Origin of the sequence: Geomonas anaerohicana (assembly GCF_016458305.1) — a bacterium.
Classification (GTDB): Bacteria; Desulfobacterota; Desulfuromonadia; order Geobacterales; family Geobacteraceae; genus Geomonas; species Geomonas anaerohicana.
The window spans coordinates 57,672-115,342 of record NZ_JAEMHL010000002.1 but is presented as its reverse complement, the minus strand read 5'-3'; the positions used below and the strand labels follow the sequence as shown (position 1 = coordinate 115,342).

The window sequence follows — 57,671 nt, the reverse complement described above, 5'->3', positions numbered from 1 at the left end:
CCCGGGCCAGGGGCACCCCCTCGAGCACGGGGACGTTGACGCTGGCGCGCACCACGCCGTCACTGCAGACGAGCCCCGGCACCCCTACCGCGAGCGCCACGGTGCGGTAGCCCATGCCCGCGCCCTGCTGCCGCAGCCGCTCCACACCCGCCAGGAGCCGCGCGAGCAGGGATGCCAGCCCCGCAGCAGGGAGGGTCGGCTCCGTGCAGCGCGCCAGCACCCGCCCCTGCCGGTCCACCAGGGCAAACCTCAGATTGCTCCCCCCCAGGTCGATACCGATGCACAGCTCCCGCCTCACGCACCCTCCGCTTTGGGAAAGAAGGGGAGCAACCGGTCGTAGGTCGCCAGCAGGGCCTCGGGGAGCACCCGGAGGTCCGCCACCACCGACATGAAGTTGCTGTCACCGCTCCAGCGCGGCACCACGTGCAGGTGGAGGTGGTCCTCGACACCTGCTCCGGCCGCCTTGCCCAGGTTCATGCCGACATTGAACCCGTCGGGGCTGCTGGAGCGGACCAAGACGTCCTTGCACAGCGCGACCAGGCGGAAGAGTTCCTGCATCTCTGCGCCGGTGAGCTCGTCCAACTCGGCGGTGTGACGGTGCAGCGAAATCAGCAGGTGCCCGTTGCAGTACGGGTAGCGGTTCAGCATGACGCGGGCCAGCGGGGTACGGTGGATGATCAGCAGTTCCCGGTCGTCTCCCTCAGCGCAGAAGATGCAGCCCGGCGCCGGCGGCTGCGTCAGGTACTCAACCCTCCAGGGTGCCCAAAGCCTGTCCATGACGCCCTCCCCTTCTTTCCTGTTATAGCCGGGAAGATTATCAACCAGATTGTGTCAATTTACAACCACGACCTGACATCACAGATAAGGAACCGGGGGCCTGGGCTGTGAATGAGATTGATCCTGCAACCAGGCCGGAGATTGATACGGTCAGGTGACATGCTATACTTTCGCATCCCTTCCGACTTCCTTTTGCTGATAAACCACGATCTGGCAGTACAGTTTCCTTCTTTACCCGCAAAGACAGCTGCAGCCGTTTTTTCCAGTCCGCATGACTCGCCGTCACTACCTGTTTCGAGGAGGATGCCATGACGAAGAAGATAGACGCGCTCGAATACCACGCCGCCGGCCGCAAGGGAAAGATCGAAGTGATCTCCTCGAAGCCCTGCCTGACCTCCCTCGACCTCTCCCTCGCCTACACCCCCGGCGTCGCCGAACCCTGCCTGGCCATCGAGCAGAGCCCCTCCGACGCCTACCTCTACACCGCCAAGGGAAACCTGGTGGCGGTGGTCTCCAACGGCACCGCGGTACTCGGCCTGGGCAACATCGGTGCGCTCGCCGGCAAGCCGGTCATGGAGGGGAAAGGGGTCCTCTTCAAGCGCTTCGCCGACGTCGACGTCTTCGACCTGGAGGTCAAGTCGGAGAACCCGGACGACGTGATCAAGGTGGTGCAGCTTTTGGAGCCCACCTTCGGCGGCATCAACCTGGAGGACATCAAGGCGCCGGAGTGCTTCTACATCGAGGAAGAGCTCAAAAAGACCATGAACATCCCGGTCTTCCACGACGACCAGCACGGCACCGCCATCATCTGCTCGGCGGCTCTCATCAACGCGCTGCAGCTGGTGGGGAAGAAGATCGACAAGGTGCGCATCGTGGTGAACGGTGCCGGGGCGGCCGGCGTCGCCTGCGCCAACCTGGTCATCTCCCTGGGTGCCAGACCGGAGCACCTCTGCATGTGCGACACCAAGGGGGTGATCTACCACGGCAGGACCGAGGGGATGAACCCGTACAAGGAGCGGCTGGCGATCGACACCGAGTGGCGCACCCTGGAGGAGGCGATGCACGGCGCGGACGTCTTCATTGGCGTTTCGGCCAAGGGGGCGGTGACCCCGCAGATGGTGCGGGACATGGCCAAGGATCCCATCATCATGGCGATGGCCAACCCCGACCCGGAGATCACCCCGGAAGAGGCGCTCTCGGTCCGCTCCGACGTGATCATGGCCACCGGCAGGAGCGACTACCCGAACCAGGTCAACAACGTGCTCGGCTTCCCCTTCATCTTCAGGGGCGCCCTGGACGTGCGGGCCAGCACCATCAACGAGGAGATGAAGAAGGCGGCGGTGTTCGCCCTGGCGCAGCTGGCGCAGGAGGATTGCCCGGACTCGGTCTGCCGCGCCTACGGCAACCAGAGCTTCTCCTTCGGACGCAACTACATCATCCCGAAGCCCTTCGACCCGCGGGCGCTGTTGCGGGTGGCCCCGGCCGTGGCCAGGGCCGCCATGGACAGCGGCGTGGCGCGTGTCCCCATCGAGGACATGGACCGCTACGTCGAGTGGCTGGAAACGCTGCAGGGGCGCGCCAAGGAGACCATGCGCGCCATCATCAACAAGGCCAAGTGCGATCCCAAGAAGATCGTCTTCCCCGAGGGGGACAACGAGAAGATCCTCAAGGCCGCCTACCACCTGGTCGAGGAAGGGATCGCCAAGCCGATCCTGATCGGCAACCGCGCCAAGGTGCTGGAAAAGATGGCCGAACTGGGGATGGAGCTGCACCTTACCATCGTCGATCCGGAGGATTCCGAGCTCACCGAGCCCTACGCGCAGGAGTTGTACCGCATGAGGCAGCGCAAGGGGATCACGCTCACCGAGGCGCAGCGCATCGTGCGCCGCAAGTCGCGCAACCACTTCGGCGCCATGATGGTGCACATGGGGGACGCCGACGCCCTCCTGGGGGGGATCGACACCCACTACCCCGACACCATCCGCCCGGCGCTGGAGGTGATCGGCAGGCAGCCGCAACTGGCCGGCGTACACGGCATGTACATGATGGTCTTCAAGAAGGGGATCTATTTCATGGCCGACACCACGGTGGAGATCGAGCCCACCGCCGAGGAACTAGCGGAGACCGCGCTCCTGGCGGCGGAAAAGGTGCAGTTACTGGACATCGTGCCGCGCATCGCCATGCTCTCCTTCGCCAACTTCGGCTCGGTGAACCACGCCCTGACCCAGAAGGTGAAGCGCGCGGTGGAGATCGTGAAGGAACGGGCGCCGGAACTGGAAATCGACGGAGAGATGCAGGCGGACACGGCGGTGACGCCGGAGCTTCTGGCCAACTACACCTTCTCCACCCTGACCGGCCCCGCCAACATCCTCATCTTCCCGGACCTGAACTCGGGGAACATCTCTTACAAACTCCTGCACCGGCTCGGGGGCGCCGAGGCGATCGGCCCCTTGCTGATGGGGATGAAGAAACCGGTGCACGTGCTGCAAAGAGGAGACGACGTCGCCACCATCGTCAACATGGCGGCCATAGCCGTCGTGGACGCCCAGAGCATGCAGGAACAGTTCACGCTGAATCGTCAGCCGAGCCTCCCCTCCCTTGACGCCGCCGCCCCCGCCCCCTGACCCTCGCGCAGACATTTACTCCCCCCCTCCCGCAAGGGGAGGGGGGACCGAGGCCTTCCATCCCGGAGCAGCCGTTGGAACACAAAAGGGACCCCGCGGGTCCCTTTCCATTTTCGGTAAACGTCTTTCTTTGGTTGCCAGATCCGCCGCGAATTTGTTATACATGACGGACACTAACCACCTCCAAGCCCCGCTTTCCAGGCCGAAGAAGGACCCGACCAGCCATGCAAGACGCGCTAGACCCGCTCGATCCGCTCGAGGAAGAGCAATACCCGACCAGCCTGAACAAGCAGTTGCTCACCGGGCTCGCGGTCTCGCTGGTTTTGCACCTGGTCTGCGCGGTGGTCCTGCTCGGCATACCCGGTGGCGGCGAGCCCGCCCGTCCCGCAGTAACCTACGTCGATCTGAATACCATCCCCGCGCCGGTCCCGGCAGCCCCCGCGGTACAGCCGCAGCCGCAACCCGACCCCGAGCCGGAACTTCCCCAGGAAGAGGCCGAGCCGCTGCCGCCGACACCGGCGCCGCAGCCGGTACAGGCCGCACAGCCCGCGGCGCCCCCGCCGCAAGCAGCACAGCCCCAGACCGCAGTGGAGGAAAAATCGCACACGACCTTCGGGATGGGGCTCACCAAGGGGTACTTCAAGCCGCTCAGCGACGGCGAAACGCTGCGCCCTGAGATCAAGGAGTATTACATTCGGCTGCTGCAGGGGGTGAACGAGAAGTGGTGGCTGGAACAAAAGGATCAGAAGGTGGCGCCGATCGTGGTGAACATCACCATCACCCGTAGCGGCGAGATCATCGGCAGCACCATTTTGGAAAGTTCGGGCAACATCGTCTATGACCGGGCCGTGCAGAAGACACTGGAAAATTCCGGACCGCTGCCGCCGGTCCCCGCCAACTTCATCGGCGAGTTCTTCCAGGCGCCGGTGCGCCTGGTCCCGCCGCTCAACCTGCTCGCCTGGTAAGGGTCAGCTCCCCTCTTCCAACTCCAGGTCGATGATGTCGAGGCACTCCTCGCCCGAGAGGGCGGAAAGCCTGCTGGAAGCATCCTGGTAGGCGGGGTTGGCGCGCATCACCGCGCGGTACAGCTCGATCGCCTCTTCCACAGCCCCCTTTCCCTCCGCGAGAATGGCGAGCTCGTAGTTGAGACAAGCCCTCTCGTCGCTTGAGAGCACATCCAGTTCCAGGCCGCGCCGTAACAGCTCACCCGCCTTGTCCGGCTCGCCCTTGTCACGATAGCAGATGGCCTGCAGGGTCAGGCAGTCGAAGCGACGCTGCGGGTTCCCCGCGGCGATGTCGAATTCCTTGATGGCACCGGCATACATCCCCATTTCCTTGTAGCCGATCCCCAAATCGTAATGAGACTCGAGTTCCTCCAGGTCGAACTCCGTGCCACTTGCCGCCTCGGGGAAGATCTCCTCCCAGCCACGCTGCGGGACCGGCTCAGCGGCCGCCGGCGGCTCCGGCTCCGGGGACAGCTCCTCCACCGGCTCCAGCTCCAGCTCTTCCTCGAAACCGGCGAGCTCCGCCGCGGGCTCCACAGCTTCGGGCTCCTGCGCCAGTTCCGCCCCCTCTTCCCCCCAGGAGAATTCGCCGAACGGGGTTTCCTGTTGGGGCAGGGTCAACTCCAACTCCCCTTCCTGCTCCAGGTCGAGCTCCACCACCGGCGCAGCGGCCTCTTCCGGCTCGGCCTCCTCCAGCTCCTCCTCGACCTCCTCGAAATCCAGTTCCAACGAGAAATCGAGCGGCAGCTCCACCTCGGCCGCAGGCGGAGCCGCGGGCTCAGGGATACCCGTGGGCTCAGGGATACCCGTGGGCTCAGGGATAGCCGTGGGCTCAGGGATAGCGGCAGGCTCCTCGACAACGGCCGTCGCTGCGGGAACCGGCGCGGCGTCGAAGCCATCGTCATCCAGGTCGAGGTCGATCTCCTCTTCCCAGGCTATCGCCCCCTCGGCGGCGGTCTCTTCCTGCTCGGTGTCCCAGGGCGCAGGGGCCTCGTAGGACGCCTGGGGTGCCGCCGCGGACTGGGGCTGAGGCGTCGATGCCGGTGCTGCAAAGGGATCAGGGAGTTCAGCCGCGGGAGCGTCCCAATCCGGCAGGATCGGCTCATCGACCGGCTCCTCGACCGGTTCTTCCACCGGCTCTTCCACCGGGGCATCCCAAGGGGCCGCCGCCTGCACCCCGGGCACCTCCTCGCTGGCATCGAAGCCGGCCGTGGAGAGTCCCTCCTCGGCAAATGAAGGCGCCGTCGGGGCCGCGACCTGCTGCTCCTCCGGGAAAAGCTCTCCGGCGCGCGCAGCGACCGAGGCTGCCTCGCCCTGCAGACCGCGGCTGCGCAGGGCGATCACCAAGGCGTCGAAGGCCTGACGGGACTGCTCCAGTGCACCGGTGGCGTGCAAAAGTTCCGCGTGCTTCAGTTTGGTGGCAGCGTGCTCGGCATCGACGACGAGCATCTTTTCCACCACCTTGAGCGCCTCCCTCAGCGTCCCTTCCTTTTCGTACTGCGCCGCCACCTGCCCGTATTCGGCCATGGCGTTGCCGATCAGTCCCTGCTGGTGGTTCAGGTGGGCTATGGTGAGCGCGGTGGCAAGATTGCCGGGGCTGAGGCGCTGGATCTGCTTGTAGATGGCGATCGCCTTGAGGAAGTAGCCGTTGTCGGCGTAGTGCTTGCCGATGTCCTCGTACTGCTGGATCGCCTCGTCCTTACGGTTGTCGCGCACCAGGAGTTCGGCCAGGCGCTGGCGATAGCGGATGTCGTTGGGCTCCATGGCCACCACCTGCTGGTAGTCCTTGATCGCCTTGTCGATCTGCCCCTTCAGCACGAAGCGCTGGGCACTCTCCAGAATTTTGTCTTTTTTGGAAGCCAAATTGACGCCTCACAACCCCTTAAGATACGGAAAGCTAAAACTAAATGAAAGCAGGTCCCGTGTCAAGGACGATCCTGGGATGCCTCCCGGACGATATCCTCGAGTGCTGCTGCCTCGGCGCGGGTCAGGGGGCGGTCGCGGTAGACCGCGGAGCCGTACAGGGCGACGAACCGGGTAAGATGCCGGTCGTTGAGCCGCTCGGAGAGCTCGAAGATCCCTTCGTCCCCTTTGATCTCGCCGGGATAGCGTTTCGCCAGCAGGCGGAGCATGCGCCGCAACAGGCGCGCTTCCACGGTGGGTGGGCGCTGTTTGCGCCAGAAAAAAAGGGCGACCGTCCCTGCCAGCACCGGCAGCGCCAGGAGCATCGCCTTCCCGAACCAGGTCGGCAGCCGCAGATCACGGGCCTTGCTCCCGGCATTTCGCACCAAGGCCAGCTGTTTGTCAAGGTCATAGGTGACCACGGCCTTGTCCCAGTAGAAGCCGAGCGTGTCGGCGTACATGGCAAGGCCGCGTGCCTGCCTGCTGCGCACCCGCCCCAGCGCCCAGGCACTCGGGTCCACCGTGCGCCACCCCACCCCGTCCAGGTACGCCTCGACCCAGACGTGCGCCATGTCCTCAGTGACCAGGTAGTACCCGCCGACGTCGTTGTAGGTCCCACCGCGGTACCCGCCGACCAGGCGCGACGGGACCCCGGCCAGGCGCAGCAGTATCGCGTAGCAGGAGGCGAAGTACTCGCAGTTGCCCCGCTTCTTGTCGAAAAGAAAGGAGTCCAAAGGATCCCCCCCTACCGGGAGGCCGGTGTTGGCGTAGGTGAGGCGCTGGCCGCGGAAGAAGCCTTCCAGCGCCGCCATCTTCTCGACGCTGTTGCGGCCCGAACGCGCCAGCGCCACCCCTTCGGCCCGCATCCGTTCCGAGACCCGCTCCGGCAGCCGCAGGTAGAAGCCCCGGTCGATGCGCCGCACCTGCAGCGTGTCGGCGAGGACCGACTCGGCCAGGTAGCGCACCTTCTTGTCCAGGGGGCGCCGCGACACGAAGACGCCGTCGATGCTGCCATCGTTGCGCAGGTCGGTGATGGCGCGGGGGACGTTGAGCGCGGGGAGATACTGGGTGGCGGTGCGTTCGGGATAAATCTCCTGGAGCACCGCGTCCCCCCTGATTACCGCCGGGGCATCATGGGGGGCCGGCTCCCGCACCCAGGCGTCGTTCTTGAACGCGTTCAGCACCACCGCGCGCCAGTACAGTTGCTGTTCCGGCACCTTGGGGCTGACGGCGCGCAGCACCGCTCCCCTCACTTCCGAGACGGCCTGGGCGGTCCCCGGCTGCACCGTATCCGAGAGCCCCGTCTTCTTCCCTGCCGGCGCGTTCATGAAGTTCCAGATCGGGTACTGCGTCCTGGGGAGGAAGAAGAACAGGAAGAGGAGCATGGGCAGCGAGGCGACCGGCATCAGCGCGGCCACGGTCAGTACCTTCTTCGCCTCCCTTGCCGGCAGCACGGCAGCGGCATCCTGGGCGTGGAAGGTCAAAAGCACCAGGGCCACGGCAACCATGAGCAGCAGGGAGAAGAGGTACACCAGGAAAACTGCGGAGATCTCGTAGAGCGAAGAGGCGGCCAGGCAGAACAGGGACAGGGCGAAAGCCTGCAGGTAGTTGCGGCCGATCCGCTCGCCCAGGAGCCTCACCCCGAGAAAGACCACCAACAGGTCCGAGGTCACCGGCACCAGCCGGCTCAGTGAGAACTGCGCGGCCAGGTAGAAAAAGAGCAGGATCGATGCCGGCGTCAGCACCCGGGGCGGCAGGGCCCGCCCCTTGACCTGCAGGCAGGCCGCCAGCAGGAGCGCCGCCGGGAAGAAGAAGCGCGCGAAGGGATCGAGGTAGGCCTGCAGGGGCAGGTAGCCGATCAGCGCGATGCAGGCGGTGAGCCCGCTCAACAGAAGGTCAACTCTTACCATAGTTAGCAAGTTCCGTAAGGAGCCTGAGCCGGTGGCTCCTGGTGCTGCCGGGGGTTATGACGCGCTCCCCGAGCTTCAGGCCGACCGGCCTTCCCCCCCTCACCAGGCGGTTCACCAGGAAGGTGCAAAAGGAGAGGCGCTGCTCCAGGTCGCGCCCCGGGATCTGGTCCAGGTCGAGCAGCAGCGGCTCCGCGGCGGCCGCGGTCAACTCCTTCACCTTAAACACCTCGTGCTTGGCGGAGAGGCGCCAGTGGATCAACTTGAGCGGTTCCCCGCCACGGTAATCCGAGATCTTGGCCAGCTCGCCGTCGTAGCCGGCGGCGGCAACGGCGGCCGCCTCCCCGGCATCGGGCTTCCCACCCGGCGCCGGGACCGGCAGCGGGCGCGGCGCCGGGAACACGGTGCACTCCTGGTGCACCGGCAGCGACGTGGCACGGATGAAGAAGTTGACGGGGAAGGGAGAACTGGCCGAGGCATCGGGGAGCTGCAGGGGGCCGCGCACCGGAAAGGAAAGCAGGAGCGAGCCCGACTGCGGCCGTTTCCGGTCCACCATCAGAAAGGAGGTGGAGCCCCCCGCGACGGCAACCCGGACCAGGAACGAGGGGAGATACCTTTTGCTGTTGTGCAGGGTCACGGAGAGGAAGGTATCCGTGCCGGCATAGACCTCGTCGGGGAGATGCACGCTGAGGGCGAGCCCGCGGATGTTCAGCCACCCCAGCACCCCGGTCGTCGCCATGAAAGCGAGCATGGCGGCGACGATGAGAAAGAGGAGGTTGTTGCCGGTGTTGACCGCGGAGACCCCCAGGAGCAGGGTCGAGGCGACGTACAACCCGCCCCCCTTGGTGAGCTTTATGTGAGAGGGAGAGGTATCTCCTTTAAGATCGCGTTTAATACGTGCTCCTTGTCCACCCCTTCGTGCTCCGGGCGGAAGATGAGTCGGTGCGGGCAGACGGCGTGGACCACGTCCCTGACGTCCTCGGGCGCCACAAAGTCGCGGCCGTGCAGGTAGGCCGCCGCCTTGGCGGCGTCGACCATGCCGATGCCGCCGCGGGTCGAGAGGCCGGCCTGGATCAACGGGTGGTTCCGGGTCGCCCTGATGATGGCGTAGACGTAGTCGGTCACCTTCTCGCCGACGTAGACCTCCTTGACGGCGGCGATGGCGCTGACCAGGTCGTCGGTGCGCACCAGGGCGGGAATGTGCATGATCTCGTCGCGGATGCTCCCCTGCCTCAGGATCCCCTTCTCGATCTCCTCGGGGGGATAACCGATGCCGGTGCGGATCAGGAAGCGGTCCATCTGCGACTCGGGCAGCGGGTAGGTCCCCACCTGCTCTACCGGGTTCTGGGTCGCCAGCACCAGGAACGGCTCAGGGAGCTGGTAGGTCACCCCCTCGACGGTGACCCGCCGCTCCTCCATCGCCTCCAGGAGCGCGCTCTGGGTCTTGGGCATGGCGCGGTTGATCTCGTCGATCAGGACGATGTTGTTGAAGATGGGGCCCCGGATGAAGTTGAAGCGCCCCTCGGTCCGGTCGAAGACGGAGAGGCCGGTGATGTCGGAGGGGAGCAGGTCGCTGGTGCACTGGACCCGTCCAAAAGAGAGACCGAGAGCACTGGCGAAGGCGAGCGCCATGGTAGTCTTCCCCAGTCCCGGGATGTCCTCCAGGAGGATGTGCCCGCCGGTCAGGAGGGCCATCAGGCTCAGGCGCAGGGCCCTCACCTTTCCCTTCAAGTGCCGGCTGGAGAGTTCCTCCAGTACCGCGTTCATCTCGTCTACCTTGGCTAGTTTCTGCACGTGGAAAACCTCCCTGGGCGATGCCGCAGCCACTCATTATAACGGCCGCCCCGGAAAAAGGAAAGGGCGCCCCCGAAAAGGCGCCCTGCACTAGGTTAGTTGTTCCCGAGCAGAACTATAGCTGCCCCATGAACTTGTGGGTCTGCGGGATGACCCGCACCTCCCGGAGCGACGAGCACAGTTCCTGTAGTTCCAGGCTCCTCAGCGAATCGATGCCGATGCTGCCGTCAGGGCGGGTCACCGGCTGCAGTATGAGCGGGATGCCCGGGTCTACCGAGGCAATCATGGCGCAGGAACGCTGGATCTCCCAGTCCTCGGTCTCCTGGCCCACCACGATCTTCACGAAGACATCCTTCATGGCCGCCAGCTCCAGGAAGGCGTGGTGCTGGTCCCACAGCTCAGGGCAACCGGTCGAGGACGGAAGCTTGATGTCCATGCCGATCGAGTCCAGGTGCGGGATGAGCGGCGCCAGCGCCTCGGGGAGCGTGCCGTTGGTCTCCAGGTAGATGGGAAGGAGCTTCTTCAGCACCGGCAGCCACTCCTCGAGCAGCGTCCCGAAGAGGAGCGGTTCGCCACCGGTAACGCTGATGGAGTGGTGGATCCCCGGCCAGGCTGCGGTCCAGCTTTCGATCAGCGTCGCTACGCGCTCAAGGGGGACCGGGTTGGGCACCTTGAAGAAGTCGCGCCGCCCCGGGGTCAGCTCCAGCAGGCATTCCTCCGGAACCGCGCTCATGCCGGGGGTGTCGCAGAACTTGCAGTCCAGGTTGCAGCCGGAAAAGCGCAGGAACACCTGGCGCAGCCCGACCAGCACCCCCTCCCCCTGGATGGAGGAGAAACATTCGACCAGGGGCGCCTGCAGTTTACTCATAGTAGCTCGCCGCCGCGAAGTCCGATTCCCAGACCGTGACCATGTCCACCTTGACCTTGTCCGAGCCGAAGATCTTGGTCAGCTCCTGGTACAGGTAGCGGGCGATGTTCTCCGAGGACGGGGAAACGTCGGCGAAAGGAGCCAGTTCGTTGAGGTACTTGTGGTCCAGCGTCTTCAAAAGATCGTTGGTCTCCCGCTTGAGGATCTTGAAGTCGATGCCCAGGCCGGCCTTGTCCAGCTCGTTGGTGGTGATGGAAACTTCCACCTTCCAGTTGTGGCCGTGCAGGTTTTCGCAGTCGCCCTGGTAGTTGATCAGATTGTGGGCCGCGGCAAACGCAGTGTGAATGGTGAGACGAAACATGCCACCCTCCCTTTTCATTATTTTGAGTCCGGTCAATATATCATGAAAAGGAGGCCGAGGTTAAGGGCAAAAGCCGGATTCAGATTCAGATTAAGATTTAGATAAAGATTGAGGAGAAACAAAGAAGATGGGCGAGGTCGAGATTGTGGCAAGGATAGTCACCGGCCTTTTCTCAATCTTAATCTTTATCTCAGCCTGCTTTTAGATATTGATGCTTTCTCCCGGTGCGAGCACCGGCACGGAGGGGGAGGTGATCCAGGTGTAGGTGAGGACGAAGAAGAGGACGACCAGCGAGAACAGTACCACGAAGCTCGGGAAGAGGCGCACCCGCGGCTCCCCCTGCCCGTTCTGCAACAGTCCCAGGGCGGCTAACAGCACGCCGAAGCCCCCCAGCATGCCGGCCAGGAAGAAGCCCAGGAAGGTAATGCGTGCGTCGCCCGCCATGCCTAGCCTGAGCAGCGCCGAGATGTCGCCATGGAAGAACGTGGCGACGATCAGGGCGATGATGCCGGCGCAGATGGATCTGATGCCGCGACGCACGGTGGTTTTACGCATGGTTGATAACCTCGGGCGGGGATGGCCCTTATTCGCACCAGCTCACGTCCCCGACGCCCTTTCTGAGCACCTCGGGACGGTCGCCGATCAGGCTGATGACCGAACTGACATCGGCGGAGAGATCGCCGCCGTCGACGACCAGGTCCAGCTGTTTGCCCAGTTCATGTTCGACCGCCCAAGGGTTGCCGATCGGGTCCTCACCGGAGAGGTTGGCGCTGGTGGTGACGATGGGCGCCCCCAGTTCCTTGACGATGGCGAGGCAGATCCTGTTGTCGGGGATACGGATACCGACGGTCTTCTGCTTGGTCTGCAACAGGTCCGGTACCACGGTGGCCGCCTCCAGGACGAAGGTGTACGGCCCGGGGAGCAGGCGGCGCAGCTGTTTGAAGGCGTAGTTCGAGACCCGCGCGTAGCGGGCGATCTCGGACATGTCGGTGCAGATGAAGGAGAACGGCTTCTTGCGGTCGCGCTGCTTGATCTGATAGATCCGCTCGATCCCCTTCTTGCTGAAGATGGAGCAGCCGATGCCATAGGTGGTATCGGTGGGATAGGCCACCACGCCGCCGTTTTTCAGGATGTCGACCACCTTGGCGATCAGGCGCGGTTGCGGATTGTCGGGATTGATCTCAAGCAGCATGGCTAGTCACCGGGGTTGAGCCCCAGAAGCGGCCCGTGCACGAAGCGGCCGTCCTTCTGGATCAGGATGTCGTCGAACCACAACTCGCCGTCGCCGGCCAGGATCTTGACCATGTCCCAGTGCACCGCGGAGCGGTTGCCGTTGTCGCACTCGTCGTAGGCCTGGCCGGGGGTGAAGTGGATGGAGCCGAAGATCTTCTCGTCGAAGAGGATGTTGCGCATGGGCACCCGAATCTTCGGGTTCACGCCGATGGCGAACTCACCCACGTAGCGTGCCCCCTCGTCGGTGTCGAGGATGCGGTTCAGGTCGGCATCCATACCGGGCGAGGTCGCCTTGACGATGCGCCCCTTCTCGAACTCGAGGCGGATGTTGTTGAATTCCTTCCCCTGGTACACGGTCGGGCAGTTGTAGGTGATGTACCCCTCCACCGAGTCGCGCACCGGCGCAGTGAAGACCTCGCCGTCCGGGATGTTCAGACGCCCGTCGCACTTGATGCCGGGGAGCCCCTTGATGCTGAAGGAGAGGTCCGTGTCCGAGGCCTTGATGCGCACACGGTCGGCGGCGTCGACGCATGCTTTCAGCGCGTCCTGCTTCTTCGACTCCTCCTCCCAGTCCATGCAGCAGGCGGCGAAGAGGTAATCCTCGTACTCGTCCAGGCTCATGCGCGCTTCCTGCGCGGCCCCGTGGGTCGGGTAACGGGTCACCACCCAGCGGGTCCCCTTGACGCGCTGGTCGATGATGGGGCGCACCACCTTGGACCAGGCAATCATGCTCTTCTGGTTGGCCTGGGCCATCACCATGGAGTTGTCCGCGGCGGAGAGGCCGAAGTAGACGTCGACCTGTTTCATGAAGTCAAGCTTGTGCTGCGGGAAGAAAGAAAGCTGATCGGGATTGGCGAGATTGTAGAAGTAGCGGCCGATGTCCGGGATGCTGAACTCGTACTCGACGTACTTGGCGCCCTTTTCCAGGCAGAGGGCGTAGAGTTCCTTCACCAGCGGCGCCCCTTCCAGGCCGGCGCAGGAGATGAGCACCACGTCGCCCGGCTGCACGCGGGCCGAGTAGTTGACCAGGACTTCGGCGAATTGTCTGACGCGAGGATCTTTCATATGCGTGCCCCCTTCTGGAAATTTCGGTGTGGGTACCGCCGCTTCAGTTGCCATGACGTCCCCGCCCCCGGAGGGGGAGGGACAGGGAGGGGGCTTCTGATCTTGGGGTTTAGGAGCATCCCCCCTCCCGACCTCCCCCCTCCGGGGGGAGGAGCGTGGACCGGGTGTCATTCTTAATCTCAATCTTTGTCTTAATCTCGCCTTTACCTGCCGGTGTGCCCGAACCCGCCGGCGCCGCGCTCGGTCTCGCCCAACTCGTCCACCTCGATGAACTCAGCGCGCTCGCAGCGGGCGAAGACCATCTGGGCGATGCGCTCGCCGTTCTTGATGGCGAAAGGCTCGTTGCCGTGGTTGATCACGATGACGCCGATCTCGCCGCGGTAGTCGGCGTCGATGGTGCCGGGGGAGTTGACCAGCGCGATGCCGTGCCTGAGCGCCAGCCCGCTCCTGGGGCGCACCTGCGCCTCGAAGCCGGTAGGGATCTCCACGGCAAGCCCGGTCGGGACCAGGGCCCGCTCGCCGGGATGAAGCACGAAATCTTCCTCGAGCGCGGCATGCAGGTCGACACCGGCCGCCTGCTCGGTCATGTAGCAGGGAAGAGGAGTTGACCGCAGGCGCTTTATCCGTATCGGGATCGTTTTCATCAGACGTTGATGTCGGAGTTCTTAAAGGCGGGCGTGCCGATCCGGCCCAGCATGACCAGGGTCAGCGCGTCGTTGTCCAGGATCTCGTTGGCGAGTTCAAGGATGCTGTCGGAGGTCACGTGGTCGAACCCTTCCATGATCTCGGAGAGCGGCAGCGGGGTGCCGAAGTAGATCTCGTTCTTGGCCAGGCGGGACATCCTGTTGTCGCTGGATTCGAGCGACAGGAGCAGGTTCCCCTTCAGTTGCTCACGGGCCGCCTCGAGCTGTTCGGCCGGGACGGGTTCCTTCTTGAAGCGCCCGATCTCGCGCAGCATGATCTCGAGGAGTTCCTTGGCGTTTTCCGGGCTGGCCCCGGCGTAGACGACCAGGGAACCGGCGTCGGCGTGGGAAGCGATGTAGGAGTAGACCGAGTAGGCCAGGCCGCTCTTCTCGCGCACCTCCTGGAACAGGCGCGAACTCATGGAGCCGCCCAGGATGGCGTTCATGATGAAGGCGTCGTAGCGCTGCGGGTGGCTCTGCTGCACCCCCTTGAGCCCCAGGCAGACATGGATCTGCTCCAGGTCCTTCTCGACCAGCTCGATGCGGCGCTCGTAGACCGGAGGAGCGGATTCGCTCCTGCCGTGCCCCGGTTCCACCCCCTGCAGGAACTCCTCCAGAAGGGCGGTGAGCTTTTCGTGGGTGACGTTGCCGGCGGCGGTGACGATGATGTCGTCGGCGCGGTACATCTGGTCCTTATAGGCGATGATCGCGTCGCGGGAGAGACCGGTGACGCTCTCGGCGTCGCCCAGGATCGACATCCCCAACGGGTGCCCCTTCCAGAAATGCTGGTGGAACAGGTCGTGGATCAGGTCGTCCGGGGTGTCCTCCATCATGTTGATCTCCTGGAGCACCACGCGGCGTTCCTTTTCGATCTCTTCGCTGTCGAAGGTGGAATGGAGGAAGATGTCGGTCAACAGGTCGACCGCACGGGGGAGGAACTTGTCCAGCACCTTGGCGTAGTAGCAGACGTACTCGCGGCTGGTGAAGGCGTTCAGGACGCCGCCCACGGAGTCGATTTCGCGGGCAATATCCAATGAAGAACGACGTGCGGTGCCTTTAAAGAGGAGGTGTTCGATGAAATGGGCGACGCCATTCGACTCCCGCCGTTCATGGCGGGAGCCGTTGGCGACCCAAATTCCGATGGAAACCGAGCTGGCATACGGAATCCGCTCGGTGATGACGCGGATTCCGTTATTTAGGGTGGTCTTTTTAATCATGGCTAGAACTATACCGGGAAACCCATGAATTGCCAGTTTTCACATGAGAGAAATTATTCGGTGAAGGTCTGGCCCAGGGCCTCTTTGCGGGACAGCTTGATCTTGCCCTGCTTGTCGATACCGATGCACTTCACCAGCACCTTGTCGCCTTCTTTCAGGATGTCGCTCACGTTCTTCACGCGCTCGGTGTCGAGCTCGGAAACGTGCACCAGGCCGTCGGTGCCCGGGAAGATCTCGACGAATGCGCCGAACTCCATGATCTTCTTGACGGTGCCCATGTAGAGCTTGCCTTCTTCGGCCTCTGCGGTGAGGTTGCGGATCATCTTGATGGCCAGATCGCAGGCTTCCTTGTTGTTGGAAGCGATGTTGATCTTGCCGGTATCCTCGATGTCGATGGCGACGCCGGTCGCCTCGGTGACGCTGCGGATGTTCTTGCCGCCGGAACCGATGACGTCGCGGATCTTGTCGACTTTGACCCAGATGGTGGTGATGCGCGGAGCGAAGGCGGAGAGGTCGCCGCGGGCGGTGGACAACGACTTGGCCATCTCGCCCAGGATGTGCACGCGGCCTGCTTTGGCCTGAGCCAGGGCGGCACCCATGATCTCGCGGGTCACGCCGCCGATCTTGATGTCCATCTGCAGCGCGGTGACGCCGTCGGCGGTACCGGCCACTTTGAAGTCCATGTCGCCCAGGTGGTCTTCGTCGCCCAGGATGTCGGAGAGGATGGCGTAATCGTCACCTTCCTTGATGAGGCCCATGGCGATGCCGGCAACCGGTGCCTTGATCGGGATACCGGCGTCCATCATGGACAGCGAGCCGCCGCAGACGGTCGCCATCGAGGAGGAGCCGTTGCTCTCGGTGATGTCGGAGACGATGCGGATGGTGTAGGGGAAGTCGTCGTGCTTCGGCAGCACCTGCTGCAGGGCGCGCTCGGCCAGCATGCCGTGGCCGATTTCGCGGCGGCCCGGAGCGAGGCGGAAGCTGGTCTCGCCGACGGAGTACGGCGGGAAGTTGTAGTGCAGCAGGAATTTCTTCCTGGAATCGCCGTAGAGCGAATCGATGCGCTGCTCGTCGACCGAGGTGCCCAGGGTGGCAGCCACGATGGACTGGGTCTCGCCGCGGGTGAACAGGGCAGAACCGTGCGCGCGCGGCAGGAAACCTACTTCGGTGCTGATGGTACGGATGGTCTTGGTGTCGCGGCCGTCGATCCTGGAGCCGTCCTTGATGATATGCTCGCGCACCAGGTCGTACTCGAGTTCCTCGATGAATGCCTTGACCTCTTTCTCGGAGCCTTCGAACTCACCTGCCAGAGCCGCCACGGTCTTCTCGGTGATGGCGTCGATGGCGTCGTGGCGCTCGCCCTTGGCCTTGATGCGTACCGCCGCTTTCATCTCTTCCTTGGCGAGAGCGTCAACCCGTGCCTTCAGCTCGGTGTTCACCACCGGGGCCGGGATGTCGCGCTTGACCGGCTGCACTTTGGCAACCAGCTCTTCCTGTGCGGCCAGGATGCCCTGGACGGCTTCCTTGCCGAAGAAGATCGCTTCGAGGAGGTCGTCCTCGGAGACTTCGGAGGCGCTCCCTTCTACCATCAGGATGGCATCCTTGGAAGCGGCGATCACGATCTCCATGTCGCTCTTCTCTTCCTGCTCGGCGGTCGGGTTGGCGATGAACTGGCCGTCCACGCGCGCCACTTTCACGCCTGCGATCGGGCCGGCGAAGGGCACGTCGGAGACCATGAGGGCCGCGGAAGCGCCGATCATGGCCAGGATGCCGGGATCGTGGTCCTTGTCAGCCGACATGACGGTAGCCATGACCTGGGTGTCGTTCAGGAACCCTTCCGGGAACAGCGGACGGATCGGGCGGTCGATGAGACGGGAGGTGAGGGTTTCGTTGTCGGAGGGACGGCCTTCGCGCTTGAAGAAGGAGCCGGGGATGCGGCCGCCTGCGTAGGCTTTCTCCTGGTAGTTGACGGTCAGCGGGAAGAAGCCCTGCCCTTCCTTGGCGGATTTCATGGCGACGGCGGTGACGAGCACCATGGTGTCGCCGCTTTTGATCATGACCGCGCCGCTTGCCTGCTTGGCGATCTTGCCTGTTTCGATAGTGATAGTTTTGCCACAGCACTCTGCTTGGACAGTGTGTACCATTGTTACGGCCTCCATTTAGGATGTGTTTCGGTTGGTGTTGGGGCCGCCGAGAAAAGCGCCATGCGGGCGTAACTGTGCGCCGCAGGGCAGTTTTATCCACGCCCCCAACAAGAAAAAGGGCACGAGGCCCTTACATGATGAAAAAGAGGAAAGGCAATATACCCGGGGAGGTATACTGCCTTTTCTTACCTTCTGATGCCGAGTTTAGCGATGATCGCTTTGTACCTTTCGACGTCTTTCTTCTTCAGGTAGTCAAGCAGACCCCTTCTCTGACCGACGATCTTCAGCAGACCGCGACGGCTGTGATGATCCTTCTTGTGAGTCTTGAAGTGCTCAGTCAGATAAGTGATACGCTCCGAAAGAATTGCAATCTGCACTTCCGGCGAACCCGTGTCGGAATCGTGCAGCTTATGAGCTGTGATGATTTCCTGCTTCTTTTCCGTTTGCAGCATGTGGTTACACCCCCTTCCGCTTCCTAGTTATTTTGCTTATTTATGCCTGCCCGCTGAGATTGCTCCCGCGGTTTAGATCAAGACCTTTAACTCTTATCACAAAAGCAAGTACGTGTAAAGAAGGAATACTAATTGAATACGCGTGCCAGCCGCAGTCCTTTGAGCTTGTCGTACTCCGCTACTGCCGCAAAGCGTTCCCCCAGATAGAGTCGCACCTGCTCCCCCTGTGAAAAAACGCCGGGAGGTTCAACGAAATCATGAGGCTTGGGCACCACGCCGTTCAAGACCTTCTTGCCACCCGCTTCGGTGAGCGCCAGCGCCTTCAGGTGGTCGAGCGCCCGGTCCAGCGGCATGAGCAGCGCCTCCTGGTCGGCGGCCTCGGCCAGCGCCTCTATGCTGATGGCGTCGGCCTCGCGGAAGAGCCCGCTCCTCGTGCGCCGCAACTCCAAGAGATGGGCGCCGCAGCCGAGCGCCTCGCCGATGTCGCAGGCGAGCGTCCTGACGTAGGTGCCGCGCGAGCAGCGCACGGTGAAGCAGGCTTCGGGAAGACGGATCCATTCGAAGGTGAGCGAGTGTATCTCCACCTCGCGCTCCTCGCGCTCCACCTCGATCCCTTTCCTGGCCAGCTTGTACAGCGGCACCCCGCCCTGCTTGATGGCGGAAAACATGGGAGGCAGCTGCTTCTGGAGCCCGAGAAACTGCGGCACCAGTCGTTCCAGGTCCTCGGCCGTCAGGTGCGACCACTCCCGCTCGGAGATTACCGCTCCGGTCAGGTCCTGGGTGTCGGTGGCGATGCCCAACCGCAGCACGGCCCGGTACTCCTTCTCCGACTCGTCCAGGAACTGGATCGCCTTGGTCCCCTCCCCCACCGCGACCGGCAACACGCCGGTGGCAAAGGGATCCAGGGTCCCGGTGTGCCCTACCTTCTTCTGATTGATGGCGCGACGAACCTTGGACACGATGTCATGCGAGGTGACACCGGCCGGTTTGTCGATCACGAAAAAGCCGTTCAGCATCAGCGCATCTGCTCCAGTCGGTCGAAGACCTGCGCCTTGACCTCGGCGAGCGTGCCGCGCACCATGCAGCCGGCGGCGTTGTGGTGCCCGCCGCCGCCGAAGGAGGCGGAGACGGCAGAGACGTCGACCTTCCCCTTGCTCCTGAAGCCGACCTTGAAGGTACCCTCATCGACCTGGCGGAAGAAGAGCGCCACCTGCACCCCCTTGATGGAGCGGGGGTAGTTGATGAAGCGGTCGGTATCCTGGGCGGTGGCGCCGGTCTTCTGGTACATGTCCAGGGTCACGGTGACCGAGGCGTACTCGCCGGACGGGGAGACGGTCAGGTCGGACAGCGCCAGCGCGAGGAGCGCGATCCTCTGCAGCGGCTCGCTCTCGTAGAGGTTCTCGTTGACGCTCCAGGCGTTCACCCCTTTGCCGATCATCTCGCCGGCGATGGCGAAGGACTCGGGGTCGGAGTTGGAGTAGTGGAAGCTGCCGGTGTCAGACAGGATGGCGGTGTAGATGCAGAGCGCAGTGGGATAATCCACCTCGTCACCGGCGGCCCGGATGACCCGGTAGATGAGGGCCGCGGTGGCGCTCGCCTTGGGATCGATCAGGTTGCAGACGCCGAAGTTCTCGCACCCCAGGTGATGGTCGATGTTGATGAAGCGGCCCACCCTCTTGTTCTCGGTGACCGCCTTGCCGGCGCGCCGGAACTCCCCCACGTCCAGCACGAAGCAGACGTCGAAGTCGCGGTCGGGCATCTCGCCGTAGACCTGCTCCGCCATGGGAAGGAAGGAGCAGTTGTCCGGAACCGGGTCGCTCAGGTAGACGGTGACGTCCTTGCCGCGCGCGGTGAGGTAATTGGCCAAAGCCAGGGAGGAGCCGACCGCATCGGGGTCGGGGCTCTCGTGGCTGGTGATAAGAAAGCTGTGTGCCTGCTCGATCTCCGCAACTATCCGCTTAATCTCAGCTGTCGTCGCCGTCATCCGTAGCCCCAATCTCCTTCAGAATCGATTCGATATGCTGGCCGTAATCTAACGAGGTGTCGTACTTGAACATCACCTCGGGGGTGAAACGCAACTTGAGGGCCTGGCCGATCTCTTTACGGATGTAGCCCTTGGCGGAGTTGAGACCCGCCTCGCTGTTCTTCTTGGCGGCGTCGTCGCCGTGCACCGTGAAGTAGACGGTGGCCTGTCTCAGATCGGGAGTGACCTTGACACCGGTGATGGTCAGGAAACCAATGCGGGGGTCCTTGAGACCCTTTATCAGGAGTTCCGAGATGATCTTGTGGATCTCTTCGGCAACCTTGTCGGAACGTTTAACCATGATCTTTCTCTCTTGTGTGTGTCCCGGCTCTTATTAAAAGCACGGGGTATGTTGCCAGGTCACCGCCCCCGGAGGGGGAGGGTCAGGGAGGGGAAAGTTCCGTGGCAACTGCAGCCCCCCTCCCGGCCTCCCCCCTCCAGGGGGAGGAGCAGAGGCGAAAACGATAAGGGGAGAGCGGCCTCCGCCGCCGGGATGCCGGACGCGGGACGCCGCTCTCCCCGTTTGCTTGACTGTTACAGCTTGGTGGCAACCTTCTCCATCTCGAAGCACTCGAAGATGTCGCCGATTTTGAGGTCGTTGTAGTTCTCCAGCGACATACCGCACTCGTAGCCGGTGGCCACTTCCTTGACGTCGTCCTTGAAGCGGCGCAGGCTGCCGAGCTTCCCTTCGAAGACCACCACGTTGTCGCGCAGCAGGCGGACCTGAGCGTTCCTGATGATCTTGCCGTCGGTGACGTAGGAACCGGCAACCATGCCGGCCTTGGGCACCGAGAAGACTTCCCTGATCTCGGCGCGGCCCAGGTACTTCTCCTTGAAGGTCGGCTCCAGGAGGCCTTCCATGGCCTTCTTGATGTCGTCCACCGCGTCGTAGATGATGTTGTACAGCCTGACGTCGACCCCTTCCTTCTCGGCGAGCGCCGCCGCCTTGACTTCGGGGCGGACGTTGAAGCCCAGGATGATGGCGTTGGAGGCACTGGCCAGGTTGACGTCGGTCTCGGTGATGGCGCCGACGGAGGCGTGCAGCACGTTGAGACGGATGGCGTCGGTGGTGAGTTTCCTGAGGGACTCGGCCACGGCCTCGACGGAACCCTGCACGTCGCCCTTGACGATGGTGTTGAGGTCCTTGACCTCGCCCTTCTGGATCTTCTCGTAGAGCTGCTCCAGGGAGAGCTTGCTGTGCTTGGCCAGTTCGGACTCGCGCAGCTTCATCTGGCGGTGGTTTGCGATCTCCTTGGCCTGCTTCTCGTCGGTCATGGCCACGAAGATGTCACCCGCGTCGGGCACGCCGTTGAAGCCGATGACCTCGACCGGCATGGCCGGGCCGGCGGCGGTGACCTTCTCGCCGCGGTCGTTTTGCATGGCGCGCACGCGGCCGAAGTGGATGCCGGCCACGAAGTAGTCGCCTGCCTTCAACGTACCTTCCTGGACCAGGACGGTCGCGACCGGGCCGCGCCCCTTGTCCAGCTTGGCCTCGACCACGGTACCGCGTGCGGTCTTGTCCGGGTTGGCCTTCAGCTCGAGGACGTCGGCCTGCAGCAGAACCATCTCGAGAAGGGACTCCAGGTTCAGATGCTTCTTAGCGGAAACCTCGACGAAGATGGTCTCGCCGCCCCACTCCTCGGAAACCAGGCCGAATTCCATCAGCTCCTGCTTCACCTTGCTCGGGTTGGCCTCCGGCTTGTCGATCTTGTTGATGGCAACGATGATCGGAACGCCGGCAGCCTTGGAGTGGTTGACCGCCTCGCGGGTCTGCGGCATGACGCCGTCGTCGGCCGCAACCACCAGGATGACGATGTCGGTCACCTTGGCGCCCCTGGCACGCATCGCGGTAAAGGCCTCGTGGCCCGGGGTGTCGAGGAAGGTGATCTTCTGCCCCTTGAGCTCCACGTCGTAGGCGCCGATGTGCTGGGTGATGCCGCCTGCCTCGCCGGCAATGACGTTGGCCTGGCGGATGGCGTCGAGCAGCGACGTCTTACCATGGTCGACGTGACCCATGATGGTGACGACCGGCGGACGCTTGATCAGGGATTCCGGCGCATCGGGCTCGGCTTCGAGGATCTCGTCCACGTCCAGCGCCACGTTCTCGATCTCGTAGCCGAAATCGGTGGCCAGGAGGGTCGCGGTGTCGAAGTCCAGCGGGTGGTTGATGGTCGCCATGACACCCAGCTTCATGAGGGCGCGGATCAGGTCGGTAGCCTTGATACCCATGCGCTTGGCCAGTTCGCCCACGGTGATGGACTCGCTGATCTTGATGATCCTCTTGATGGCCTTGGGCACCGTGATCTCGGTCTTCTTGCCGACCTGGACCTTCTCGACGTACTTGCCCTTCTTCCCCTTGCGCGGACCGGGCTCGAAGACCCGCTCACGCTTGTCGAGCATGTCCTTGAAGCTGTCTTTCTTACCTTTGCCGGCAGCAGCTCCACCTTTCTTGGCGTTCTTGCCGAAGTCGGTGCCGCCTGCCGGAGCGGGCTTGCGCCCTTTCCTGCCGCGGTCGTCCATCATCGGCGGCGGCTCGACCGGGGCCAGCGGTGCCGGACGGTCCGGACGCGGACCGGTGGGGCGCTCGCCGGGACGGCCTGCACCCGGACGGGGTGCCGGACGCTCGGTGCCGGGGCGCTCGACGCCGCGCGGCATGCCCGGACGCGGTGCCGGACGCTCGCCCTGCGCGGGACGCTGGTACTCGCGGCGCTCGGCCGGACGCTGGGTCGGAATCGGGATCTCGACGCGGCCGAGGATCCTGGCGCGGGTCGCGGTCGGCTTGTCCGGCTCGGGCTCAACCTTGGCGGCTGCGGCCTCCGGTGCCTTGGCGGGAGCTGCCTCGACTGCCGGCTGCTCGACCGGCTTGGCTGCCTCCGGCGCGGAGGCCGGCGCTGCGGGAGCGGCTTCTGCCTTGGGGGCCTCGACTGCGGGCTTCTCCGCGGCAACCGGTGCCGCCGGGGCGGGCTTCTCGGCCACCACGGGCTTCTCTTCCTTCACGGGCGCGGCCTGGGGGGCCGGAGCCTCGGGCTTCGCCACCGGCTTGGGTGCGGGAGCGGCCTCGATGATCCTGGCGCGGACCGGTTCCGGACGCTTGGGAGCCTCCTCCACCGGGGCGGGCTTCTCGACCGGCGCGGGCTGCGCGGCCTCGACCTTCTCCGGCTCGGCCGGTGCTGCCGGCGCTGCCTCTGCTGCCTGGGCTTCCGGCTCGACCGCCTTGGCGCGACGACGGATCAGGGTCGGTTTCACCCTCACTTCTTCCTGGGACACTTCTTTGTGGGGGGTCTGCGCAGGGGCGGATACCGCCTTGATATCCGAATCCTCAAGGACAGCCATATGGTTCTTGACCTGAACGCCTGCCTCGGCCAACCTTGCCATAAGCTCCTTATTGTCGATCCCCATCTGCTGCGCCAGCTCATATACGCGGGTTTTGCTCATCTACTCACGCTCCTCCTCAAAGAAGTTCCTGTACTTTTCCATTTCCAATCCAATCGATCCCACGAAGCCGCTTTCCATAACAACCAGGACGCTTCTGAGTTCCTTTCCCAGTAGTTCCCCAAGGCGGTCCTTGGTGAACAGGGAGATGCAGGGGACCTGCTTGAGCTGCGCCAGCCCCCTGAATTTTTCGCCGATGTCCGGCGAGATGTCGGTGGCGACGAACAAAAGGCCGGCGCCCCCTTTTTTCAACTTATCCTGGACCTGGTCCGAGCCCGACACCACCTTGCCGGCCTTGTTGGCCAGGCTGATGTAGGAGGCGATGCGCTCTTCGAGCTTGTGCAGCACCTGCTGCACCAGTCCCTCGGAGTCGGCGCCCAGCACCTCTCCCTTGAAGCCGCGGGAGAACTGCTTTTTCTGGGCAGCCTGCCTGAGACAGGAGGCCTTCATGCATGTGTACGCCCCGCGCCCGGGGAGCTTGTTCAGCAGGTCGGGGACCAGGGTGCGGTCCGGGGCCAGCACGAAGCGAAGCAGATCGCCCTTGTCCTTCGTCTCCCGGCAGGCGAGGCAGCTTCTCTGGGGTGTGGCCTTGGGCATACTAGTCCTCTTCGGTTACCTCTACCGCTGCCGGCTCGGCTGCCTCTACCGGCTCGGCGGGCTCTTCTTCAGACTCGGTGCCGTCGTAGGAGGCAAACTGCTGCAGTTCGGCCTCGGCCATGCGGGTCTCGCTCTTGATGTCGATCTTCCAGCCGGTCAGCTTGGCCGCCAGGCGCACGTTCTGGCCGCGCTTGCCGATGGCCAGCGAGAGCTGGTCGTCCGCCACGATGACTTCCATGGCGTAATCCTCTTCGTCCACGTACACCTTGGTAACCACGGCCGGGGCCAAGGCGTTGCAGGCGAAGCGGGCGATGTCCTCGCTCCAGGGGATGATGTCGATCTTCTCGCCGCGCAGTTCGGATACCACGTTCTGGACGCGGGAGCCGCGCATGCCGACGCAGGCGCCGACCGGGTCGACGTCGCCGTCATGCGAGTAGACGGCGATCTTGGCGCGCCCGCCCGGCTCGCGCACGACGCTCTTGATCTCGACGATGCCTTCCGCGATCTCCGGCACCTCGGCCTCGAACAGCTTGGCCAGCATGGTGGGATGGGTACGGGAAAGCATGATCTGGGGACCTTTGGTGGTCATGCGGATCTCGGTGATGAGAGCCTTGACGCGGTCGCCCTGACGGTAGACCTCGCGCGGGGCCTGCTCCTTGTGCGGCAAGAGAGCCTCGGCGCGGCCCAGGTCGACGATCAGGTCGCCCTTCTCGAAACGGCGCACCACGCCATTGACGATCTCGCCCTGGCGCTCCTGGAACTCGTTGAAGATGGTCTCGCGCTCCGCCTCGCGCACGCGCTGGATGATCACCTGCTTGGCGGTCTGAGCGGCGATCCTGGAGAAGCCGGAGGCGTCCATCTTCATACCGATGGAGTCGCCGATCTCGACCTCCGGGTCCTCTTCGCGCGCCTCGTCCAACTCGATCTCGCGGTAGGAATCCTGAACCTCTTCTACGACCGTAACGAACTCGAACAGCTCAACCTCGCCGATCTCGGGGTTGTAGTGTGCCTCCAGATCGCGGGTATTGCGAAATTTCTTGTTGGCGGCGGTGAGAACTGCCTGCTCCAGCGCCTCTACCACAATCCCTTTATCAATACCCTTCTCTTTAACGATCTGGTCGATCGTGTGCTTGAGGTTAAAGCTCGTTTCCACGTCACGGTCTCCTTCTGCTTGCTGATAAGTGCAAAGTAAATTTTAGAATTCGAATTCGAGGTTGGCCTTGGCCACCTTGTCCAGCGGGATCGAGGCGTGCTGTCCCTCGGTGAGATCGATGCTGATCATCCCGTCCTGAACCCCGAGCAGTTTCCCGGTGAAGGTCTTGCGTTTGTTCCCGGCGTCGTCGGTGAGCGTGTCGAACGTTTTCACCTTGACCAGGTGCCCCTGGAAGCGCTCGTAGTCGGCGAGCTTCTTAAGCGGACGGCAGATACCCGGGGAGGAAACCTCCAGGTTGTAGTGGTCCGGCATGAAGTCTTCAACGTCGAGAATGTCGGAAAGCTGCCTGCTCACGTCGGCACAGTCGTCGAGGGTGATGCCGCCTTCCTTTTCCAGGAAGACCCGCAGCACCATGTCGCGCCCTTCTCGCTTATACTCCAGGTCCACCAGGTCGATCCCGAGAGGCCCGCCGACTTCGGCGACAATCTCTGTGACTCTTTCTACTACATCAACCTTTGCCATCTGCGTTTTCCCATAAAAAAAAGCGAGCCGGAGGAGCTCACTTTTGAGTGAACATTAACATGTGACCCATTATGTAGCATGGAAGGCTTCTTTATGCAAGCGCTTTTTTTGCGAAAGTAAGCTGTTTTTCTAGCTTTCGCGCTTGTTTTTAGACTGATTCTTCTGCGCATTTTTCTTTGTCGCGGCGAGCCGAAATCGCCCTGCTTCTGGCATGACATTGCGAAAATTTAATACTTCCCTGCAATTTCTCCTACACGCACTGCCTTTGCTCCTGCCAGTGGACCTTTCGTCCTCAAAAGACAACAGGGCGGTTCCAAGCAATCTCTTCACTTTTGCAGTATTAACTGCTATATATTGGCGTTGCCGCAACCACACAAAAAACGACACCAGGAAAGAGAACTGACATGAAATACATAAGCACCAGGGGAAACATCGCACCGATCGGGTTCAAGGAAGCAGTGATGATGGGACTTGCCACCGACGGCGGCCTGATCCTGCCGGAGAGCATCCCGCAGATCGCACCTGAAACCCTCGCCGCCTGGGCCAAGCTCCCCTACCGCGAACTCGCCTTCAACATCATCTCCCTGTTCGCCACCGACATCCCGGCGGCCGACCTGAAGGCGCTCATCGACCGCTCTTACGGCAGCTTCGAGCACCAGGAAACCACGCCGCTGGTGAAAAAGGACGGCGTCTACATCTTGGAACTCTTCCACGGCCCCACCCTCGCCTTCAAGGACGTGGCGCTGCAGCTGCTCGGCAACCTGTTCGAGTACCTCCTGAAAGAGCGTGGCGAGAAGATGAACATCCTGGGCGCCACCTCCGGCGACACCGGCAGCGCCGCCATCGCCGGCGTGCGCGGCAAGGAAAACATCAACATCTTCATACTGCACCCGCACCTGAAGACCTCGCCCATCCAGGCGCTGCAGATGACCAGCGTGCTCGACGCCAACGTGCACAACATCGCCGTGGAAGGGACCTTCGACGACTGCCAGAACATCGTCAAGACGCTGTTCAACGACCTGGAGTTCAAGAAGGAATACGCGCTGGGCGCGGTCAACTCGATCAACTGGGCCCGCGTGCTGGCGCAGGTGGTCTACTACTTCTACGCCTGGGGCAGACTCCCCGAGCAGGGCAAGGTGGTCTTCTCCGTGCCGACCGGCAACTTCGGCGACATCTTCGCCGGATACCTGGCCAAACGCATGGGCCTGCCGGTGGAGAAACTGCTCTTGGCCACCAACGAGAACAACATCCTCGCCCGCTTCGTTCAAAGCGGCGACTACTCGCTGGGCCAGGTGGTGCAGACAGTGTCGCCGTCCATGGACATCCAGCTCGCCTCCAATCTGGAGCGCTACCTGTACTACCTCTTCAACGAGAGCGCCGAGCGGGTTAGAAGCGCCTTTGCCGAACTGCAGCAAACCGGGAAGATGGTCTTCAGCGCCGAAGAGGTGCAGCGCGTGCAGAGCGAGTTCTTAAGCTGCACCGTCAACGAAGCGATGACCCTGGAGACCATCGCCTCCTTCAACAAGGAAACCGGCTACGTGCTCGACCCGCACACCGCGGTCGGCGTGCGCGGCGCCCTGGAGTGCGTCAAAGGGCACCCCGCCGTGGTCTGCCTGGCCACCGCCCACCCCGCCAAGTTCGGCGAAGCGGTCGAGCGCGCCATCGGCACCCCCGCACCGCTGCCGCCCCAGTTGGCCGCCCTTCAGGGTAAGGAAACCCGCTGCGAGATCATGGCTGCTGACAAGGAGCTGGTAAAGGCCTTCGTCAAGGCCAAGGCTTAGTCACACCGTCAGACGTCGGACCTGTCAGACTAGTCGGACAGGTCCGACCCAACAAGAGACCCCTTTCAATGCCCCTCCCCTCCTTGAAAGTAGACTGGAACCTCATCGACACCGTCCACCTCGACATGGACGGCACCCTGCTGGACCGGCACTTCGACGACCACTTCTGGCTCGAGCACGTCCCCAAGCGCTACGCCGAGAAAAACGGCATCAGCGAGCACGCCGCGCAGGAGAAACTGCACCGCATGTTCCGCTCCCAGGAGCAGACCCTCAACTGGACCGACCTCGATTACTGGTCGGCGCAGCTCGGCCTCGACATCCCCGTGCTCAAGGAGGAGGTAAACCACCTGATCGCGGTGCACCCCTTCGTGATCGAGTTCCTCCTCTTCCTGCGCCAGCACGGCAAGAAGATCTACCTGGTCACCAACGCCCACAGTAAAACCCTCAACATCAAACTGCGCCTGACCAGGATCGGGAGCTACTTCGACGGGATTATTTCAGCCCACGACCTGGGGCTGCCTAAGGAAGATCCACTTTTCTGGGAGAAGTTGCAGCAGAAGGTACCGTACGATCCGGAACGGACCATGCTGGGAGAGGACAGCGAGACCAACCTGGAGACCGCGCGCCGCTTCGGCATCCGCTACCTGATCCACGTCGGACGCTTCAGCTCGACAACGACGCCGGTCCATTCGGAAAGTTTCCACTCCATTCATTACTTCAGTGAACTGATCCCACGCGACGGCGGCATGTGCGCGGAGCTCGCCGCTACTCGCGGGGTTTGATCCGGCACAGCCCGTACTTCTTGGCGAGGTCATAGAGGGCGGGACGGCTGACGCCGAGCACCTCGGCCGCCTTGCTCATGTTCCCCCCCGACGCCTCAATGGCATCGTGCACCATGTACCGCTCCACCCTGTCCCGGGCTTCCCTGAGCGTCATCTGCCCCGAGGCGACCCCCGCCATGCCGCAGGCGGTCTCGCCGCCCGGTGCGAGCTGCCCCCCTGACAGGGCCAGGTCGTTGCGGCCGGAGAACAGCCGCTGCAATACCACGCATTGAGCACCCATCCACCCGGCGGGGTGGGCCTCGTTGCCGTCCCCGGAAGGGGGCCGGCAAGCCGCATCTTTAGCTACCTGACGCTTTTTCATGACGTCCATCCTCGCCTGCTAGCGGTTGACAGAGGAACCACTTGCGGAAGCGGAGGCATCCGCTCCCATCCCGGAAGAACAGTCGGCGGCTAACCCTTTACATAATTATATTTTTTTAACATTGGCTAGTTCTATCGCACCCCTCCTGCTTGTCAAGGAAACGTGAACCCCAGGCAGGACCAAACCTGCCGACTTATCCCTCCACCCTTCCTTGACACCATGCACCCCATGCATTACTATCGGTTCCATTCATTCGAAATCATTGAATAATCCACGACTGCCAGGAGGAACAATGAGCAGCGATCTCAACTGGGATACCACACCACTTTACCCGTCCCCTTCCGCTCCGGAACTGACCCAAGCCTTCGAAGACGCCACGGCACATGTTGCCGGATTCAGGGAGCGCTACCGCGGCAAGGTCACCACCCTGTCCGCCGAAGAACTGCTCGAGGCACTGCAACGCTACGAGAAAGTCCAGGAAGAGCTGACCGTGCCGCAGCTCTATGCCCACCTGCTTTTCGCCGCCGACAGCGAAAGCGACCTGCACAAACGCCTCTCCCAGAAGGCCCAGGAGTTCGGCAACGCCATGGGACGCGAACTGCTCTTCTTCGATCTCGAGATCATCCAGACGGAGGATGAGCCCTTCCAGCGGCTGCTGCAGGATCCACTGCTCGCGAACTACCAGCACTTCCTGGCGGTGCTGCGCAAGTTCAAGAAGCACACGCTGTCCGAGCGCGAGGAGAGCCTGCTCACCCAGAAAAGCCTCACCGGCGTGCAGGCCTTTTGCCGCCTCTTCGACGAGGTCTCCGCCTCGCTGCGCTACACGCTGGAGATGGACGGCGAGAGCCGGGAGATGACCGGAGAGGAGCTGCTGGCGCTGCTGCACCACCCCGATGCGGAACTGAGGGAGCGCGCCTTCGGCACCTTTCTCAAAAAGCACGAGGAGCACAGCATCCTCTACTCGGCGGTGTTCAACAACGTCGCACTGGATCATTCCCAGGAGATGGAGCTTAGAAACTACAGCCACCCGATGGAGCCCACCAACCTGGGTAACGAGATCCCCAACGAGGTGGTGGAAAGCCTGATGCAGGTTTCCGAAAAGAACTACCCGCTGGCCCAGGAATACTTCCGTCTCAAGGCCAAGCTGCTCGGCATCCCCAAGCTGAAGAACACTGACGTGTACGCGCCGCTCACCGAAAGCGACCGCAAGTACAGCTTCGAAGAGGCGCGCGCCATGACGGTCGAGGCCTACCGGGGCTTCTCCGAGGAGTTCGCCCAACTGGCCGACTCCTTCTTCACCGAGCGGCGGGTGGACGTGCTGCCGCGTCCGGGTAAAAGCGGGGGCGCCTTCTGCATGGGGATGACCCCGTCGCTTCCCCCGTATCTCCTTTTGAACTTCACCGGTAACCTGCGCGACGTGGCCACCATCGCCCACGAGGTCGGTCACGGCATCCACTACCAGCTCGCCCAGCGCCAGACCATGCTGAACTACCACCCGCCGCTGCCGCTGGCGGAGACCGCATCGGTGTTCGGGGAGATGCTGTTGACCCGCCAGCTCCTGGAGCGGGAGACCGATGTCGAGGTGAAGAAGTCGCTCTTGTGCGCCAAGATCGAGGACATCATCGCCACCACCTTCCGTCAGAACGTGCTGACCAGGTTCGAGGAGCGCATGCACCTGGAACGCGTGAACGGGCTTCTGACCGCCAACGAGCTGGCCGACCTGTGGTGGCAGGAGAACGCCAAGCTCTACGGCGACGCCGTGGAAATGATCGAGCCTTACCGGTACGGGTGGAGCTACATCTCCCACTTCATCCACGCCCGTTTCTACTGCTACTCCTACACCTGCGCCGAGCTGGTGGTGCTGTCGCTGTTCCAGCGCTACCTGAAGGAGCGGGAGAGTTTCGTTCCCATCTACCGCAACATCCTCGCCGACGGCGGTTCCAAGTCCCCCGGCGACACCCTCGCCCCCGCCGGCATCGTCTTCAGCGACCCGAGCTTCTGGCAGGGAGGCTACGACCTGCTGGCCGATCTCATCGCTGAACTGAAGGCGCTGCTGTAGCCTCTCCCCCCTCCCCTTGCGGGAGGGGGACAGGGGGTGGGGGAAGATGCCACCTCTGAGGTAATGGCATGGTCACCCCCCCCAGCCCCTCCCGTCAAGGGAGGGGAGCAAAAACAAAAAGGCCCGCCGGATTCCCGGCGGGCCTTTTTAGTGCTGCGTTACTGCCAGCTCTGATTACATCTCGTCGAACTGGAGGTACTTGTACACGTTGGCCTTGTTGGGCTCAACCTTTTCCTTGTACACGGCCAGGTACTCGGCCGGGGTCGGGAGCTTGCCCATGTTGACGGTGACGGCACCGAGCTCTGCGGAGCCAAGGAACACCTTGGCGCCATTGCCGATCCTGTCGTCGAAGTTACGGGTCGAGGTGGAGAACATGTTGACCCCGTCGGGCACGCGTGCCTGGTTACCCATGCACAGCGAGCAGCCGGCGATCTCGACGCGTGCGCCCATGGCGCTGTACACCGAGAAGTATGCCTCGTCCTTGAGTTTCGCCTGGTCCATGCGGGTCGGCGGGCAGATCCAGGTGCGGACGTTCGGGTTGAACTTCTGGCCCCTCCAGATCTCGCCTGCTGCGCGGAAGTGGCCGATGTTGGTCATGCAGGAACCGAGGAAGACGTCCTGGATCGGGGTGCCGGCAACCTCGGAGAGGAGCTTCACATCGTCCGGATCGTTCGGGCAGGCGAGGATCGGCTCGGTGATCTCGGCGAGGTCGATCTCGATGACCGCGGCGTACTCGGCGTTGGCGTCTGCGGAAAGGAGCTTCGGATTCTTCAGCCACGCGTTGGCTGCGTCGATCCTGTTCTGCAGGGTCTGCGCATCCTGGTAGCCGTCAGCGATCATCTGCTTCATGAGGGCCACGTTGGAGCGGAGGTAGGTGGCTACCGACTCCTCGGAGAGCTTGATGCAGCCGGCGGCGGCGCTACGCTCGGCAGCGGCGTCGGTCAGCTCGAAGGCCTGCTCGACGGAGAGTTCCGGCAGACCTTCCATCTCGAGGATGCGGCCGTTGAAGATGTTGACCTTGTTCTTCTTGGGCACGGTAAGGAGGCCCTGCTTGATCGCCCAGTACGGGATCGCGTTGACCGCGTCGCGCAGGGTGATGCCCGGGTTGAACTTGCCCTTGAAGCGGACCAGTACCGACTCAGGCATGTCCAGCGGCATGAAGCCGAGAGCGCCTGCGAAGGCGACCAGGCCGGAACCTGCCGGGAAGGAGATCCCGATCGGGAAACGGGTGTGGGAGTCGCCGCCGGTACCGACGGTGTCCGGAACCAGCAGACGGTTCAGCCAGGAGTGGATGACGCCGTCGCCCGGCTTCAGGGGCACGCCGCCACGCTCGATGATGAACTGCGGCAGGGTCTTGTGCATCTTGACGTCGGCCGGCTTCGGGTAAGCAGCGGTGTGGCAGAAGGACTGCATGAACATCGGCGCCTGGAACTTGAGGCAGGCGAGCTCTTTCAGCTCGTCGGCGGTCATCGGGCCGGTGGTGTCCTGGGAACCGACGGTGGTCATCTTCGGCTCGCACGCGGTGCCCGGCAGGACGCCGGCAACGCCGCAGGCCTGGCCGACCATCTTCTGAGCCAGCGAGTAGCCCTGGCCCGGCTTGGCAACCGGGTTGACCGGCAGGGTGAAGACGTCGGTCGGAGCCATGCCGAGAGCCTTGCGGGCGCGGTCGGTGAGGGCACGGCCGATGATCAGCGGGATACGGCCGCCGGCGCGGAACTCGTCGAACAGGGTGTTGGGCGCCACGGTGAAGGTGGAGAGAACTTCACCACCCTCGGTGGTGATCTCACCCTTCTTGGAGTTGATCACGATGACGTCGCCGGTCTTCATCTTGGTCACGTCGGTCTTGATCGGGAACGCGCCGGAGTCCTGGGCGGTGTTGAAGAAGATCGGGGCGATGACACCGCCGATGATGATGCCGTCGCGACGCTTGTTGGGAACTGCCGGGATGTCCTGGCCGATGTGCCAGAGCACGCTGTTGCAGGCGGACTTACGGGAAGAACCGGTACCCACGACGTCGCCCACGAAGGCAACCTGGAAGCCGTCAGCCCTAAACTTGGCGATGGTGGCGTTGCCATCGGGGAAGCGGGTCTTGCCCATGGCCAGCGCGTGCAGCGGGATGTCCGGACGGCTCCAGGCGTCGCCCGCCGGGGAGAAGTCGTCGGTGTTGATCTCGCCGTCGACCTTGTAGACCTTCACCTTCACGGTCTCCGGCAGGCCCGGCTTGGAGGTGAACCACTCGGCGTTAGCCCAGGACTCGAGCACCTTCTTGGCGCCGGCGTTGGACTTGGAGAGTTCGAGGACATCGTCAAAGGCATCGTAGACGAGGGTGGTGCCGCAGAGGGCCTTGACGGCCTCGTCGGCTACCTCGGCGTCTTTCAGGGCTGCGACCAGCGGGGCCACGTTGTAGCCGCCCAGCATGGTGCCCAGGATCTGCACCGCGTCTTTCTTGGAGACCAGCGGGGACTTCTTGGCGCCGGTAAGGATGGCGGCCAGGAAACCGGCTTTCACTTCGGCCGCCGGGTCAACGCCCGGGGAAACCCTTTCCTTCAGGAGGTGGAGCAGGAACTCCTCCTTGCCTGCCGGGGGTGCTTCCAACAGTTTGCAAAGTTCCGCGGTCTGCTCAGGGTCGAGCGGCTTCGCAGGGATACCGAGTGCCGTTCTTTCTGCCTCTTGCTTCAGGTACGCTTCGATCATGATTCCTCCTAGATAATGTGCAGCTATTTACGGAAGTTATCAAAACTCTTCTGTCAGCTGATGTTACATTTGAACGGATACTGTATACAATTTTTACCCTGCTTTGTCAATTGTTGAAAGCACCAGTAAAATGGCGCAGATCGGCACCGAAGGAGTTGTTACTGTGGCGTTTTAGTTGGAATCAGTGCGACTCGATCACTGTGAGGAAAGGGGAAGCATTAAGGAAATAAAATGTATTGCGGGTGAGTGTAGGCGGTGAACCTGGTGCCGCGCAGGTAGCCGACCAGGGTGATGCCGGCCTGGTCGCAGATGCGGATGGCCATGTCGGTGGGAGAGGTGCGGGAAACGATGACGGCGATACCAAGGAGCGCCGCCTTGGCGGCCATTTCGGCGGAGACCCGTCCCGAGGTGGCCAGAATGGTGCCGGTGAGGGAGATACCCCTCAGCAGGGCCTCGCCCGCCAAGCGGTCGAGGGTGTTGTGCCGGCCGATATCCTCCGCATGCAGGACCAGCGTGCCGTCGATGGCGCCGACGGCGGCGGAATGGACGCCGCCGTGGCTCTTGTAGCTGGTGGAATGCAGCGCCAGTTGCTTCATCAGTTCGAAGATGGCCGTGACCGCAACCTGCTCGCGAGCGACCACAGGCAGTTCTCCGGCCGCTTGCGGTAGCGAGAAGGTGATGCCGGTGCCGCACCCGGAGGTCAGCACCGGCTTCAGTTCGCTGGGGATCTCGCCCTTGATGCGGACGTTGGCGATGCCGTAGTCGTTGCAAACGCTCAACACCTGGAAGTCGTCCACGTGCGAGACGAATCCCTGCAGACGCAGGAAACCCGCCACCAGGAAGCGCAGGTCGTGGGGCGAGGCGATCAGCGTGACGATCTCACGGTCGTTGACGCGCAGCACCAGGGGAAATTCCCGCACCACGTCGACCTCGCCGCGCAGCACTTTTCCGTCGTTGTAGGTAGTAACGTTCGTCATAGGCACCTAGAGTCCCCTCCCCCGGAGGGGGAGGAGTAACGTCTGTCAGTATTTTTCATTTATCACATGCCGCCGATGCAGAGGTATTTGATCTCGAGGAACTCCTCGATGCCGTACTTGGAACCTTCCCGGCCGATGCCGGACTCTTTCATGCCGCCAAAGGGAGCAACCGCAGTGGAAATGAGGCCGGTGTTGATACCGACGATGCCGTACTCCACCGCCTCGGCCACCCTCCAAACCCGCGCCATGTCCCGGCTGTAGAAATAGGCGGCGAGACCAAACTCGGTGGCGTTGGCCAACTGGATGGCTTCTTCCTCGGTCCGGAAGCGAAAAAGCGGCGCCACCGGGCCAAAAGTCTCTTCCCTGGCGAGCAGCATGTCCGGGGTAACCCCCGCCAGCACCGTTGGCTCAAAAAAGGAGCCTCCCAGGGCATGCCGTTTGCCGCCGACGAGGATACGTCCCCCCTTGGCGACGGCGTCAGCGATATGCTCCTCGACCTTCTCCACCGCCGCCATGTCGATCAGTGGTCCCTGCTGGGTCTCCCCCTTCAGCCCGTCGCCAACCTTGAGCACGGACACGGCCTGAGTCAGCTTCTCTGCGAAACGTTCGTAGATGCCTTCCTGCACCAGGAACCGATTGGAGCAGACACAGGTCTGCCCGGTGTTGCGGTACTTGGAGATGACCGCCCCCTCCACGGCAGCATCGAGGTCGGCGTCGTCGAAGACGATGAAGGGGGCGTTGCCGCCCAGTTCCAGCGAGACCTTCTTGACCGTCCTCGCGCACTGCGCCATCAGTTTCTTGCCGACGTCGGTCGAGCCGGTGAAGGTGAGCTTGCGGACCAGCGGATTGCTCGTCATCTCCTCGCCGATGCCGGCAGCGGAGCCGGTAATCACCGAAAACACGCCGGCAGGCACTCCCGCGCGTCGGGCCAATTCCGCCAAGGCCAGCGCCGAATACGGGGTCGCGGTGGCAGGCTTCACCACCATGGTGCAGCCTGCGGCCAGCGCAGGTCCGGCCTTACGGGTGATCATGGCTGAGGGGAAATTCCAGGGAGTGATGGCGACGCAGACCCCCACCGGCTCCTTGAGAACCACGATACGTTTGTCGCTTTGATGGGACGGGATGACATCGCCGTAGATCCTCTTCCCCTCCTCAGCGAACCACTCCAGGAAGGAGGCGGCGTAGACAGTCTCGCCCCGGGCCTCGGCCAGCGGTTTCCCCTGCTCCGCCGTCATCAGCACGGCCAGGTCGTCCTGGTGCTGAAGCAGCAGGTCGGACCAGCGCCTGATGATGGCCGAGCGCTCCTGGGCAGTTCTCGCGCGCCATGACGGCAGGGCGGCATGGGCGGCCTCGATGGCGCGCCGGGTTTCGGCGCCTCCCATCTTAGGGACCGTGCCCAGTTTTTCCCCGGTGGCCGGGTTGATGACGTCGATGGCCTCGCCGCTATCAGCACCGGTCCAGGCGCCGTTGATGAAGCAAAGCTGGTGGAACAAGCTTTTGTCCTTGAGAATGCGCATCGGCTCCTCCCGTTCAAAAGTGCTCTCATCCGCGGCACATCGGGTATACCCGATCACCGCCGTTGCCGCAACAGAAACGTCATCGCCCCCCTGCCGCCTACATGACAATGCCCCCCTCGACAGTTCGTCGAAGAGGGCATCGCCGCTCAGCGGGCTACCATGCAGGTCCGGCACCTAAGGCGCCTGCAGACCGGTACGCACCAGGTAGTTGGCGGCATAGATGTAATCATCGACGTAATCGCGACGTCCGTCCTTGTTGAAGTCGAAACGGGGACGCGTCGCGGTGCCCCGCTCCTTGAGGAAGCGTTCGAAGTCGGACTCCTTCACCGGTCGCGTTTTTCCCGGCACCAGCGCAACCCTGGGCGCCACCGTCAGCGGGAACTCCTGCTTGAGCCCGCTATAAAGCATGGTGACGTCCGCCTTGACCACATCCCGCTTCGGCCTGGCCTGTATTTCCCAACCGGCCTCGGTGCGGCGGTGCGAGACGTAGGTGCAGCCGCTGAAGGTGAAACTGGGTGTGGCCTCTCCGGTCACCATGGTGATGATCAGCGTCACCGTCGACTTGCCGTCGGCAATGGCCACCGGGGGAAGTTGACGGTAGGCAGCGGGAGCATCCTGATGAAACAGGGCGATCAGGTTGGCCGGGGTCCGCTCCCCCTGGAAAGACTTGAAACGGTCCAAAACGCTGCTGATGGCCGCCGGCTGGGTTACTTGCGGTGGGGGCGCAGGTGCCTCAGGGGGAGTCGAGGGCTGCTGCTCCGGAGGGGGCGGGTTATCCTCTCGGTCCAGCGGCGGTTCCTCGCCTTCCATCTGTGCCTGCTTGGTCCGCAGCCGCTTCTTGACCAGCGGCGCGCCCTGCGCCGGCAACTGTGCTTGGGTCGGCACCACGATCTCTCTAGCCGTCTCGTCCTGGCCGGTTGCGGTTTCCTGCCCTGGCATGGTCAGCGTCCCTCCGACCATCAAGGGACGGATCGGCATCGAGGTTGTGCCTGCCGGGACCGCGTCGTTCTTCCCCTCCGGACCGGTCTGCGCCGTCGCATTGCCGCCGTCCTCCGCGGCCACCACGGCCGATGGATTGATGATGACCGGTTGCGCCATGGCAACCTTCTTGCCCGTGGCATCGATGAGCGTACCCGAGACCACGGTGACTGCGCCGGGGGAAGTGCCGGTCCGGTCGAAGGTGACGCTGGCTATGATGCCGCTGCCTTTGAGGCCGCTGGTCCCGACGATGGCCAACCGGATCGGGTTGCCGGGGTTGGCGGCGTTCATCATCCCCTGCACCATTTTCCCGATGGAGACGCGCGGGTTGGCGAGCGTGGCGGAGTCGTAGCCGATGCTGAGGTCGAGGCCTGCGACACCGTCCATCTGGTCGCCGCGCAGGACGAAGACGCCGTCGGATGCCGGTGAGGATATGGTGAGGGTCGGCAAGGCGAAGACAGGGGTAGCCGGGACAATCAGCAGGAGGAAAAGAAGCAGCCGATACCAGGGACAGCGACTCTGCCTGATCATGGTGACCTCGGGGCTGGTGGGATAACTTCCGCAAACGGACCGGTTTACTTTACTGACCCGCTCGGGGGCTGTCAAGCAGGCCGGGCACATACGCCTGCATCCCCCTCTCCCTCCGGGAGAGGGTCAGGGTGAGGGTGGTGCCTAGGCAAAGTTGAGGCTTCCGGCAGGGCCCTCACCCGCCCTACGGGCACCCTCTCCCGGAGGGAGAGGGACTGGGAATAGAAAAAGGGTGGCCGCGCGGCCACCCCTCTTCTCATTACTGCTCGTTGTGTCAGACCTAAGGGGGACAGGCACCTGGCGGAGCCAGTCCCCTTCCCTTAGGAGGGGAGCTTGCCCATGCTCTTCAGGATGTCCCACCCCTTGAGGAGGTCGAGGGCACGCAGCACCTGGGAGTCGTTCTTGAACATCTCGTCGGTCTTGTAGGGCGCAGGTTTTACCTTCTTCTCGTCCTGATCGTCCTTCTTGTCCCCTTCGAAATGGTTCTCCAGGTCCTTCTCGCGGATGTGCATCCCTTCCTTCTTCTCGCTGGTGGGGGCGATCTCCACGCGCTCGGCCACGATGTCCGGGGTGATCCCCTTGGCCTGGATGGAGCGGCCGCTCGGGGTGAAGTAGCGGGCGGTGGTGAGCCTCAGGCCCGAATTGTCCGAGAGCGGGATGATGGTCTGCACGCTACCCTTGCCGAAACTCTGGGTGCCCATGATGACCGCGCGCTTGTGGTCCTGCAGGCAGCCGGCCACGATCTCCGAGGCGGAGGCCGAACCGCTGTTGATCAGCACCACGATGGGGTACTCGCCCTGCTTGTGGCTCTTCCTCGAGGTGAAGCGCATCTGGGAATCCTTCTCGCGCCCCTCGGTGTACACGATCAGCTTCCCTTCCGGGACGAAGTGCTCGCAGACGCGCACCGCCTGATCCAGCAGCCCGCCGGGATCGTTCCTGAGGTCCAGCACCAGGCCCCTCAACTGCTTCTTGTCCGCCTGCAGCCCCTGCAGCGCCTTCTCCAGGTCGTCGTCGGTCTTCTCCTGGAACTGCGCGATGCGGATGTAGCCGTAGCCGTCGTCGAGAACCTTGTACTTCACGCTCTTGACCTGGATGATGTCGCGCTCCAGGACGAATTCCTTGGTCTTCTCGAACCCTTCACGCATGATGGTCAGGGTGACCTTGGTCCCCTTCACGCCGCGCATCCTTTTCACCGCGTCGGTTATGGTGAGGTCCTTGGTGAACTTGTCGTCGATCTTGAGGATCTGGTCGCCCGCCTTGATCCCTGCCCTGAAGGCCGGGGTGTCCTCGATCGGGGAGATGACGGTCAGGATCCCTTCCTTCACGGTGATCTCGATGCCCAGGCCGCCGAAGGCGCCCTTGGTGTCGATCTTCATCTCCTTGTAGGTCTCGGGGGGCATGAAGGAGCTGTGCGGGTCGAGAGAGGTGAGCATGCCGTTGATGGCGCCGTACACCAGCTTCTTGGTGTCCACTTCCTCCACGTAGCTCTTCTTGACGATGGCCAGCACGTCGGTGAACAGCTCGATGGACTGGTAGTCGTTGCCGCCGCCCTGGGCGGCGCATCTGCGTTGCACGCCGAACGCGATGACGAGCGTCAGCAGTGTAACGGTAGTGACAAACAGGGTTGTCTTCTTGAATTTGCTGCCCTTGAACATTGTGCCTCCCTGGAAATTTGTTGCGATACCCTGCTTATCTGAACCAGGGGGACGGATCAACCGGTTTCCCCTGGTACCTGATCTCGAAATAGAGCATAGGCCCCTTGGTTGAGTCAAGGTCACCCACGCTGGCAAGGACATCGTTTTTCGACACCTTGGAACCGACTCTCTTGGCTATGGACGAGGCGTGGGCATAGAGACTGAAGAACCCGTCGCCGTGATCGACGATGATCATATTACCATAGCCTTTGAAATAGTCGGCAAAAATCACTTCGCCGTCATAGATTGCATGGATGGCGCTGCCGGCGGGGGCTGCCACGGAGATCCCATTACTGACAGTAAAGGAATCGAACTCGGGGTGTTTATGCCTTCCGAAACGGTCTACGATGTTGCCGCGCACCGGCAGCGAGAGCCGCCCTTTCTGGGCGCCCAGCCCCTGGTTGGGGACCGGGGTGGCCTTGGCGGTCACGCCGGGACGGGCCGGCTCGGCTGTCTTGCCGGGACGAGCCTTTGAACTATACGCTTTTCTACTTTTGGCTTCAAGCCTTTGAATCATGCTTTGCAGGCGGCTCGCGTTGGCCTGCAGTTCCTTGAGCGAAGCGAGGTAGCCCTGCTTGTCCTGGCGCACCTTGACCAGGTAGGTGGCCTTGCGGCTCTTCTCCTGCTCGATCTCGCGCTTTTTCGCCTCGATGGAGCGGCGCAGCCCTTCCTTCTTGGCCGCCTCCTGCTCCAGGCGCTCCTTGAGCTTGTTCAGCCGCTCCAGGTTTTCGCTGTACTGCTGGAACAGCTTCTTGTCGTTCTCCAGGATGCTGCGCATGTAGCGCAGGTTCTCGCTCATCTGCGGGAACGACTCGGAGGAGAAGAAAACGCGGAGGTTGCCGGTATCGCCCCCCTTGTAGAGGGCCGCCATTCGGCGGTTGATCTGCGCCTTCTTGCGCTCGGCCTCCAGGCGCTCATGCTCGATGTCGTCGTGGGTCCTGTCGATCCCCTTTTCCACACCGGCCAGGTCGCGCCCCAGGGCGGTGAGGCTGGACTGCTTCTCGGCGAGCGACTTCTGGATCTGCACCAGCTCCCCCGAGACCTTGGTCTCCACCTTCTGGGTCTTGGTGATAAGCCGGTTCTTCTCCTTGATCTGCTTCTTGATGTTCTGCAGTTCCTCGTTGGCACCGGCGCGGCAGAGCGCGGGAGCCAGGAGGGCGAAAACGAGCAGGATTGTGGCGGAAAGCTTTCGCATGCTAGACGTTTATGAACCTCTTGAGCGAGGTCGCGCTGCCGATGAAGCCGAGCAGCACCCCTCCCAGGACCACCCCGGCCAGGTGCGTGGCGGGAAGGAAGGAGAGCCCGGCCGACGCCGGGTTGATGCCGAGGAAGTCGCCGGCGTTTTTCAGGAAGGCAAAGTAGCAGCCCAAAAGTGCCAAAAGGGAGATCACCGCTCCCGCGGCTCCCTGCACGATCCCCTCGATCAGGAAGGGGGCCTTGATGAAGAACCGGGTCGCCCCGACCAGCCCGAGCAGATCCAGTTCCTCTTTCCTGGCGTAGATGGTCAGCTTGATGGTGTTGGAGACGATGAAGAGCACCGTGATGGTCAGGAAGCTCCCCAGGAGCGCCCCCATGAGCCGGAACAGGTTCATGAAGGAGTTGAAGCGTTTCACCCACTCCTCGCCGTACTGGACCTCGCTGATCCCCTGGATCTGCTTGAGCTTCTTGACGTAGGCGGCCACCGAGTCGGTGTCGCGGTGGTCGCGGTCCAGCCTGATCTCCAGCGAAGCGGGGAGCACGTCGGGGGTGATCCCCTCCAGCAGCGACTCCTGCCCTTTCAGGCGGCTTCTCAGTCGCTTCTCCGCCTCCGCCTGGCTCACGAAGATGACCTTGGAGGTCCCGGCGATGGCCTGCACCCTCCCCTTCATGGCAGAGACCGCGAGCGGGGCCGGTTCCTGGTCAAAATAGGCGGTCACCTGCACCTTGTCGCTCCACCCTTCCGCCATCCCCTCCAGGTTCACGTACACCAGGAGAAACAGCGAGGCGATCAAAAGCGCCAGCGCGATGGTGCCCACGGTGACGGCGCTGACGAAGACGTTCTGGCGCAGGTTGGCAAGAGCGCGGCTGGTGAAATAGGAGAACCTGCCGAAGAAACCTTCCTGCTCGAGCTTGGGGCGCACCGCCCCCTTGTTAGCCTTGGACATCGGGCACCTCCTCAAGGGGACAGGCACCTGCGGAGCCAGCCCCCCCTCCGACCATGAAATCGGGGGTCTGCACGATGCTCCCCTTGTCGAGCCTGATCACCCTGCGGTGGGAGTTCTCGATGACGCGGCGGTCGTGGGTGGCCACCACCACGGTGGTGCCGCGGTTGTTGGCCTCCTTGAAGATGGAGAGGATGGCCTCCTTGTTCTCGTCGTCGAGGTTGCCGGTCGGCTCGTCGGCCACCAGGATCTTCGGGTCGTTCACCAGGGCGCGCGCCAGCGCCACGCGCTGCTGCTCGCCGCCGGAAAGCCTGAGCGGCGTTGCGTTGATCTTGTCCTCGATCCCCATCCGTTTCAGGATGTGGTACACCTTCTTGCCGATGTCACGCTTGCCCCATCCCAGAACCTCCAGGGTGATGGCGACGTTCTCCAGCACGGTCCGGTTGGGAAGCAGCTTGTAGTCCTGGAACACGACGCCGATGGAGCGGCGCAAAAGCGGGACCTGCGAGCGGGAGAGCCGGGTCAGGTTGACCCCGTCGATCAGCACCTGGCCGCGGGTGGGGGTGAGGTCGGCGTAGATCAGTTTCAAGAGCGTCGACTTGCCCGCACCGGACTGACCCGTCAAAAATACAAAATCCCCTTTGGGGATCTTGAGGTTGATATCGGCCAGCGCGCTCGATTCCGGCTGGTACGACATGAAAACGTTATGCATTTGGATCATCGGTCTGTAAGCCTCTTGACTACCATTCGTTGTACGGCTTGCCGTCGCTGCCGACCAGTGTGGAACCGCTGTGCACGTCGTAGACCCCGCCGGAGCCCCCCTCGGTAGGGGTATCGGTCGCGGGAGGCGCGGTGACTACCCAGGTGTCCTTGGACCTGGTAAAGGGATCCTTGGGTATCTCCCTGAGGTACTTGTTCTTGTTGTCCACCAGCTCCTGCAGCGTCTCGGGATACTTCCCCTGGTCGGCATAGTACTGGTCGATAGTGGAGCGCATGGTGTACAGATCTTCCCGCAGCACCGCCTCGCGCGCCCTGATGATGCCCCACTGGTAGTTGGGCGCGCTGATGGCCGCCAGGATGCCGATGATGGTGACCACTATCATCAGCTCTACCAGCGTAAAGCCCCGCTGACTTTTCAGTATCCTCTTCAACATGAGGTTCACCAGTCCTTGTATTTCGTACCGTCGATGGCGACGCCGTTGCTCAGGGAATAGACGTCGAAGACGTCCTCGCCCCCCCAGGTGGTGCTGTCATGCTCGTCGGCATGAGAGCGCATCCCCCATTTGGGGTCCCCCTCCTGGGCCTTGTGGAAAGGATCGCTGGGGATGCGGCGCAGGAACTTCTTCTTCTCCTTGACCAAACCGCCAAAATCGTCCCCTTCCACCAGCACGTCGAGGGTCTTGGGGTAGCCGGTGGCGTTCAGCACCTGTACCGTTTTCTGGTCCGACTGCGACTTGTCGTAATTCTTCTTGTACTCGTCTATGGCGGTCCTGATCTCGCGCAGGCTCCTTCTCAGCTCGAGTTCCTTGGTCCGCTTGGAGGCCATCTGGGCCGAAGGGACGATCAGCGAGGCGAGCATGGTGAGGATGACCATGGTCACCACCATCTCGATCAGGCTGAGCCCCCTTTTATCTTTAAGGATCTTCCACATTGCGGCATGAGCCCGAGGGCTACTTTACCTCCAGTACCGACTTGAACGGGGTGACGGCGATCTGCGCTCCCCCCTTCTGGGTGAAGCTGGTGTTGGAGAAGGTAAGCGCAGTGCTCCCCGGGCCGATCGCCTTGAAAGTGACCTGGGCCAGCACGCCGTTGCCGGTGCCCCCCTCGGTCTTGCTCCCGGACATCCAGACCTCCCCCTTCTTCTTGTCGGCAAAGGACTGGAAGGTCGAGGGCTTGCCGTTCTCCTTGAGCATGGCGCCTTCGGTCTGCGCCACCACTTCGAGGATCTTCGGGTCGTAGCTCAGCACGAGCACGGCCTTTTCCAGGTCTTTCATGCCGGAGGCGTTGATCTGCACCGCAAACTGGTCGTTCAGCTTCACCGACGAGGGGAGGCTGAGCGCGAGCAGGGCCTTCTCCATCGGGACCGGCGAGACCGGTTTGGCCGGGGCCGGAGCCTTGGGCGCAGCGGCGGCGGCAGCGGCGGCGGCAGCGGCGGCGTTGGCGGCGGCCCCCAGTTCGGCGGGAGTCGCGGCTTGAGCCGGGATGGCGGCGGCTTCCGTCCCCTGTTCAGCGGGGACTTCGACGGCGGCTTCCCCCTCGGGGGCCGGCAACGCAGCACCCGCTGCGGCAGGAACCTCTCCGGCAGGCGCGGTCGACGCACCCGGAGCAGTGGCAGGTGCAGCCGGGGCAGCGCCCGGAACGGCAGCCGGTACACCGGCAGGTGCGCCCGGGACCGGAGCGGCAGCCGGGGCCGGGGCCGGGGCCGGGGCCGGCTTCTTAGGCGCCGCCTTGGCGGGGGCTGCCTTGGCCGAAGCGGCCGTATCGGCGAACTCCGGCTCGACGAAGGACTGGTACGGCTTGTTGGTCGAGGGCTCGTCCTCGCGGCCGGACCAGAAGGCCGCCACGTCGTTCTCGGGCACCGTCACGCCGCGCACGATCCTGGGGGTGATGGCGAGCAGCAGCTCACTCTTGTCGTTGGCGTCTCCGGTATTGGAGAAGAGCGAGCCCAGAATCGGGATGTCCCCAAGCAGGAAGACCTTGTTTTTGCTGTTGGTTTTGCTCTTCTGGATCAGGCCGCCGATGATGCTGGTCTCGCCGTCCTTCAGGGACAGGACCGTGTCCAGGTTCCTGGTCCCGATGGTGACCACGGTGGTCGCCTGGTCGGTGCCGATGGTGTCTCTCTGCAGGATCGAGCTCACCTCGAGGCCGAGCTTGATGGACACCTCGTTGTTCAACTGGATGGTCGGCTCGGCGTTCACCTTGACCCCGACATCGACGTATTGGACGTTGACGCTGGTGCCGGTGGAGGTGGAAGAGGTCGTGGTGATCGGCACGCGGGTACCGACGTTGAACTTCGCCTTCTCGCGGTTTTTGACCCTGATCTTAGGGTTGGAGAGCGTCTCGCCGTTGGAGAGGGTCTTGCCGAAGTTGAAGGTGGCGTTGGGCACGGTGAGCCAGCCGTTGTAACCTCTCACCCTGAACGCGTTCAGCAGATTGCTGATGCTGGTGGCCGCGGTCGTGGTCGTGTTGGAAGAGGAAGTGGACGTCGTTGCGGTAGAGCTCAGGGTATCAGCCAGGAAAGGCGAACCGGTGCTCGGCGCATTGGGCCCGGTGATCCCCAGCGAGGTGGCGTAACGGGAGAGCAGCATCCCGAAGGTCTCGGAATCCTTCTTGGAGAGCTCGAACACCTCGACCTCGAGGAGCACCTCCGCGTCGGGAACGTCGTTGGCCTCGAGGATCTTGCGCGCCACCTCAACCACTTCGGGGGTGTCGCGGATGACCAGGGCGTTGGCCTCCTCGTTCACATAGATCTTCTTCACCTGGAGCATGGTGCGCACCAGGTTGACCGCCTTCTTGGCGTCCAGTTTGTTCAGGTAGAAGGTCTGGACGAAGAGTTCCTCGTACTGCTTGATCTTGTCCGGGGTCTTGGGATAGATGATGATGGTGCTCTCGTTGAGCACCTTCTTTTCCAGTTTCTGCATGCCGGTCAGCAGTTCCATGGCCTGCTGAAAACTGCCGTTCTCCAGGTGCAGCGACACGTTGACGTCCTTCACCCCCTCGTCGAAGACGAAGTTGATCCCGGAGAGCTGGGTGAGGATGTTGAAGATGTCCTTGAGCTTGGCGTCCTTGAACTTCAGGGTGATCGGCTTGGTCGACTTCAGGTTGAGCTCGAAGCCGTCCAGCTTCTGTTTTTTGCCGGCCAGGATACGGTCCAGCCCCGCCTTGGCCTCCTTGTTGTCAGGCTCGAACTGCAGCACGTGCTGATACGAGGTCATCGCCTCGCGCAGCTTGTGATCGCGCTCGAAATCCGCCCCCTCCTGGAGGTAGGTCAGGGCGTTTCTCAGCTTGAGCGCCTGGTCCCCGCGTGCCTTCGCCTCGACGTAGGTCGGGTCCATGGCGTAGGCGCTCTGGAACTCCCGCAGGGCCTCCTCGTAATTCTTCTTGGCGAAGAAGGCCTCGCCCTTTTTGAAGTGGATCTTGGCGGCTGCCTCGGTGACGTTGATGAGCTTCACCCGGTATTCGCCGACGTCGGGGTGCTTGGAGGCGACTTCGGCATACTTGACCAACGCGGCGTCCAGGTTCCCCTCGCGCTCGAGCTGCTCTGCCTTGCTGAAAGCAGTACGCCCCGCCGCACAGCCGGAAAGGGCCACGGTCAGCAGCATCAGGGTTGAGATCGATCTTAGTCTATGCATGAAGTTGCTCCTTAAGGCCTGGGAATGATGCCGGTGCGGCGCGTGCTCAGCGACCTGTTCTCTACCAGCGGAATCACCAGTTGCCGGTCGGTCTGGACCGACTTGATGGTGATGGCATCTTCGGTGACGTTGGAGACCTGGAACCTCGGCCCCACCTGGCTTCCCTTCTTGGCCAGGAATATCTCGCCTCCCTTGGAGAGGAACACGGTCCTTTCCGTCCCCTTCTTCAGGAAGCCCAGGAATACGAACTTGCCCAGTTCGGCCTCGTCCAGCTGCTCCTGGGTGGGCGGCGGAGGCGGGGGGGGGGGCGGCGCCACCACCGGCAATGCCTCGGGCAAGGGGGGCAGTTTCTTGAGCGGCGGCGGAGGCGGCGGCAGCTTGAGGGCAGACACCTTCTGCTCGTCCCTGAAGATGGGGGAGAAGATGTTGCGCCTGAAGCCGCTAAAGCCCGGCTTCTCCTGCTGCAGCTGTTCGAGATGGACCACGCCGGCAGCCGGCGCTGCCGCGGTCGCTTTCTGGGCAAGGTCCGGCTTCTTCCTGAGCACGGTGGCCTTGGCGCCGGGCTGATTCTTTAAGGTGGTCACCTGCTGCTGCCGGGGAGAGCGCACCACGGCGTAGACCACGGCCCCCACGAAGGCGACGAGCAGCAGGAAAAGCGCTAGTTTCTGGCGATTCATGCCCCCTCCGTCAGGTAAACCGTGGTCACGACCCTGAGGTTCACTTTTTCCTCGGTCGGGCTGCTGTTGCTAAGAGAGATGCTCTCGATGACCAGCATCTCCCGGTAGCGTGCCAGGTCGCCGAGGAAGCTCTTCAGCTCACCGTACTTGCCGGTCACGTTGAACGAGATGCCGTAGGTCACCACGCGGGTCCCCTTGACCTTCTCCCTGCCCGGCCGGTATGAGATGCCGGTCAGGGCCAGTGAGTTTTTCTTGGCGGTGTCGTAGAGCCGCCCCAAAAGCGCGGGGAGCTCTTTCTTGGCGATCAGGTGCTTGTTGAACTCTTCGAGGTCGCGCATCCCCTGCTGGTACTTGGTGGCGTCGGCCTGGGTCTCGCCGCGGGCGAGCGAGTCGCGCTTGGCAAACCAGGCCTGCTGGACCTTTTCCAGTTCAGGCTCCTGGTAGGCGGAGACGTAGACCTCTACCCCCAGTGCGAGCAGCGCCAGGAAAGCGATGAACGCGAAGGACTTGCGCCGGGCGGCGATCATGTCGAGTAGCATCTGGTAGTTCATCATTTACTGACCTTGCAGGAGATTGAGAAGCCGAACCCTTGCTGATCCTTGCCGACCTTGCGCTCGGTCTGGCTCAACAGGTACACCTCCGAGAAGTTGGGGGACTGCTCCATGTTCTCCAAAAGCGTGCGCAGACTGCCGAAGGAGAGCGCAAGACCGGACAGCTTCACGGACTGCGGGTCCAAGGTCGAGGGCTCCACCTGCGTCAGGGCCACCCCTCCCGGCACCACCAGTTCCAGCTTGTCCAAAAGGCCGAGCCAGTTCACGGACTTCTGGTCGATGAGCGTGTTGGCGAAGGCGATCTTGCTCTCCAGCGCCTTCATCTGCTCGGCGGGAACGGGGGGCGCACCGGTGGGGCCGCGGCTCGCGGCGGCGCTGTCGCTTTTGATCTTGTTGATCTCGACCTGGTTGTTGGCCACCTCGCGCACCAGGTAAACCAGCAGCAGCGCCAGGATGACGAAGGAGGCCGTCAGGATGGCGTTGAGCTGGGGCAGGTTGACGTAGCGCCTGGTAGCCAGGTTGATGGTCAGTTTCATATCACAGGCTCCTCAGCGCGGCGCCCAGGGCGCCGGCCAGCGCATGCAGCCCGGGGCGGTCCAGCCCCAGGGTCGAGCCTTGCCGGACCAGGCGTTCCATGTCGAGCAGCACCGGCTCCAGCCCGCTCGCCTCGGCCACCAGGGCGCGGAAGGACTCGGCGTCGCCGGGAGAGGCGGCACAGAAGACCTCGCTGACGCTCTGGCCCGTGCTCTGGTCGCCGTAGACCAGGAAGGAGCTGTTCACCTCGCGGAACAGGTTCTGCACCTCCCCTACCCCCTCCTTGGTGCGGTAGAAGCTCAGCACGCCGCCGTTGAAGATCAGCACCGTCATCGCCCCCTGGTAGAAGGTGACGAAGGCGCCGTCCTCGGAGAGGTCGAGCCTGGGCTGGAACAGGCGGTAGAGGTTGAAGGAGGTGAAGTCGATCAGCTTGGCCTCGAGACCCGCCTCGGAGAGGAGTTCCTCGTACTGCTGCACCACCGGCCGGGAGATCAGCGATACCAGCAGCGACACCGCTCCGTTTTCCTTCTCCTCCAGGGTCTGGTAGTCCAGGTGCACCGCGCTGATGTCGAAGGGAAGGCTCTTCTTGAGCTTCCAGCGGATGACGTCCAGCCCCTCCTCGCGGTTCTTGAAGCGGGCCTCCAGGTCGAGGAGCACCACGCGCCCCACGGCATCCGGCAGCGACACGCAGACGCTGCGCTCCTTGGTCAAAAGGCGCAGGTGCGCCTCCTTGAGCGCGGTGACGAACGCCTTGGGGTCGGTGACGTTGGGGTCGCGGCGCGACAGGGTCAAGAGTCCCGGCGCGAACGGCAGGGTGAGCCCCGCCTCGACCGTGGGGACCTTGCCGCCGCCGGCCAGGGCGAAACTGAACCCGGTGGCGGAGAGCTCGAGCCCGAGGCTTTTGCGGGACATTAGCATATCTGGCACCTATTCCACGAAGGTGACACGGTTGATCTCCTTAATCGTCGTCTCGCCGGCCAGCACCTTGGCCACGGCCGATTCCCTGAGGAACATGGTCCCGGCCGCCTTGGCGGCCTTCTTCAGGGCGGCGATCGGTGCCTTGGAAATGATCAGCTCGCGGATCTCGTCGTTTAAGTCGAGCAGTTCCACGATGGCGGAACGCCCCCGGTAGCCGGTGCCGTTGCAGTCGTCGCAGCCGCGCGCCTCGTACAGGGTGAGCCCGCGGGCGCGCTCCGGGTCGATGGCCGACTCGCGCAGTTCCTCGTCGGATACGGTGACCGCCTTCTTGCAGGAGGGGCAGATCTTGCGGACCAGGCGCTGCGCCATGACGCAGTTCAGGCAGGCGACGAAGTTGTAGGGGTCGATGCCCATGTGGGTGAAGCGGCCGATGACGTCGAAGACGTTGTTGGCATGCACGGTGGTGAACACCAGGTGACCGGTGAGCGCCGACTGCACGGCGATCTGGGCGGTCTCGGAGTCGCGGATCTCGCCGACCATGATCTTGTCCGGGTCGTGGCGCAACACGGAGCGCAGGCCGCGGGCGAAGGTGAGCCCCTTCTTCTCGTTGACCGGGATCTGGGTGATGCCGGAGAGGACATACTCGACCGGGTCCTCGATGGTGATGATCTTTTCGAGGCCGGTGTGGATCTCGGTGAGCGCGCCGTAGAGCGTGGTGGTCTTGCCGGAACCGGTGGGGCCGGTGACCAGCACCATGCCGTAGGGCTCCTTGATCATCTTGCGGAAACGCCTGATCTCGTGGGACGCCATGCCGAGCGTCTCCAGGGTGAGCCCCCTGAGGTCGCTGGCGATGCTCTCCTTGTCGAGGATACGGATGACCGCGTCCTCGCCGAAGGCGCTGGGCATGATCGAGACGCGGAAGTCGATGGACTTGGCGCCGATCCGGACCTTGAACCTGCCGTCCTGCGGGATGCGCCGCTCGGAGATGTCCAGTTCGCTCATGACCTTGAGCCTGGAGATGAGCGGCCCCTGGAAGTGGTTGTCGATCGGGTCGGTGGCCTTGTAGAGCACGCCGTCGATACGGTACTTGATGATGACCCCTTCCTGGGCGGTCTCGATGTGGATATCCGAGGCGCGCCGGGTCAGGGCGTCCAGGATGGTGGAGTTGACCAGCTTGATGATGGGGCTGGTGTCCGCGGAGACGTTCTCGACGGAGAGGATCTCCTCCCCCTTGTCGGTCTCGGTCACCAGCTGCAGCATGAAGTCTTCGGAGACTTCCTTGAGGACGCGGCTGGTCCCCTCGCCCCGCTTCAGGTGCTGGCTGATCTCGGAGTCGGCGGCCACCTTGAAGGTGAGCGGCCGCTCCAGGAGCAGGGACATCTCGTCCAGCTGCAGCACGGCGGTCGGGTCGGCGATGGCCACCACCAGGAGGTCGCCCTGCAGTTCCAGGGGGACGAAGTGGTAGCGGAACATCACCTCCGGGGGGACGATGTTGAACAGCGACTCGTCCGGGCGCACCCCTTTCAGGTCGACGAACTCCAGGCCGAACTGGAGCGCCAGCGCCTGGGCCAGCGCCACGTCCGTGATCAGCCCGTCGGCCATGCAGATGGCGCCCAGGCGCTCCTTGGTGCTCTGCTGCTTGTCCAGTGCGTAGGCCAGCTGGTCGTTGGTCAGCTCACCCTGCTCCAGGAGGATGTCACCCAGCCTCTGTCTTTTGAACGGCTTCAGCATGTTCCCTCTAGCTGACGGTGCTGGCGATCTTGAAGATCGGCAGGTACATGGTGACGATGATAGTACCGATGACCACCCCCATGACGATCATGATGGCAGGCTCGATGGCGGTGGTCAGCACGTGGAGGTTGCGTTCGATCTCGTCCTCGAAGTAGTCGGAGATGTCCCCGAGCATCTCCTCGAGGGCGCCGGTGGTCTCACCCACCGAGAGCATGCGCAGCGCCAGCGGCGGCAAGAGCTTCATGTTCTCCAGCGCGGTGGAGAGCTTGCTCCCCTCCTCGACCCGGTGCACTGCCATGAGCAGGCCGCGCTCCAGCACCTTGTTGTTCAGGGTCCCCACCGACATCCGCATCGCCTCGACGATCGGGATGCCGGAGCCGAGCACCGTGGCCAGGGTCCGGGTGAAGCCGGAGAGCGCGTAACGGATCACGACCGCACCGACGAAGGGGGTCTTGATCTTCATGCCGTCCACGGTGTAGCGCCCCGACTCGGTCTCCTTCCAGCGCCTGAAAATGGTCACGGCGCCGAAGATGAGGGCCACGAAGACCAGCAGGTAATGGCGCAGGAACCCGGTGAAGTTGATGAGCATCTGGGTCGGCACCGGCAGCGTGTTGCCGGAGTCGGCGTAGATGGTACTGAAGGTCGGCACCACGTAGATCAGGAGCACGGTGATGGCCACGAAGGCGACGACGACCAGGATGGCCGGGTAGAACATGGCGCCGATGATCTTGCCGCGGAACCCCTCGCTTCTCTTCAAAAAGGCGATGTAGCGCCTGATGGTCTGCGGCAGGTCACCGGTGCGCTCGCCGGCGCGGATCGAGGCGATGTAGAGCTGCGGAAAGACCCTCGGATACTTCTCGAAGGCCGTCGACAGCGCAAGCCCCCCCTTGATGTCCTCTCTGGCCGCGTTCAGTATCTCGTGCAGTTTCCCCGTGCCGGACTCGAGGATGGTATCCAGAGCCTGGATGATGGGGAGCCCCGCCTTCAGAAGCACCAGGAGTTCCTGGTTGAACAACAGTAGTTCCTTGTTGCCGATCTTCTTTCGGCCGATACCGGTGTCCTGCAGGAACTGGAACGGCTTCTTACGCACCTCGAAAACGACAAAGCCCTGCTCCTCCAGACTCTGACGCAGCAGAGCCTCACTGACAGAATCGAGTTCCTTGGTAAGAATTCGACCGTCGGAGGAACCTATTTTACAGGTATAAACGGGCATAAGATATTATGAGTACCACAAATATGAGAGAATTAAAACAGTAAACGGGAGCCGGTTCTGTCTACAACAGCCTCAGGCCTGCATCATGCCGATGATCCAGACCACGAAGAAGCCAACGACACCCGCTCCCCACTTGAGAGCGGCTTTCCCTTCGAACACATCCCGGGCCGGGAAGGCGCGCAGGATGAAAAAGATGGTGCAGGTCACGAAGCCCCACAGTCCGGCCACGCAGATAATCGACCACAGCGTCGAGGACATCATCCCCTCCCCTTGGGCAGCACCGCGCGCAGCAGCGACCCCAGCTTGAGTTTCCAGACCATGAGCACCGCCTCGCGCACGATCTTTTTGGACATCTTGGAGGTGCCGGCGTGGCGGTCGATGAAGATGATGGGAACCTCGCTGATGCGGAACCCCTTCTCCTTGCAGCGGTAGTTCATCTCGATCTGGAACGAGTAGCCGTCCGAACGGATGCTGGAGAGATCGATCCCCTTCAACGTCTCGGCGCGGAAGCACTTGAAGCCGCTGGTGCAGTCGGAGATGGTCAGGCCGGTGATCACCCTGGTGTAGACGCTGGCGAAGTAGCTCAGCATGAGCCGGCGCAGCGGCCAGTTCACCACGCTCACCCCGTTCAGGTAGCGCGACCCGATGACGAGGTCGGCCCGGCTGGTCTCCTCGAAGAAGTAGGGGATCATGGCGGGATCGTGGGAGAAGTCGGCGTCCATCTGCACCACGAGGTCGGCGCCCATGGCCAGGGCCTTGGCGAACCCCTCGCGGTACGCGGAGCCCAGTCCCAGCTTGCCGCTTCTGTGCAGCACCGAGACCCGCCCCGTTTCCGCGGCCAGCCCCTCGGCGAGGTCGCCGGTGCCGTCGGGCGAGTTGTCGTCCACCACCAAGAGTTCCAGTGCGGGGTGCAGGGCCAGGACCTGCCTGACCAGTTTTTCCAGGTTGTCTCTTTCGTTGTAGGTGGGGATCACCACGATTGGCTTGATGGGTTTCAAGGGGGGCTCGCTTTCCGTTTTACCTTGACGGCTAAAACCGCAGAATCAGGGGCGCTTGGGGAGTTAAACCTCCCCAGACAGAACATCGGAGAGGATAAACGATTTTCATCGGGCAAGTCAAGCTAAAGGGATTGCAGCAAAGGCGCCGGGGGCGGAGGTGGCCAGCGGCGCGCGGTGCCGGAACGCAAAAAAGGAAAGGCCGCCTGACATGGCGGCCTTTCCTTTTGATGGCGGGGTTGACGGGGCTCGAACCCGCGACTTCCAGCGTGACAGGCTGGCACTCTAACCGACTGAGCTACAACCCCAACTTGTGAACCCGTTAGCGGCGCTTCAAGGTTCAGTGTTTGAACCCGGAAGCCGGCAACGTGTCAGTTGGTAACGTTGAACGTTGAACGTTGAACGGATTTTCTGGTGGTGGGTGAAGAGGGGATCGAACCCCCGACATCCAGCTTGTAAGGCTGGCGCTCTCCCAGCTGAGCTATTCACCCAAATTTTATATGGCGGGGTTGACGGGGCTCGAACCCGCGACTTCCAGCGTGACAGGCTGGCACTCTAACCGACTGAGCTACAACCCCGCATCTACTACATCCCGAAGACCGGGATTTGTTAAGCGTTGAGCAGTTCCTTCAGGGTGTTGCCCGGCTTGAATTTCGGAGCGGTGGAAGCCGCGATCTCGATCTTCTTACCGGTCTGCGGGTTCTGACCGGTGCGGGCGGCGCGCTCGGCGACGCTGAAGGTGCCGAAGCCGACCAGGGTTACCTTGTCGCCGGCGGCGAGGCAGTTGGTCAGTGCATCAACAATCCCCGTGAGAGCCTTGTCTGCATCAACCTTGGTCAACTGTGCTTCTTCAGCAATGGCGCTTACCAGTTCTGCCTTGTTCATTAGCTCCTCCTAGGGGTGCATCGCAAAGTGAAATGAGTATATACCAGAGGCTCGTTCCGACTGTCAACCCTTTTTCTAATTTTTTTTCTAGTGCGGCACAACCGGGGTGTCACCCGCCGCTTGAGCTGCATCCGCATACAGAGCGGCTGCAGGGAGGCCGACCGGTGCCAGCAGCGCGTGGCCGAGCACCTCGTCCATGTGCGCCACCGGGTGCACGGTGAGCCCGGCCAGGATCTCTTTGGGCACCTCGGCCAGGTCCTTTTCGTTCTCCTTGGGGATCAAGACGGTACGGATGCCGCCCCGCCCTGCCGCCAAGAGTTTCTCCTTCAGTCCGCCGATGGGGAGCACGGTGCCGCGCAGGGTCACCTCGCCGGTCATGGCGATGTCGCGGCGCACCGGCCTCCTGGTCAGCGCCGAGGTGAGCGCGCAGGCCATGGCGATACCGGCCGAGGGGCCGTCCTTGGGTATCGCCCCTTCCGGGACGTGGATATGGATGTCGAGATGCTGGTAGAAGTCCTTGGCGAAGCCCAAAAGCTCGCCGCGGGAACGGACGTAGGTCATGGCCGCCTGCGCCGACTCCTGCATCACCTCGCCCAGCTTCCCGGTCACGGTCAGCTTTCCCTTGCCGGGCAGCGAGACCACCTCGATGTTGAGCAGTTCCCCCCCCACCTCGGTCCAGGCCAGACCGGTGACGAGGCCGATGGCGTCCTCCTGCCCGATCTCACCGTACTTGTAGCGGGCGGGTCCCAGGTAGCCGGCAATCTGCTTGGGCTGGACGGTGCGGCGCAGCTTGCCCCCCTCGGCAACGGCGAAGGCGATCTTGCGGCAGATGGAGCCGATCTCGCGCTCCAGGTTGCGCACCCCCGCCTCGCGGGTGTAGCGGCGCACCAGTTCCAGAAGGGCGGCGTCGGTGAAGCTGATTCCCTTCCCCGCAAGCCCGTTGGCCTCGGCCTGTTTCGGGATCAGGTACTGGCGGGCGATGGCGAGCTTCTCGTGCTCGGTGTAGCCGTCCAGCCGCACCACCTCCATGCGGTCCAGCAGCGGGCGCGGGATGGAGTGGCTGGAGTTGGCCGTGGTGATGAACATCACCTTGGACAGGTCGTAGTCGAGGTCGAGGAAGTGGTCGTTGAAGCAGGCGTTCTGCTCCGGATCGAGCACCTCGAGGAGCGCCGAGGCGGGGTCGCCGCGGAAGTCGGAACTCATCTTGTCGATCTCGTCCAGGAGGAACACGGGGTTCGAGGAGCCGCACTTCTTGAGCGACTGGATGATGCGCCCCGGCATCGCCCCCACGTAGGTGCGCCGGTGCCCGCGGATCTCGGCCTCGTCGCGCACCCCGCCCAGCGAGATCTTGACGAAGTCGCGGCCGGTCGCCTTGGCCACCGAGCGCGCCAGCGAAGTCTTGCCCACACCGGGGGGGCCGACCAGGCAGAGGATGGGCCCCTTCATGCCCGGCGCGAGCGCGTTCACCGCCAGGAACTCGAGGATCCTCAGCTTCACCTTCTCGAGGCCATAGTGGTCGCCGTCCAGGCGGGCGCGCGCCTGCTGGATGTCGCGTTTTTCGTCGGCGTAGGCGCCCCAGGGGAGTGCCAGCAGCCAGTCCACGTAGTTTCTCACCACGGCCGCCTCGGCGGACATGGGGGACATGAACTTCAGCTTCTTGATCTCGGCCTGCACCTTCTGCTTGGCTTCGGCAGACAGCGGCAGCTTGGCGGCCTTCGCCTCCAGCCCCCTGAGTTCCTGCTTGAACTCGTCCTTGCCCCCAAGCTCCTTCTGGATGGCGCGGATCTGCTCGTTCAGGTAGTAATCCTTCTGGGTCTTCTCCATCTGCTTCTTGACCCGGGCATGGATCTTCTTCTCGATCTGCAGGATCTCGATCTCGGCGCCCATGAGCGACAACAGGCGCTCCATGCGCCGCGCCGGCTGCACCGCGGCCAACAGTTCCTGCTTCTGCGCCACCTTCAGGTTCAGGTGCGGGGCGATGGTGTCGGCCATGCGCGAGGCGTCGGCGATACCCTGCACCGACTGCAGGATCTCGGCCGGCACCGAACTGTTCAGCTCCACGTAGTTCTCGAAGGAAGCGAGCACGCCGCGCTTCAGCGCCTCGACCTCGGTCACGTTGGCGTTCTTCTCGGTGAGGGTCTCCACCTCGACCTCGAAGTAGTCGCTCCGGTCGCTGAAGGAGACGATGGAACCGCGCCGTTTCCCTTCCACCAGCACCTTGACGGTGCCGTCGGGGAGCTTCAAAAGCTGGATCACCTGGCACAGCGTACCCACCGTGTAGATGTCGCCCGGCTCCGGGTCCTCGGTCTTGGCGTTTTTCTGGGTGGCAAGCAGGATCAGCTTGTCGTTCTGGGCCATGGCGGCCTCGAGGGCGAGCACCGACTTCTCACGCCCCACGAACAGAGGTATCACCATGTGCGGGAAGATCACGATGTCCCGTAAAGGAAAGAGAGGGAACCTTTCCGGATTCCCTCTCTTCTTACGTCTGCTGCTGGTTTCTTCAGTCATATGTCCCTGTTAGGCGCTTTCCGCCACGTTCTCATAGACGATGATCGGTTTTTCCTTGCTGTAGATCACCTCTTCGCTGATGACCACCTCTTTGACCATGCTCTGGGACGGGATCTCGTACATGATGTCGAGCATCGCGTTCTCCAGGATGGAACGCAGGCCGCGGGCGCCGGTCTTTCTCTTGAGCGCTTCGCGGGCGATGGCGATCAGGGAGCCGTCGGTGAACTTCAGCTTCACGTGCTCCATCTCGAACAGCTTCTGGTACTGCTTGATCAGTGCGTTCTTGGGCTCCTTGAGGATCTGCACCATGGCCTCCTCGTCCAGCTCGGACAGCGAGGCGAGCATGGGGAGACGGCCCACGAACTCGGGGATGAACCCGAACTTCAACAGGTCCTCGGGGGTGACGCCGGCCAGCAGCTCGCCGGCCTTCTTCTCGACCTTCTTCTTGACGTCGGCCCCGAAGCCCAGGGTCTTCACGCCGATCCTCTGCTGGATGATGTTGTCCAGGCCCGGGAAGGCGCCGCCGCAGATGAAGAGGATGTTGGTGGTGTCCACCTTCAGGAACTCCTGCTGCGGGTGCTTGCGGCCCCCCTTGGGCGGTACGCTGGCGATGGTCCCCTCGATGATCTTCAAGAGCGCCTGCTGCACCCCTTCACCGGAAACGTCGCGGGTGATGGACGGGGAATCGGACTTCCTGGCGATCTTGTCGATCTCGTCGATGTAGATGATCCCCTTCTGCGCCTTCTCCACGTCGTAATCGGCGGCCTGAAGGAGGGTCAGGATGATGTTCTCGACGTCCTCGCCCACGTAGCCCGCCTCGGTGAGGTTGGTGGCGTCCGCCATGGCGAACGGCACCTTGAGGATGCGGGCCAGGGTCTGGGCCAGCAGCGTCTTGCCCGAGCCGGTGGGGCCCAAAAGCAGGATGTTGCTCTTCTGCATCTCGACGTCGCCCGGCTTGGTCGGCGCCTCGACGCGCTTGTAGTGGTTGTACACCGCGACGGCCAGAACCTTCTTGGCGCGGGCCTGCCCGATGACGTACTCATCCAGGACTTCCTTGATCTCCTGCGGCTTGGGGAGCTTGCGGACGTCCGGGCCGGAGGTGTCTTCAAGCTTGGACTCCTCCGCGATGATGTCGTTGCAAAGTTCGATGCACTCGTCGCAGATGTAGACCGTAGGCCCCGCAATAAGCTTCTTCACCTCTTCCTGGCTCTTCCCGCAAAAGGAACAGATCAGCGTATCGGAACGGTCATCTCTTCTGCTCAATTGGCACCTCCGGTGACAACGTTTCTAGTCACAATGGCATCTATAATACCATATGTCTTTGCCTCTTCGCCCGACATAAAATAGTCGCGCTCTGTATCGGCAGCCACTTTTTCTACGTTCTGACCGGTATGCTCAGCCAGAAGTTCATTGAGCTGGTCCTTCATGCGCAGGATCTCCTTGGCGTGGATGTGGATGTCCGTCGCCTGCCCCTGGAAACCTCCCAGCGGCTGGTGGATCATGATGCGCGAGTTGGCCAGGGAGAAGCGCTTCCCTTTCTCACCGCCCGACAGCAGGAAGGCGCCCATGGAGGCCGCCTGCCCGATGCAGATGGTCGACACCGGCGCCTTGATGTAGCGCATGGTGTCGTAGATCGCCATCCCGGCGGTGACCACACCGCCGGGGGAGTTGATGTAGAGATGGATGTCCTTGTCGGGATCCTCGGCCTCCAGGAAGAGGAGCTGCGCGATCACCAGGTTGGCGACGTTGTCGTCGATGCCGCCACCCAGGAAGATGATCCTGTCCTTCAGAAGGCGCGAATAGATGTCGTACGACCTCTCGCCCCGGCCAGTCTGCTCCACTACTATCGGTACCAGCATGGAATCTCCTATTTGCTTTCCGCCTTGGGAACCTCGGTCACCTTGGCGCGCTCGGTGATGAACTGCACCGCCTTGTCTTCCCTCATCTGGGCCATCAGGCTGTCCTTGGCCCGCTCGTTGGTCTTGTACAGCTGCGCCACCTTCTCCAGCGGCTGGCCGGTCTGGGCGGAGATCTGGC

At 62.9% G+C, this 57,671-nt stretch carries 52 protein-coding genes and 3 tRNA genes (2 of these 55 cut by a window edge); 5 read left to right on the top strand and 50 right to left on the bottom strand.

The genetic code is table 11. From position 1 onward, the window contains the following. Both JFN91_RS03895 and JFN91_RS03890 read right to left on the bottom strand, forming a co-directional pair. Positions 1–298, bottom strand: partial view of an ROK family protein gene (locus tag JFN91_RS03895; protein ID WP_199387898.1) — the beginning only. 602 nt of this gene lie to the left of the window's left edge; 298 of the gene's 900 nt are visible here — the first part of the coding sequence; the start codon lies at positions 296–298; its stop codon lies beyond the left edge, outside the window. After that, on the bottom strand, positions 295–777 hold the full coding sequence (locus JFN91_RS03890; protein WP_199387897.1) for an HIT family protein: 483 nt from the start codon (positions 775–777) through the stop codon (positions 295–297). Before JFN91_RS03890 ends, JFN91_RS03895 begins: the two co-directional genes overlap by 4 nt. A gap of 308 nt (positions 778–1,085) precedes the next feature. On the opposite strand from JFN91_RS03890, the gene JFN91_RS03885 reads away from it, so the two are divergent. Then, positions 1,086–3,401, top strand: coding sequence for an NADP-dependent malic enzyme (locus JFN91_RS03885; RefSeq protein WP_236014943.1), 2,316 nt, complete (start codon positions 1,086–1,088; stop codon positions 3,399–3,401). 224 nt (positions 3,402–3,625) lie between these two features. Next, positions 3,626–4,366: an energy transducer TonB gene (locus JFN91_RS22240; protein WP_199387896.1), complete on the top strand. Its 741-nt coding sequence runs from the start codon at positions 3,626–3,628 to the stop codon at positions 4,364–4,366. Positions 4,367–4,369: 3 nt separating this feature from the next. Here the strand turns inward: JFN91_RS22240 and JFN91_RS03875 are convergent, their stop codons facing one another. The 20 genes from JFN91_RS03875 to rimP form a co-directional block, all read right to left on the bottom strand. Next, the gene (locus JFN91_RS03875; protein WP_199387895.1) at positions 4,370–6,268 is read right to left on the bottom strand and encodes a tetratricopeptide repeat protein; all 1,899 of its coding nucleotides are present in this window, start codon (positions 6,266–6,268) and stop codon (positions 4,370–4,372) included. Positions 6,269–6,330: 62 nt separating this feature from the next. Further along, positions 6,331–8,217 carry a transglutaminase family protein gene (locus JFN91_RS03870; protein ID WP_199387894.1) on the bottom strand — a complete coding sequence of 629 codons (1,887 nt, stop codon included), beginning with the start codon at positions 8,215–8,217 and terminating at the stop codon, positions 6,331–6,333. Further along, entirely contained in the window at positions 8,204–9,046 is an 843-nt protein-coding gene (locus JFN91_RS03865) for a DUF58 domain-containing protein (protein WP_236014942.1), read from the bottom strand. Before JFN91_RS03865 ends, JFN91_RS03870 begins: the two co-directional genes overlap by 14 nt. Positions 9,047–9,066: 20 nt before the next feature. Further along, on the bottom strand, positions 9,067–9,981 hold the full coding sequence (locus JFN91_RS03860) for an AAA family ATPase (protein ID WP_199388356.1): 915 nt from the start codon (positions 9,979–9,981) through the stop codon (positions 9,067–9,069). A gap of 142 nt (positions 9,982–10,123) precedes the next feature. Further along, entirely contained in the window at positions 10,124–10,876 is a 753-nt protein-coding gene (locus JFN91_RS03855) for a 7-carboxy-7-deazaguanine synthase QueE (protein WP_199387893.1), read from the bottom strand. Then, positions 10,869–11,237: a 6-carboxytetrahydropterin synthase QueD gene (gene queD / locus JFN91_RS03850; RefSeq protein ID WP_199387892.1), complete on the bottom strand. Its 369-nt coding sequence runs from the start codon at positions 11,235–11,237 to the stop codon at positions 10,869–10,871. Before queD ends, JFN91_RS03855 begins: the two co-directional genes overlap by 8 nt. 201 nt (positions 11,238–11,438) lie before the next feature. Next, positions 11,439–11,792, bottom strand: a complete 354-nt coding sequence (locus tag JFN91_RS03845; RefSeq protein ID WP_199387891.1) for a hypothetical protein — start codon at positions 11,790–11,792, stop codon at positions 11,439–11,441. 28 nt (positions 11,793–11,820) lie between these two features. Further along, a complete protein-coding gene (locus tag JFN91_RS03840) occupies positions 11,821–12,429 on the bottom strand; it encodes an L-threonylcarbamoyladenylate synthase (RefSeq protein ID WP_199387890.1) in 609 nt (202 codons plus the stop codon). A gap of 2 nt (positions 12,430–12,431) precedes the next feature. Then, positions 12,432–13,535, bottom strand: a complete 1,104-nt coding sequence (locus JFN91_RS03835; protein WP_199387889.1) for an aminopeptidase — start codon at positions 13,533–13,535, stop codon at positions 12,432–12,434. 203 nt (positions 13,536–13,738) lie between these two features. Then, the gene (dut, locus tag JFN91_RS03830) at positions 13,739–14,179 is read right to left on the bottom strand and encodes a dUTP diphosphatase (protein WP_199387888.1); all 441 of its coding nucleotides are present in this window, start codon (positions 14,177–14,179) and stop codon (positions 13,739–13,741) included. After that, entirely contained in the window at positions 14,179–15,435 is a 1,257-nt protein-coding gene (locus tag JFN91_RS03825) for a M16 family metallopeptidase (RefSeq protein WP_199387887.1), read from the bottom strand. The genes dut and JFN91_RS03825 overlap by 1 nt, the downstream gene beginning before the upstream one ends. A 53-nt stretch (positions 15,436–15,488) precedes the next feature. Next, positions 15,489–17,579 (bottom strand): polyribonucleotide nucleotidyltransferase, encoded by a 2,091-nt coding sequence (pnp, locus tag JFN91_RS03820; protein WP_199387886.1) that lies wholly within the window; start codon positions 17,577–17,579, stop codon positions 15,489–15,491. A gap of 185 nt (positions 17,580–17,764) precedes the next feature. After that, a complete protein-coding gene (gene rpsO, locus JFN91_RS03815; RefSeq protein ID WP_129127510.1) occupies positions 17,765–18,031 on the bottom strand; it encodes a 30S ribosomal protein S15 in 267 nt (88 codons plus the stop codon). Positions 18,032–18,159: 128 nt separating this feature from the next. After that, entirely contained in the window at positions 18,160–19,044 is an 885-nt protein-coding gene (gene truB / locus JFN91_RS03810; protein WP_199388355.1) for a tRNA pseudouridine(55) synthase TruB, read from the bottom strand. Positions 19,045–19,046: 2 nt separating this feature from the next. Further along, complete coding sequence (locus tag JFN91_RS03805) at positions 19,047–20,015, bottom strand: DHH family phosphoesterase (protein ID WP_199387885.1); 969 nt, start codon at positions 20,013–20,015, stop codon at positions 19,047–19,049. After that, entirely contained in the window at positions 19,996–20,355 is a 360-nt protein-coding gene (locus JFN91_RS03800; protein ID WP_199387884.1) for a ribosome-binding factor A, read from the bottom strand. The genes JFN91_RS03805 and JFN91_RS03800 overlap by 20 nt, the downstream gene beginning before the upstream one ends. 233 nt (positions 20,356–20,588) lie before the next feature. Next, the gene (gene infB, locus JFN91_RS03795; RefSeq protein ID WP_199387883.1) at positions 20,589–23,489 is read right to left on the bottom strand and encodes a translation initiation factor IF-2; all 2,901 of its coding nucleotides are present in this window, start codon (positions 23,487–23,489) and stop codon (positions 20,589–20,591) included. After that, a complete protein-coding gene (locus JFN91_RS03790; protein ID WP_199387882.1) occupies positions 23,490–24,083 on the bottom strand; it encodes a DUF448 domain-containing protein in 594 nt (197 codons plus the stop codon). Between the two features lies 1 nt (position 24,084). Next, a complete protein-coding gene (gene nusA, locus JFN91_RS03785; protein ID WP_199387881.1) occupies positions 24,085–25,236 on the bottom strand; it encodes a transcription termination factor NusA in 1,152 nt (383 codons plus the stop codon). A 42-nt stretch (positions 25,237–25,278) separates the two neighbouring features. After that, positions 25,279–25,758, bottom strand: coding sequence for a ribosome maturation factor RimP (gene rimP / locus JFN91_RS03780; protein ID WP_199387880.1), 480 nt, complete (start codon positions 25,756–25,758; stop codon positions 25,279–25,281). A gap of 404 nt (positions 25,759–26,162) precedes the next feature. Here rimP and thrC point away from each other — a divergent pair, with 404 nt between their 5' ends. Both thrC and yrfG read left to right on the top strand, forming a co-directional pair. Beyond that, entirely contained in the window at positions 26,163–27,539 is a 1,377-nt protein-coding gene (gene thrC / locus JFN91_RS03775) for a threonine synthase (RefSeq protein ID WP_199387879.1), read from the top strand. A gap of 68 nt (positions 27,540–27,607) precedes the next feature. After that, complete coding sequence (gene yrfG / locus JFN91_RS03770) at positions 27,608–28,321, top strand: GMP/IMP nucleotidase (protein WP_199387878.1); 714 nt, start codon at positions 27,608–27,610, stop codon at positions 28,319–28,321. Here the strand turns inward: yrfG and JFN91_RS03765 are convergent. Further along, the gene (locus JFN91_RS03765) at positions 28,305–28,682 is read right to left on the bottom strand and encodes a helix-turn-helix domain-containing protein (protein ID WP_236014941.1); all 378 of its coding nucleotides are present in this window, start codon (positions 28,680–28,682) and stop codon (positions 28,305–28,307) included. The genes yrfG and JFN91_RS03765 overlap by 17 nt on opposite strands. 292 nt (positions 28,683–28,974) lie before the next feature. Between JFN91_RS03765 and JFN91_RS03760 the strand changes: the two genes are divergently transcribed. After that, complete coding sequence (locus tag JFN91_RS03760) at positions 28,975–30,741, top strand: M3 family oligoendopeptidase (RefSeq protein WP_199387876.1); 1,767 nt, start codon at positions 28,975–28,977, stop codon at positions 30,739–30,741. A gap of 174 nt (positions 30,742–30,915) precedes the next feature. Here JFN91_RS03760 and acnB read toward each other — a convergent pair whose 3' ends face one another. The 27 genes from acnB to tig form a co-directional block, all read right to left on the bottom strand. Continuing rightward, positions 30,916–33,435: a bifunctional aconitate hydratase 2/2-methylisocitrate dehydratase gene (acnB, locus tag JFN91_RS03755; protein ID WP_199387875.1), complete on the bottom strand. Its 2,520-nt coding sequence runs from the start codon at positions 33,433–33,435 to the stop codon at positions 30,916–30,918. Between the two features lie 218 nt (positions 33,436–33,653). Beyond that, entirely contained in the window at positions 33,654–34,412 is a 759-nt protein-coding gene (gene fdhD / locus JFN91_RS03750; protein WP_199388354.1) for a formate dehydrogenase accessory sulfurtransferase FdhD, read from the bottom strand. A gap of 62 nt (positions 34,413–34,474) precedes the next feature. After that, on the bottom strand, positions 34,475–35,929 hold the full coding sequence (gene gabD, locus JFN91_RS03745; protein WP_199387874.1) for an NADP-dependent succinate-semialdehyde dehydrogenase: 1,455 nt from the start codon (positions 35,927–35,929) through the stop codon (positions 34,475–34,477). A gap of 174 nt (positions 35,930–36,103) precedes the next feature. Beyond that, positions 36,104–37,438 carry a cohesin domain-containing protein gene (locus JFN91_RS03740; protein ID WP_199387873.1) on the bottom strand — a complete coding sequence of 445 codons (1,335 nt, stop codon included), beginning with the start codon at positions 37,436–37,438 and terminating at the stop codon, positions 36,104–36,106. A gap of 317 nt (positions 37,439–37,755) precedes the next feature. Further along, complete coding sequence (locus JFN91_RS03735) at positions 37,756–39,090, bottom strand: S41 family peptidase (RefSeq protein WP_199387872.1); 1,335 nt, start codon at positions 39,088–39,090, stop codon at positions 37,756–37,758. Between the two features lie 34 nt (positions 39,091–39,124). Continuing rightward, the gene (locus tag JFN91_RS03730) at positions 39,125–40,324 is read right to left on the bottom strand and encodes a murein hydrolase activator EnvC family protein (protein ID WP_199387871.1); all 1,200 of its coding nucleotides are present in this window, start codon (positions 40,322–40,324) and stop codon (positions 39,125–39,127) included. A gap of 1 nt (position 40,325) precedes the next feature. Further along, positions 40,326–41,273, bottom strand: coding sequence for a permease-like cell division protein FtsX (ftsX, locus tag JFN91_RS03725; protein ID WP_199387870.1), 948 nt, complete (start codon positions 41,271–41,273; stop codon positions 40,326–40,328). Next, on the bottom strand, positions 41,260–41,991 hold the full coding sequence (gene ftsE, locus JFN91_RS03720) for a cell division ATP-binding protein FtsE (RefSeq protein WP_236014940.1): 732 nt from the start codon (positions 41,989–41,991) through the stop codon (positions 41,260–41,262). Before ftsE ends, ftsX begins: the two co-directional genes overlap by 14 nt. A 19-nt stretch (positions 41,992–42,010) precedes the next feature. Continuing rightward, on the bottom strand, positions 42,011–42,424 hold the full coding sequence (locus tag JFN91_RS03715; protein ID WP_199387869.1) for a type IV pilin protein: 414 nt from the start codon (positions 42,422–42,424) through the stop codon (positions 42,011–42,013). Positions 42,425–42,429: 5 nt separating this feature from the next. Then, complete coding sequence (locus tag JFN91_RS03710; RefSeq protein WP_199387868.1) at positions 42,430–42,921, bottom strand: type II secretion system protein; 492 nt, start codon at positions 42,919–42,921, stop codon at positions 42,430–42,432. Positions 42,922–42,940: 19 nt separating this feature from the next. Next, a complete protein-coding gene (locus tag JFN91_RS03705; protein WP_199387867.1) occupies positions 42,941–45,622 on the bottom strand; it encodes a secretin N-terminal domain-containing protein in 2,682 nt (893 codons plus the stop codon). Between the two features lie 11 nt (positions 45,623–45,633). Then, a complete protein-coding gene (locus JFN91_RS03700) occupies positions 45,634–46,299 on the bottom strand; it encodes a type II secretion system protein PulP (protein ID WP_199387866.1) in 666 nt (221 codons plus the stop codon). Then, entirely contained in the window at positions 46,296–46,853 is a 558-nt protein-coding gene (pilO, locus tag JFN91_RS03695) for a type 4a pilus biogenesis protein PilO (RefSeq protein WP_236014939.1), read from the bottom strand. Before pilO ends, JFN91_RS03700 begins: the two co-directional genes overlap by 4 nt. Continuing rightward, the gene (locus JFN91_RS03690; RefSeq protein WP_199387865.1) at positions 46,850–47,386 is read right to left on the bottom strand and encodes a PilN domain-containing protein; all 537 of its coding nucleotides are present in this window, start codon (positions 47,384–47,386) and stop codon (positions 46,850–46,852) included. Before JFN91_RS03690 ends, pilO begins: the two co-directional genes overlap by 4 nt. A 1-nt stretch (position 47,387) precedes the next feature. After that, a complete protein-coding gene (gene pilM / locus JFN91_RS03685) occupies positions 47,388–48,296 on the bottom strand; it encodes a type IV pilus biogenesis protein PilM (protein WP_236014938.1) in 909 nt (302 codons plus the stop codon). 15 nt (positions 48,297–48,311) lie between these two features. Next, positions 48,312–50,033: a GspE/PulE family protein gene (locus JFN91_RS03680; protein WP_199387863.1), complete on the bottom strand. Its 1,722-nt coding sequence runs from the start codon at positions 50,031–50,033 to the stop codon at positions 48,312–48,314. 7 nt (positions 50,034–50,040) lie between these two features. Then, a complete protein-coding gene (locus JFN91_RS03675) occupies positions 50,041–51,246 on the bottom strand; it encodes a type II secretion system F family protein (RefSeq protein WP_199387862.1) in 1,206 nt (401 codons plus the stop codon). Positions 51,247–51,318: 72 nt separating this feature from the next. Continuing rightward, positions 51,319–51,504, bottom strand: coding sequence for a hypothetical protein (locus tag JFN91_RS03670; RefSeq protein ID WP_199387861.1), 186 nt, complete (start codon positions 51,502–51,504; stop codon positions 51,319–51,321). Continuing rightward, positions 51,504–52,244, bottom strand: coding sequence for a polyprenol monophosphomannose synthase (locus JFN91_RS03665; protein ID WP_215907276.1), 741 nt, complete (start codon positions 52,242–52,244; stop codon positions 51,504–51,506). The genes JFN91_RS03670 and JFN91_RS03665 overlap by 1 nt, the downstream gene beginning before the upstream one ends. 228 nt (positions 52,245–52,472) lie before the next feature. After that, positions 52,473–52,549: transfer RNA gene (locus JFN91_RS03660), tRNA-Asp, on the bottom strand. A 107-nt stretch (positions 52,550–52,656) separates the two neighbouring features. Then, positions 52,657–52,732, bottom strand: a tRNA-Val gene (locus tag JFN91_RS03655). Between the two features lie 10 nt (positions 52,733–52,742). Then, positions 52,743–52,819 (bottom strand) — tRNA-Asp (locus JFN91_RS03650). Between the two features lie 31 nt (positions 52,820–52,850). Next, positions 52,851–53,126: an HU family DNA-binding protein gene (locus JFN91_RS03645; protein WP_199387860.1), complete on the bottom strand. Its 276-nt coding sequence runs from the start codon at positions 53,124–53,126 to the stop codon at positions 52,851–52,853. Between the two features lie 87 nt (positions 53,127–53,213). Beyond that, a complete protein-coding gene (gene lon, locus JFN91_RS03640) occupies positions 53,214–55,634 on the bottom strand; it encodes an endopeptidase La (RefSeq protein ID WP_199387859.1) in 2,421 nt (806 codons plus the stop codon). 9 nt (positions 55,635–55,643) lie between these two features. Then, the gene (clpX, locus tag JFN91_RS03635) at positions 55,644–56,897 is read right to left on the bottom strand and encodes an ATP-dependent Clp protease ATP-binding subunit ClpX (protein ID WP_183348987.1); all 1,254 of its coding nucleotides are present in this window, start codon (positions 56,895–56,897) and stop codon (positions 55,644–55,646) included. Then, a complete protein-coding gene (gene clpP, locus JFN91_RS03630) occupies positions 56,894–57,493 on the bottom strand; it encodes an ATP-dependent Clp endopeptidase proteolytic subunit ClpP (RefSeq protein ID WP_199387858.1) in 600 nt (199 codons plus the stop codon). Before clpP ends, clpX begins: the two co-directional genes overlap by 4 nt. Before the next feature lie 8 nt (positions 57,494–57,501). After that, positions 57,502–57,671 carry the final stretch of a trigger factor gene (gene tig, locus JFN91_RS03625; RefSeq protein WP_199387857.1) on the bottom strand. Its footprint extends 1,138 nt past the window's final position, so only the last 170 of its 1,308 coding nucleotides appear in the window; the start codon falls outside the window, past its right edge; its stop codon occupies positions 57,502–57,504.

Coding starts and splice junctions, on each gene's coding strand:
- pilO (WP_236014939.1), bottom strand. CDS start 46,853: ATGATGAACTACCAGATGCTACTCGACATGATCGCCGCCCGGCGCAAG.
- gabD (WP_199387874.1), bottom strand. CDS start 35,929: ATGCGCATTCTCAAGGACAAAAGCTTGTTCCACCAGCTTTGCTTCATC.
- JFN91_RS03735 (WP_199387872.1), bottom strand. CDS start 39,090: ATGTTCAAGGGCAGCAAATTCAAGAAGACAACCCTGTTTGTCACTACC.
- clpP (WP_199387858.1), bottom strand. CDS start 57,493: ATGCTGGTACCGATAGTAGTGGAGCAGACTGGCCGGGGCGAGAGGTCG.
- JFN91_RS03680 (WP_199387863.1), bottom strand. CDS start 50,033: ATGCTGAAGCCGTTCAAAAGACAGAGGCTGGGTGACATCCTCCTGGAG.
- fdhD (WP_199388354.1), bottom strand. CDS start 34,412: ATGACGAACGTTACTACCTACAACGACGGAAAAGTGCTGCGCGGCGAG.
- JFN91_RS03730 (WP_199387871.1), bottom strand. CDS start 40,324: ATGCGAAAGCTTTCCGCCACAATCCTGCTCGTTTTCGCCCTCCTGGCT.
- JFN91_RS03805 (WP_199387885.1), bottom strand. CDS start 20,015: ATGACGGCGACGACAGCTGAGATTAAGCGGATAGTTGCGGAGATCGAG.
- JFN91_RS03705 (WP_199387867.1), bottom strand. CDS start 45,622: ATGCATAGACTAAGATCGATCTCAACCCTGATGCTGCTGACCGTGGCC.
- acnB (WP_199387875.1), bottom strand. CDS start 33,435: ATGATCGAAGCGTACCTGAAGCAAGAGGCAGAAAGAACGGCACTCGGT.
- rpsO (WP_129127510.1), bottom strand. CDS start 18,031: ATGCTGCAAACGGAAAAGAAGCAGGAAATCATCACAGCTCATAAGCTG.
- JFN91_RS03700 (WP_199387866.1), bottom strand. CDS start 46,299: ATGAATCGCCAGAAACTAGCGCTTTTCCTGCTGCTCGTCGCCTTCGTG.
- JFN91_RS03670 (WP_199387861.1), bottom strand. CDS start 51,504: ATGTCCTCGACGCTGTGGTCGATTATCTGCGTGGCCGGACTGTGGGGC.
- JFN91_RS03675 (WP_199387862.1), bottom strand. CDS start 51,246: ATGCCCGTTTATACCTGTAAAATAGGTTCCTCCGACGGTCGAATTCTT.
- JFN91_RS03760 (WP_199387876.1), top strand. CDS start 28,975: ATGAGCAGCGATCTCAACTGGGATACCACACCACTTTACCCGTCCCCT.
- JFN91_RS03765 (WP_236014941.1), bottom strand. CDS start 28,682: ATGAAAAAGCGTCAGGTAGCTAAAGATGCGGCTTGCCGGCCCCCTTCC.
- JFN91_RS03885 (WP_236014943.1), top strand. CDS start 1,086: ATGACGAAGAAGATAGACGCGCTCGAATACCACGCCGCCGGCCGCAAG.
- JFN91_RS03825 (WP_199387887.1), bottom strand. CDS start 15,435: ATGATTAAAAAGACCACCCTAAATAACGGAATCCGCGTCATCACCGAG.
- JFN91_RS03860 (WP_199388356.1), bottom strand. CDS start 9,981: ATGAACGCGGTACTGGAGGAACTCTCCAGCCGGCACTTGAAGGGAAAG.
- yrfG (WP_199387878.1), top strand. CDS start 27,608: ATGCCCCTCCCCTCCTTGAAAGTAGACTGGAACCTCATCGACACCGTC.
- JFN91_RS03855 (WP_199387893.1), bottom strand. CDS start 10,876: ATGAGTAAACTGCAGGCGCCCCTGGTCGAATGTTTCTCCTCCATCCAG.
- JFN91_RS03870 (WP_199387894.1), bottom strand. CDS start 8,217: ATGGTAAGAGTTGACCTTCTGTTGAGCGGGCTCACCGCCTGCATCGCG.
- JFN91_RS03845 (WP_199387891.1), bottom strand. CDS start 11,792: ATGCGTAAAACCACCGTGCGTCGCGGCATCAGATCCATCTGCGCCGGC.
- pnp (WP_199387886.1), bottom strand. CDS start 17,579: ATGGTACACACTGTCCAAGCAGAGTGCTGTGGCAAAACTATCACTATC.
- infB (WP_199387883.1), bottom strand. CDS start 23,489: ATGAGCAAAACCCGCGTATATGAGCTGGCGCAGCAGATGGGGATCGAC.
- pilM (WP_236014938.1), bottom strand. CDS start 48,296: ATGTCCCGCAAAAGCCTCGGGCTCGAGCTCTCCGCCACCGGGTTCAGT.
- dut (WP_199387888.1), bottom strand. CDS start 14,179: ATGAAAACGATCCCGATACGGATAAAGCGCCTGCGGTCAACTCCTCTT.
- JFN91_RS03890 (WP_199387897.1), bottom strand. CDS start 777: ATGGACAGGCTTTGGGCACCCTGGAGGGTTGAGTACCTGACGCAGCCG.
- thrC (WP_199387879.1), top strand. CDS start 26,163: ATGAAATACATAAGCACCAGGGGAAACATCGCACCGATCGGGTTCAAG.
- ftsE (WP_236014940.1), bottom strand. CDS start 41,991: ATGATCCAAATGCATAACGTTTTCATGTCGTACCAGCCGGAATCGAGC.
- JFN91_RS03740 (WP_199387873.1), bottom strand. CDS start 37,438: ATGATCAGGCAGAGTCGCTGTCCCTGGTATCGGCTGCTTCTTTTCCTC.
- JFN91_RS03645 (WP_199387860.1), bottom strand. CDS start 53,126: ATGAACAAGGCAGAACTGGTAAGCGCCATTGCTGAAGAAGCACAGTTG.
- JFN91_RS22240 (WP_199387896.1), top strand. CDS start 3,626: ATGCAAGACGCGCTAGACCCGCTCGATCCGCTCGAGGAAGAGCAATAC.
- JFN91_RS03835 (WP_199387889.1), bottom strand. CDS start 13,535: ATGAAAGATCCTCGCGTCAGACAATTCGCCGAAGTCCTGGTCAACTAC.
- queD (WP_199387892.1), bottom strand. CDS start 11,237: ATGTTTCGTCTCACCATTCACACTGCGTTTGCCGCGGCCCACAATCTG.
- ftsX (WP_199387870.1), bottom strand. CDS start 41,273: ATGTCCAAGGCTAACAAGGGGGCGGTGCGCCCCAAGCTCGAGCAGGAA.
- JFN91_RS03790 (WP_199387882.1), bottom strand. CDS start 24,083: ATGCCCAAGGCCACACCCCAGAGAAGCTGCCTCGCCTGCCGGGAGACG.
- lon (WP_199387859.1), bottom strand. CDS start 55,634: ATGACTGAAGAAACCAGCAGCAGACGTAAGAAGAGAGGGAATCCGGAA.
- JFN91_RS03840 (WP_199387890.1), bottom strand. CDS start 12,429: ATGCTGCTTGAGATCAATCCCGACAATCCGCAACCGCGCCTGATCGCC.
- JFN91_RS03710 (WP_199387868.1), bottom strand. CDS start 42,921: ATGTGGAAGATCCTTAAAGATAAAAGGGGGCTCAGCCTGATCGAGATG.
- JFN91_RS03800 (WP_199387884.1), bottom strand. CDS start 20,355: ATGGTTAAACGTTCCGACAAGGTTGCCGAAGAGATCCACAAGATCATC.
- rimP (WP_199387880.1), bottom strand. CDS start 25,758: ATGGCAAAGGTTGATGTAGTAGAAAGAGTCACAGAGATTGTCGCCGAA.
- JFN91_RS03690 (WP_199387865.1), bottom strand. CDS start 47,386: ATGAAACTGACCATCAACCTGGCTACCAGGCGCTACGTCAACCTGCCC.
- JFN91_RS03715 (WP_199387869.1), bottom strand. CDS start 42,424: ATGTTGAAGAGGATACTGAAAAGTCAGCGGGGCTTTACGCTGGTAGAG.